43 protein-coding genes are annotated in these 57671 nt (G+C 47.2%); 25 read left to right on the forward strand and 18 right to left on the reverse strand.

The window, feature by feature from the left end:
• The coding region (locus tag MH215_RS20815) for a substrate-binding domain-containing protein (protein WP_239293133.1) at positions 1 to 486 on the forward strand (486 nt) is incomplete at its 5' end.
• Positions 487 to 692: 206 nt separating this feature from the next.
• Entirely contained in the window at positions 693 to 4088 is a 3396-nt protein-coding gene (locus MH215_RS20820; RefSeq protein WP_239293134.1) for a GH36-type glycosyl hydrolase domain-containing protein, read from the forward strand.
• Positions 4089 to 4272: 184 nt separating this feature from the next.
• Here the strand turns inward: MH215_RS20820 and MH215_RS20825 are convergent, their stop codons facing one another.
• Complete coding sequence (locus MH215_RS20825; RefSeq protein WP_239293135.1) at positions 4273 to 5355, reverse strand: MerR family transcriptional regulator; 1083 nt, start codon at positions 5353 to 5355, stop codon at positions 4273 to 4275.
• A 336-nt stretch (positions 5356 to 5691) separates the two neighbouring features.
• On the opposite strand from MH215_RS20825, the gene MH215_RS20830 reads away from it, so the two are divergent.
• Positions 5692 to 6189 (forward strand): GNAT family N-acetyltransferase, encoded by a 498-nt coding sequence (locus MH215_RS20830; RefSeq protein WP_056702073.1) that lies wholly within the window; start codon positions 5692 to 5694, stop codon positions 6187 to 6189.
• 19 nt (positions 6190 to 6208) lie between these two features.
• Positions 6209 to 6997 carry an SDR family oxidoreductase gene (locus tag MH215_RS20835; protein WP_239293136.1) on the forward strand — a complete coding sequence of 263 codons (789 nt, stop codon included), beginning with the start codon at positions 6209 to 6211 and terminating at the stop codon, positions 6995 to 6997.
• Between the two features lie 212 nt (positions 6998 to 7209).
• Here MH215_RS20835 and MH215_RS20840 read toward each other — a convergent pair whose 3' ends face one another.
• Together MH215_RS20840 and MH215_RS20845 are read right to left on the reverse strand one after the other, a co-directional pair.
• A complete protein-coding gene (locus MH215_RS20840; protein ID WP_056702081.1) occupies positions 7210 to 7758 on the reverse strand; it encodes a GNAT family N-acetyltransferase in 549 nt (182 codons plus the stop codon).
• 32 nt (positions 7759 to 7790) lie between these two features.
• Positions 7791 to 8048: a DUF2164 domain-containing protein gene (locus tag MH215_RS20845; RefSeq protein WP_239293137.1), complete on the reverse strand. Its 258-nt coding sequence runs from the start codon at positions 8046 to 8048 to the stop codon at positions 7791 to 7793.
• Positions 8049 to 8311: 263 nt separating this feature from the next.
• Here MH215_RS20845 and MH215_RS20850 point away from each other — a divergent pair, with 263 nt between their 5' ends.
• Positions 8312 to 10051, forward strand: a complete 1740-nt coding sequence (locus MH215_RS20850) for a glutamine--tRNA ligase/YqeY domain fusion protein (RefSeq protein WP_239293138.1) — start codon at positions 8312 to 8314, stop codon at positions 10049 to 10051.
• Between the two features lie 973 nt (positions 10052 to 11024).
• Here MH215_RS20850 and MH215_RS20855 read toward each other — a convergent pair.
• Positions 11025 to 12251 (reverse strand): MFS transporter, encoded by a 1227-nt coding sequence (locus MH215_RS20855; protein WP_481857467.1) that lies wholly within the window; start codon positions 12249 to 12251, stop codon positions 11025 to 11027.
• 121 nt (positions 12252 to 12372) lie between these two features.
• Here MH215_RS20855 and mobA point away from each other — a divergent pair, with 121 nt between their 5' ends.
• On the forward strand, positions 12373 to 12984 hold the full coding sequence (mobA, locus tag MH215_RS20860) for a molybdenum cofactor guanylyltransferase (RefSeq protein WP_239293140.1): 612 nt from the start codon (positions 12373 to 12375) through the stop codon (positions 12982 to 12984).
• 64 nt (positions 12985 to 13048) lie between these two features.
• Here mobA and MH215_RS20865 read toward each other — a convergent pair whose 3' ends face one another.
• A complete protein-coding gene (locus tag MH215_RS20865) occupies positions 13049 to 14032 on the reverse strand; it encodes an AraC family transcriptional regulator (RefSeq protein WP_239293141.1) in 984 nt (327 codons plus the stop codon).
• Between the two features lie 270 nt (positions 14033 to 14302).
• Between MH215_RS20865 and MH215_RS20870 the strand changes: the two genes are divergently transcribed.
• The 6 genes from MH215_RS20870 (at position 14303) to MH215_RS20895 (ending at position 22863) form a co-directional block, all read left to right on the forward strand.
• The gene (locus MH215_RS20870; protein ID WP_239293142.1) at positions 14303 to 16312 is read left to right on the forward strand and encodes a beta-galactosidase; all 2010 of its coding nucleotides are present in this window, start codon (positions 14303 to 14305) and stop codon (positions 16310 to 16312) included.
• 292 nt (positions 16313 to 16604) lie between these two features.
• Positions 16605 to 18395, forward strand: coding sequence for a sensor histidine kinase (locus tag MH215_RS20875; RefSeq protein ID WP_239293143.1), 1791 nt, complete (start codon positions 16605 to 16607; stop codon positions 18393 to 18395).
• Positions 18392 to 19489: a response regulator transcription factor gene (locus MH215_RS20880; RefSeq protein WP_239293144.1), complete on the forward strand. Its 1098-nt coding sequence runs from the start codon at positions 18392 to 18394 to the stop codon at positions 19487 to 19489. The genes MH215_RS20875 and MH215_RS20880 overlap by 4 nt, the downstream gene beginning before the upstream one ends.
• Positions 19490 to 19646: 157 nt before the next feature.
• Complete coding sequence (locus MH215_RS20885) at positions 19647 to 20927, forward strand: ABC transporter substrate-binding protein (protein WP_239293145.1); 1281 nt, start codon at positions 19647 to 19649, stop codon at positions 20925 to 20927.
• 227 nt (positions 20928 to 21154) lie between these two features.
• On the forward strand, positions 21155 to 22039 hold the full coding sequence (locus MH215_RS20890; protein ID WP_056702097.1) for a carbohydrate ABC transporter permease: 885 nt from the start codon (positions 21155 to 21157) through the stop codon (positions 22037 to 22039).
• Entirely contained in the window at positions 22036 to 22863 is an 828-nt protein-coding gene (locus MH215_RS20895) for a carbohydrate ABC transporter permease (protein WP_239293146.1), read from the forward strand. The genes MH215_RS20890 and MH215_RS20895 overlap by 4 nt, the downstream gene beginning before the upstream one ends.
• 141 nt (positions 22864 to 23004) lie before the next feature.
• Here MH215_RS20895 and MH215_RS20900 read toward each other — a convergent pair whose 3' ends face one another.
• Positions 23005 to 24477 carry an aminotransferase-like domain-containing protein gene (locus MH215_RS20900; protein ID WP_239293273.1) on the reverse strand — a complete coding sequence of 491 codons (1473 nt, stop codon included), beginning with the start codon at positions 24475 to 24477 and terminating at the stop codon, positions 23005 to 23007.
• 177 nt (positions 24478 to 24654) lie between these two features.
• Between MH215_RS20900 and MH215_RS20905 the strand changes: the two genes are divergently transcribed.
• On the forward strand, positions 24655 to 25266 hold the full coding sequence (locus MH215_RS20905) for a LysE/ArgO family amino acid transporter (RefSeq protein WP_239293147.1): 612 nt from the start codon (positions 24655 to 24657) through the stop codon (positions 25264 to 25266).
• 147 nt (positions 25267 to 25413) lie between these two features.
• Here the strand turns inward: MH215_RS20905 and MH215_RS29125 are convergent, their stop codons facing one another.
• From MH215_RS29125 to MH215_RS20925, 4 genes are all read right to left on the reverse strand, one after another.
• Positions 25414 to 26250 carry a methyl-accepting chemotaxis protein gene (locus tag MH215_RS29125; RefSeq protein WP_275446264.1) on the reverse strand — a complete coding sequence of 279 codons (837 nt, stop codon included), beginning with the start codon at positions 26248 to 26250 and terminating at the stop codon, positions 25414 to 25416.
• A 381-nt stretch (positions 26251 to 26631) separates the two neighbouring features.
• The gene (gene moaA / locus MH215_RS20915; RefSeq protein WP_239293148.1) at positions 26632 to 27633 is read right to left on the reverse strand and encodes a GTP 3',8-cyclase MoaA; all 1002 of its coding nucleotides are present in this window, start codon (positions 27631 to 27633) and stop codon (positions 26632 to 26634) included.
• A 168-nt stretch (positions 27634 to 27801) separates the two neighbouring features.
• Entirely contained in the window at positions 27802 to 29364 is a 1563-nt protein-coding gene (locus MH215_RS20920; protein WP_343224601.1) for an extracellular solute-binding protein, read from the reverse strand.
• A gap of 116 nt (positions 29365 to 29480) precedes the next feature.
• On the reverse strand, positions 29481 to 31790 hold the full coding sequence (locus MH215_RS20925) for an AraC family transcriptional regulator (RefSeq protein WP_239293149.1): 2310 nt from the start codon (positions 31788 to 31790) through the stop codon (positions 29481 to 29483).
• A gap of 356 nt (positions 31791 to 32146) precedes the next feature.
• Between MH215_RS20925 and MH215_RS29130 the strand changes: the two genes are divergently transcribed.
• Positions 32147 to 34858, forward strand: a complete 2712-nt coding sequence (locus MH215_RS29130) for an S-layer homology domain-containing protein (RefSeq protein ID WP_275446265.1) — start codon at positions 32147 to 32149, stop codon at positions 34856 to 34858.
• A 141-nt stretch (positions 34859 to 34999) separates the two neighbouring features.
• Here the strand turns inward: MH215_RS29130 and MH215_RS20940 are convergent, their stop codons facing one another.
• Positions 35000 to 37222: a methyl-accepting chemotaxis protein gene (locus tag MH215_RS20940; protein ID WP_239293150.1), complete on the reverse strand. Its 2223-nt coding sequence runs from the start codon at positions 37220 to 37222 to the stop codon at positions 35000 to 35002.
• Positions 37223 to 37661: 439 nt separating this feature from the next.
• Between MH215_RS20940 and MH215_RS20945 the strand changes: the two genes are divergently transcribed.
• The 11 genes from MH215_RS20945 (at position 37662) to MH215_RS20995 (ending at position 49588) form a co-directional block, all read left to right on the forward strand.
• Positions 37662 to 38483 carry an ABC transporter ATP-binding protein gene (locus tag MH215_RS20945; RefSeq protein ID WP_239293151.1) on the forward strand — a complete coding sequence of 274 codons (822 nt, stop codon included), beginning with the start codon at positions 37662 to 37664 and terminating at the stop codon, positions 38481 to 38483.
• Positions 38464 to 39276 carry an ABC transporter permease gene (locus tag MH215_RS20950; RefSeq protein WP_239293152.1) on the forward strand — a complete coding sequence of 271 codons (813 nt, stop codon included), beginning with the start codon at positions 38464 to 38466 and terminating at the stop codon, positions 39274 to 39276. The genes MH215_RS20945 and MH215_RS20950 overlap by 20 nt, the downstream gene beginning before the upstream one ends.
• Complete coding sequence (locus tag MH215_RS20955) at positions 39273 to 40208, forward strand: ABC transporter permease (protein WP_239293153.1); 936 nt, start codon at positions 39273 to 39275, stop codon at positions 40206 to 40208. The genes MH215_RS20950 and MH215_RS20955 overlap by 4 nt, the downstream gene beginning before the upstream one ends.
• 79 nt (positions 40209 to 40287) lie before the next feature.
• A complete protein-coding gene (locus MH215_RS20960) occupies positions 40288 to 41352 on the forward strand; it encodes an ABC transporter substrate-binding protein (RefSeq protein WP_239293154.1) in 1065 nt (354 codons plus the stop codon).
• A gap of 17 nt (positions 41353 to 41369) precedes the next feature.
• Positions 41370 to 42818 carry an aspartate aminotransferase family protein gene (locus tag MH215_RS20965; protein WP_275446266.1) on the forward strand — a complete coding sequence of 483 codons (1449 nt, stop codon included), beginning with the start codon at positions 41370 to 41372 and terminating at the stop codon, positions 42816 to 42818.
• Complete coding sequence (locus MH215_RS20970; protein ID WP_239293155.1) at positions 42790 to 44067, forward strand: M20 family metallo-hydrolase; 1278 nt, start codon at positions 42790 to 42792, stop codon at positions 44065 to 44067. The genes MH215_RS20965 and MH215_RS20970 overlap by 29 nt, the downstream gene beginning before the upstream one ends.
• Positions 44068 to 44084: 17 nt before the next feature.
• Positions 44085 to 44966, forward strand: coding sequence for a nitrilase-related carbon-nitrogen hydrolase (locus MH215_RS20975; protein WP_239293156.1), 882 nt, complete (start codon positions 44085 to 44087; stop codon positions 44964 to 44966).
• Between the two features lie 98 nt (positions 44967 to 45064).
• Positions 45065 to 46432, forward strand: coding sequence for an NAD(P)-dependent oxidoreductase (locus tag MH215_RS20980; RefSeq protein WP_481857468.1), 1368 nt, complete (start codon positions 45065 to 45067; stop codon positions 46430 to 46432).
• Positions 46433 to 46626: 194 nt separating this feature from the next.
• Positions 46627 to 47922 (forward strand): NAD-dependent dihydropyrimidine dehydrogenase subunit PreA, encoded by a 1296-nt coding sequence (gene preA / locus MH215_RS20985; protein ID WP_239293157.1) that lies wholly within the window; start codon positions 46627 to 46629, stop codon positions 47920 to 47922.
• Entirely contained in the window at positions 47919 to 49355 is a 1437-nt protein-coding gene (hydA, locus tag MH215_RS20990) for a dihydropyrimidinase (protein ID WP_239293158.1), read from the forward strand. Before preA ends, hydA begins: the two co-directional genes overlap by 4 nt.
• 5 nt (positions 49356 to 49360) lie before the next feature.
• Positions 49361 to 49588, forward strand: a complete 228-nt coding sequence (locus tag MH215_RS20995) for a hypothetical protein (protein ID WP_239293159.1) — start codon at positions 49361 to 49363, stop codon at positions 49586 to 49588.
• 5 nt (positions 49589 to 49593) lie between these two features.
• On the opposite strand, the gene MH215_RS21000 is transcribed toward MH215_RS20995, so the two are convergent.
• The 7 genes from MH215_RS21000 to MH215_RS21030 form a co-directional block, all read right to left on the reverse strand.
• Positions 49594 to 51288, reverse strand: coding sequence for a PucR family transcriptional regulator (locus tag MH215_RS21000; RefSeq protein ID WP_239293160.1), 1695 nt, complete (start codon positions 51286 to 51288; stop codon positions 49594 to 49596).
• Between the two features lie 293 nt (positions 51289 to 51581).
• On the reverse strand, positions 51582 to 54842 hold the full coding sequence (locus MH215_RS21005; protein WP_239293161.1) for an efflux RND transporter permease subunit: 3261 nt from the start codon (positions 54840 to 54842) through the stop codon (positions 51582 to 51584).
• Positions 54843 to 54878: 36 nt separating this feature from the next.
• The gene (locus tag MH215_RS21010; RefSeq protein WP_239293162.1) at positions 54879 to 55826 is read right to left on the reverse strand and encodes a TetR/AcrR family transcriptional regulator; all 948 of its coding nucleotides are present in this window, start codon (positions 55824 to 55826) and stop codon (positions 54879 to 54881) included.
• A gap of 134 nt (positions 55827 to 55960) precedes the next feature.
• Positions 55961 to 56101, reverse strand: coding sequence for a hypothetical protein (locus MH215_RS21015; RefSeq protein WP_239293163.1), 141 nt, complete (start codon positions 56099 to 56101; stop codon positions 55961 to 55963).
• Between the two features lie 178 nt (positions 56102 to 56279).
• The gene (locus tag MH215_RS21020) at positions 56280 to 56594 is read right to left on the reverse strand and encodes a DMT family transporter (protein WP_056702138.1); all 315 of its coding nucleotides are present in this window, start codon (positions 56592 to 56594) and stop codon (positions 56280 to 56282) included.
• Positions 56594 to 56938: a DMT family transporter gene (locus tag MH215_RS21025; RefSeq protein ID WP_239293164.1), complete on the reverse strand. Its 345-nt coding sequence runs from the start codon at positions 56936 to 56938 to the stop codon at positions 56594 to 56596. Before MH215_RS21025 ends, MH215_RS21020 begins: the two co-directional genes overlap by 1 nt.
• A complete protein-coding gene (locus tag MH215_RS21030; protein WP_239293165.1) occupies positions 56935 to 57558 on the reverse strand; it encodes a TetR/AcrR family transcriptional regulator in 624 nt (207 codons plus the stop codon). The genes MH215_RS21025 and MH215_RS21030 overlap by 4 nt, the downstream gene beginning before the upstream one ends.
• Positions 57559 to 57671: the final 113 nt, after the last annotated feature.

Consider the following 57671-nt stretch of genomic DNA (forward strand, 5'->3'; position numbering starts at 1 on the left):
AGTGGACCGTCCAACTCGTATGACAATGCCTTAAGATATCAAGGATATCTTAGAGCCATGCAGGAGGCTGGCCTTGAGGAACGTTCCAAGTGGAAGTTGAGTGGTAGCTTTGTACGTGAAGGTGGTTATAGTGCGACCAAAATGATGATGCTGCAAGGTGAGCTTCCATCCGCCGTTTTTTATGGTAATGATGAGATGGCGATTGGTGGCTTGAAGGCATTCGAGGAAAGCGGTATATCTGTTCCGAATGACATTTCCGTCGTGGGTTTCGATGATATTCAGTTGTCGGAATACGTTCATCCCCCACTTACGACCATCCGTCAGCCTAAGCATGAAGCAGGATCACTTGCCGGACATCTGTTATTCCAGATGCTGAATGGTGAAGTTGTGAATCCATCATATACGCTAACGATTGATATGGTGGTACGACGTTCCGTGAGTTCTGTTCAATCAGGTACTGACACACAGCCTACACAGCCTGTCTAAGGATAGGCGATAGATGCTCGTAGTGGCATGGCTTTGGAATATATAAGCAAGATATAGCTAACATGTTTCACGAGTATGTAGAAAATAAAGGGGTTCGTTGTCGGGATCAGGCTTAACATGCTCGATCCTTAGGGAATCCCTATTCTTTTTCAGACAATTCGAAACGTTTCGAATTGGAGTTTATATTACATCAAGGAGTGGATAAGATGACAACGATGATGAATGAATCGATCCGGCTGACTGCTGGGGAACTGACATTTACCTTTTTGAATAGTGGAGATCTGTATCAGGCGACTTCCGACACAACGATGCTGAACCAGTTACTTAGCAACCCGATTGATGGATCACTGAATAACCTGTACCTACGGGTGTTTGAGGGTAGCAACATTCATGCCGTTCCATTGCTGGGAGCGCGCTCGAATAGCAAAGTCGTGAAGAGTAAGTCCTTGCCAAGCAACCAGTTAATCTGGGAGGGCACAGTACCACTGGATGGTAAGCAACAAGAGATTGGTTATCAGGTCGTATTTACGGCTACTGCACAGGGGATCTGGTTCTGGGATGTGAAGCTTCAGGGACAACACCATCACGTGGATGTCGTTTACGGACAAGACGTAGGTCTTGCTGATCCAGGCGCTGTACGGAGCAATGAAGCGTATCTGTCACAATATATCGACCACACCGTATTTGAAGATGCAACTAAAGGTTATGTGGTATGTTCCCGTCAGAATCAGCCTCAAGGCGGTGCATTCCCTTATATGCAGCAAGGTTCACTGACCAAAGCGGTAGGCTACTCCACCGACGGATTCCAGTTCTTCGGTCTGTCTTACAAAGAAACCGATAAGCCCGAGAGCTTAAGTTATCCAACGCTCGCTAATGAGACGTATCAGTACGAATTTGCCTATACGGCCTTACAGTCGGAAGCCTTGAAACTGGATGGAGAAGCGCAAGTTATCTTCTACGGCCTCGCGAAGCCAGATCATCCTACAGGCATCTCTGCCCTGGAATTTGGGGATGAAGTAGCGGCAGCTTGGGATAAGGTTCAGACAGAATCTATCCAACATGGCGAGACATTGGAGCAAGTAAAACGGTCTGCACGCCTTGGCGAGCCGCTGGTGACGGTTGATCTGACGGAAGAGGAGATTAATCATTTGTTCCCTGATCGGCATCAGGAAGAACGCAGTGGCGACTCCCTACTATCTTTCTTCACAGGTAGTTACGAGCATATTGTGTTAAAAGCAAAAGAGTTGCTTGTAGAACGTCCGCATGGTCATATCCTGATGAGCGGTGGCAATGTGCAGCTCGGAGCACAGGTTATTACGACAACCTCATATATGTACGGTATCTTCAACTCGCAGCTTGTCATTGGGAATACGAATTTTAATAAAATGATCAGCAATGCCCGCAATGCGCTGAACGTGCCGAAAACAGCCGGACAACGGATCTATGTGGAGCTGGATGGGGTCTATCGTTTACTGACCATGCCATCGCTCTTCGAAATTGGCTTCAATTATGTACGCTGGATGTACAAAACCGAATCGGATACATTCATCATTACAAACTACACGGGTACAAATACAACCGAAGTGCGTATGAACGTTCGCTCCACGAGTGGTAAGGCGTACCGCTATTTGGTAACGAACCAAGTGACAATGAATGTGAATGAGTATGAATATCCGCTACATATGAATCAGGATGGCAATACGTTGATCTTCACAGCAGACTCACAGGCAATTAGCGCAGGGACATATCCTGACTTGCAATATCGAATGACGGTGGAAGGTGCTACCTTTAACGTGGGTGACGAATCCTTGCTGGCAAGTGGTGTACGCAGTGGGAGTGCATCTCTGGTTACGCTCGGTCTGGAGGAAAGTGCTGAGTGGACGCTAACCATCAAAGGGATACTTGAAGGTCAAGCAGAGGGTTCTGCATTATCGCTTGATTCGAGCCTGACGTTTGAAGAAGAAGCTCAGGCGTACCGTGAATTCTTCGCGGGTGTTATGAATGGGTTCCGCCTATCACGCGGTGAAGGTCAGAATGCAGAGGATCTATTTAAAGTTAATGCACTGGCATGGTGGTATACGCACAATATGCTGGTTCATTACTCTGTGCCTCACGGATTGGAGCAATATGGCGGAGCAGCATGGGGTACGCGGGATGTATGCCAAGGACCGGTTGAGTATTTCATGGCAACGCAAAAATATGAACAGGTAGCCGATATCATCAAAATGGTCTATACCCACCAATATGAAGATGATGGTAACTGGCCACAGTGGTTCATGTTTGATAAATATTTTGCCATTCAACAGGAAGAGAGTCATGGCGATATCATCGTATGGCCGCTCAAGGTACTTGCAGACTATCTGACAGCGACTCGCGATTATGCGATTCTGGATGAGAAGGTGCCGTATACCGTTAAGCATAGCTTCGGATTCACAGAAGAGACAGCAACGGTACTGGATCATGCGAAAAAAGAAATTGAATATATCCGTGCCAACTTCCTGCACGATACATTCTTATCTTCCTACGGAGATGGCGACTGGGATGATACGCTCCAGCCGGCGAATGCACAGCTCAAGCAATACATGGTGAGCAGCTGGACGGTTGCGCTAACTTATCAGTCCGTGAACGTGCTCTCCCAAGCACTGCAATCTAAAGATGCGGAATTTGCACAGGAGCTTGAAGTGCTGGCACAAGGCATTCGTGAGGACTTTAACCGTTACATGCTGGGCACGGATGTAATTCCAGGATTTGTGTACATGGAGGAAGCAGATCAAGCGAAGTTGATGCTGCATCCAACAGATACAGAAACAGGTATTCAGTATCGTCTGCTGCCTATGACGCGCAGTATGATTGGTGAATTGCTGAATGCAGAGCAGGCTGAATCACACTATGCACTTATCCGTGAGCAGTTCCTATGCCCAGATGGTGTACGTCTGATGAATCGTCCGGCTCAATATGCAGGCGGTGTAAGTACACACTTCAAACGGGCGGAGCAGGCGTCCAACTTCGGACGCGAGATTGGTTTGCAGTATGTGCATGCGCATATTCGTTACGTGGAAGCTATGGCGAAGCTGGGCAAGACGGATCAGGTATGGAATGGTCTGGCGATGATTAACCCGATCGGCATTAATGAGGTTGTGCCGAATGCGGAGATTCGCCAAGCGAATGCCTACTTCAGTAGTTCTGATGGTAAATTCAACACACGCTATGAAGCGCAGGAACATTTTGACCAGTTGCGTAAAGGAACTGTACAGGTGAAGGGTGGATGGAGAATCTACTCCAGCGGCCCTGGAATCTACATGAACCAACTGATCTCGAACGCACTTGGCATCCGTCAGGAAGGTGGAGATCTGGTGATTGACCCTGTATTGCCAGCAGAGCTGGACGGTATGCAGTTCGAATTCGAGTATGCGGGTGAGCCGGTGACATTTATCTACCACTTGAGTACAGGTGCAGTTAACCGAGTGACGGTGAATGGCCAGGAGATCCATGCGGAAAGCACGATTAACCGTTATCGTCAGGGCGGCGTCTGCATCTCGCAGGAGACGTTCAGACAAGCACGTGGTGCTGCAGAGCGTACAGTTATTGATATTTATATGTAATGTGTAATCAGGAGAGAGACAAATAATATACAATCTTGTTGGTACTCTCTTCTGTCCCCTATACACTAAAAAAAAGAAGCTCTACCTTGATCAGTGGAAGTCAGTCTATCCATTTACAAGGGGGCTTCTTTTCTTTATATATGAGGATGGAAATCCAACGGAATTTAATGAGGTGTTCCAATGCCTATCGTAGTGGAACGGCCAGTACAGTATGCAACAGCTCATTGTACCGGATATGCTTCGTCACATACCCATGACTCTCCAGCCAACCGCACAGTTCATTGAGTAAGGGGAAGTGGCGCTCTCGAACAGCGCGTAGCCACTCTTCCTGTCCGGTGGCCTTAATCTGATCCGTAAATGCATCCCGGTGGTCAGCGTCTGTGAACATAAGGTCAGTGAGGCAGATACGCCCCCGTGAGGTTAACACACGCTGCATTTCCTCCAGTGCCAGTAACTGCTGATCTGGGCTCAGATGGTGAAAGGCGAAGCTGGATACCACAAAATCAAAGGAGTCTCCCTCAAAAGGTAGTGCCAGAAAATTGCCGAGCTTCACATGCATATCAGGATATTTGTTGCGACAGGTACGCAGCATCTCCCGTGATTGGTCAATCGCTGTCATATCCGCACCTCGCTGTAACAGCCTTCCAGCCAAGTTGCCTGTCCCGGTTCCAATGTCCAATCCCTTTTCCCCAAGGATAGGCGAGATCCAATCAGCGGTCTGTTCAAGGGCTTCATCATAGTTGTGGTATAGTTCGAGTTGTTCAGATTTGACGTGTTCAGAATTCGCTCTATTCGTAGCCTGCACTCTCTCATCATGCATGGCGGCCTGTGTATCGTAGTTCCAGCGGTCATGCCAATTCTGCCTTGCTTCGCGCAAGCGGCGTGAGCTGTCTGCAAGCACATGAAGGTGACTGACTTCCAGTGGCCCGTCCTGACGATTCAGATCAATCATGCGTTGGGTGGTATCCAGCATGCGTTTGAGTTCAATCCACTGGGCGTACATAACGGCTTGTTGCAGCTCCAGGTATTCTTCCAGCCGTTGCTGGTTACCTTGGTCAATCTCCCCGATGGCGTGGGCGATATCCTCAAGCGACATGCCGATCTCACGAAGGGCGGCGATGGTCTGTAAGCGCCATATATCATTCTCCGTGTAACTTCGGTATCCGTTGCCCGTTTGTTTCGCAGGCGATATCAATCCTTTTTCCTCATAAAAACGAATCGCCCTCGCGGATATGCCAAGCCTGTCTGCTGCCTCCTTGATGTTCATCCTGCTGCACCTCCTTGTTCTTTCAGTATAAACCATGACGTTACGTTAAGGTTAAGCATTACTTTTAGATTACGGTATGTCATCTAACTCTGGAGGGAGCAGAGTACGGCGACTTTTCGTTCCAGTTCCGTAGTTTTGTGCATTCGCAAAATTTTAGTCCAGTCTGAGGCTATGCTACAATATAGAACAACGTAGTCTTCAACACTCCTCTATCTATTCGTGGGACATCCCCGTATGGGATGAGTTGCAAGACTAGACCGTGAAACGAACAAACTTATCTCTATGGGAACGCTGCAATCCGCAGCGATATATTATTGCATGAAAGGTTGCGCGATTATGTTAACAAGCCATACCTATACGATTCGACCATCCGAGATCCAAGACACGCGTCAACTCATGGATTTGGATGCACTGGTGTGGGACAAAAATACTTCACCTGCACCGTTTCATTGGCGGTCTAGACAACAATATCTACAGCATTGTCCTCCGGGTAGCCAGTTACTCGCGGTACAGGGTGAACGCGTGTGTGGTTATGTCGGTTTTCACCCAGCGACAGCAATGCCTGTTAATCAACATGTGTATGAGATTAATATTGCAGTTCATCCCCATGATCGCCGCTGTGGGATTGCGACAGCGTTGATGGATGCGATGAAGCAGCATGCGCGTGAGCAGGGAATTAGGAAGCTACGGTTACGCGTTTTATCGAGTAATCCGGGGGCTATCGCTTTTTACACACAATGTGGCTTCCTAACCGAAGGTAGGTTAGTGTCTGAATTTTATATTGATGGGAAATATGTAGATGACATTCTGATGAGTTATTTTATCGAAGCATAAGCGTGAAGGAGGAATATCGATGGATATGGGACTTCAAGGGAAGAAAGCTCTTGTACTTGCGTCGAGTCAAGGATTAGGCAAAGCGGTGGCAGCTCAATTGGCAGCAGAAGGCGCAGATGTGATGCTTGCAAGCCGGAACGAGGAGAAGCTGATGGCAGTTAAGGAAGAGCTGCTTGCGGCTGGTGGTGGCGGACGAGTTGAATTTTGTGTAACCGATGTGACGCGTAAGGAAGATATCGATGCGCTGAGCCGCAAGACAGGGGAGTTATTTGGTCAGATCGATATTCTGGTGAATAACTCAGGCGGGCCGCCCTCAGGTACGTTTGAATCGCTGACAGATGAAGACTGGGAGCATGCATTTGAATTAAATGTACTCAGTTATGTGAGAGTGATCCGTGGCGTTCTTCCCTATATGAAGGAGAGCGGCGGCCATATCGTAAACATTGCCTCTACCTCAGTGAAGCAACCGATTCCAGGGCTAATCCTATCGAACACCTTCCGTACAGGTGTGTTTGGTATGGCGAAGACGTTATCACAGGAATTAGCGCCGTATGGCATTCTGATTAATACTGTATCCCCAGGACGAATTGGCACAGATCGGATACGTGATCTGGATGCTGCGCGGGCAGAGCAGAATGGAATTAGTATTGAAGAAGTCGGTGAGCAATTCCGTAAGGAAATACCTCTTGGACGCTATGGACAACCGGAGGAGTTTGCTAAGGCAGTTGTGTTCCTTCTATCTGGTGCCAATACGTATATTACAGGAGCTTCCCTTGTAGTAGACGGTGGTATGGTACGAGCACTCTAGTATAGGTCTGAGTCAGGCGTTAGATATAATGGGAATGCATACTCAGAGGTATAATAGTGAAACCCCCTCTATACCCGATATATCGGAATAGAGGGGGTTCATTGAGTTTTAGATTATATTTTGCTGTCTCGGTGTAGATTCATGTTGGTTCGATCCATATCATAACTCCCTATAGAAGTAGAGGTCTATGAGACGGAGTCGTATGTACTAATTTAGCGCAAAAGTTCCCATTCATGCTGTAACATGCCATACACAGCGTGGTTCACGTAGCCTTTAGGCAGCTTCTCTGCTTGTCGAATGACGCCCTCAAGCACGAATCCAAGCCGCTCTGGAATAGCTCGACTGCGTTTGTTATTGGTTGCCGAACGAATCTCCACTCGGTTCAGATCCAATGTCACAAGTGCATAATCCACGAGCACACGGCACGCACTGGTCATCAATCCCTGCCCCTCGTAACCTTTTCCAAGCCAGTATCCAATGCTTACGGAGCGATTTGTCCAATTAATTTCATGGAAGCCAATGATGCCTGCAAGCTCGCCTTTTAACCATACACCTGCGGTAAATCCACCATTTTCAGCACCTTGCTTCAAGGCATTGGTAATAAAGTTTGAAGTATGCTCGATTTCGGTCACATGATCCACCCACGGTAGCCAGTGTCTTAATTGATCCCGTGAACGATCGGTAAGTTCAAATAATGGCTTCGTGTGCTCCATCGAGAGAGGGCGTAGTTCGGTATATTCATCCAATGAATAGGTAAACATGAGTGCAACCTTCTTTCTGTCAATTTAGGGTTTTATCGGGACTTAGGGGGCAGTTTGCGTTCTAATGCAAACAGATCCTCTTCCAGCGAGGCCATGCGTTGATTTGCCGTGGTACGTGCGTCAGCGAGGGCCTGATTATATATGTAGGGAGCGAGCTGGGTCATGAACAGATCCAGTACACCCCAAGCTGCCACATCGCCCAGTTCTTCGCCGCGTTCCTCTTCGAAATACGATTTGATGGTGCGTATGGCGTCATCCTGCTGTTCTTTGGTCAGTTTTAGCGTGTTCAATTGGGAAACCCTCCCTTAAATTCTGGTTTTACTACCATGCTACATGATTCGTGCGCACCCGTCAAAATGGTTATAGGCCTATCTTGAATGCGTTTGATCCTGACTTTGGTGCCGTTCTTTATTGAACTCATCCTCCGTTAAAGGTATATTTAAATGAAACGCGTACGAAACTTTCCAGAAAGCAACATTAATCTGGTTGATGTCTTCGTATATCCAAAGGATGATAGCGGAATTGCTGCAATTCCTGAAGCTCCAATCCATTTATGAAAGGTTTGATAGCTGTGGACAATCGTACCACCCCACCTAACTTTATCAAAAATATCATCACCGAAGATCTCCGGTCTGGAAAAGTCCAGGAAGTTATTACCCGTTTTCCTCCGGAACCGAACGGTTATCTGCATATCGGACATGCCAAAGCAATTTGGATTAACTTTGCGCTGGGCGGCGAGTTTGGCGGCAAGACGAATCTTCGCTTTGATGACACGAACCCGGTTAAGGAAGACGTAGAATATGTACAATCCATCCAGGAAGACGTGAAATGGCTCGGATATGAGTGGAACGAGAAGCGTTTTGCCTCGGATTATTTCGATGAGATGTACAATCGTGCGGTCTTGTTGATCCAAAAAGGAAAAGCTTATGTTGACGACCAAAGCGCCGACGAAATTCGTCAAATGCGCGGAACGCTGACGGAGCCAGGCAAGAACAGTCCGTACCGTGATCGTTCTGTGGAAGAGAATCTCGACCTGTTCACACGTATGCGTGCAGGAGAGTTCAAGAACGGAGAGAAAGTGCTGCGTGCTAAGATTGATATGGCTTCGCCAAACATCAACTTGCGTGATCCAGTGATCTACCGTATTTCACATGCACACCATCACAACACAGGTGACAAATGGTGCATCTACCCGATGTATGCTTTTGCACACCCGCTCGAAGATGCGATTGAAGGTGTAACTCACTCCCTATGTTCCTTGGAGTTCGAAGATCAACGTCCATTCTATGATTGGGTCATTACAGAGTGTGAGATGGAAAGTAAACCACATCAATACGAGTTCGGTCGTTTGAACCTGTCCCAGATGGTGACAAGTAAGCGGAAGCTGAAGTTGCTTGTAGACGAAGGTCATGTAGATGGATGGGATGATCCGCGTATGCCAACGATCTCTGGTCTGCGCCGTCGGGGTTATACACCAGAAGCCATTCGTGATTTCGTATTTGAGACAGGCATCTCGAAGAGCCAAGGGGTTATCGATATCCAAACGCTAGAGCACTTTGTACGTGAAGATCTGAAATTAAAAGCTCCGCGTACGATGGCGGTTCTGCACCCACTCAAGGTCGTTATTACGAACTACCCTGAAGGTCAAGTGGAGTGGCTTGAGGCTGAGAATAATGTGGAGAATCCAGAGATGGGTAACCGTCAAATTCCGTTCTCCCGTGAAATTTATATTGAGCAAGATGACTTTATGGAGAATCCGCCGAACAAATATTTCCGTTTGTTCCCTGGCAACGAGGTTCGTCTGAAACATGCTTACTTCATCAAATGTAACGATGTGATTAAGGATGCAGAAGGTAATGTGATCGAAATTCACTGTACCTATGATGTGGAGACGAAGAGTGGCAGCGGATTTACAGGTCGTAAAGTAAAAGGCACAATCCACTGGGTGGAAGCGAGCCAAGCAGTACCTGCGGAGTTCCGTCTGTACGAGCCACTGATTTCAGCAGAAGCACCAGAAGTAGACAGCGAACCAGAGGTAGTTGTAGCTGGGGCTGAAGCTGAGGTTGTGGAAGAGCAACCGGAAAAAACATTCCTGGATCAATTGAATCCGAATTCCCTTGAGATTGTACACGGATACGTGGAACAGGAGATGAAAGAGGCGAAGCCTCAAGATAAATTCCAGTTCTTCCGCCACGGCTACTTCAGCGTAGATCCGAAGCATTCCGAGCCAGGTCGCCCGGTATTTAACCGCGTGGTATCACTCAAAAGCTCATTCCAACTGCCAAAAGCATAAGGTTGATGGATGAATTGAGGATCTGTTCATCAGCGTGCTGGTGAGTAGCCAAGTTATAAGTTAAAGAAGGGGCATCCTTTGTCATGGTCATCATGACGAAGGATGTCCTTTTTAGTATTTTAAGGGGGGAGGGCTCTGGTTCAGACGTAGTCTGAGCATAGGCATAGGCGAGACTTTTAGCGTCAGCATAAGTATGGGGATGAGCATGTGAAGCGGCAGTGATAGGTGTATGAGCATGACTGTCAGTACAAGCTAAGTATGAGTATTGGCATGAGCGTTAGAACAAGCAGAAGCACGACCATGAACGTCAGCTTAAACATAAAATTCACACATGAGGTAGGAGCCTAACGAATCGAGGACGCGCTATATAGGTGTATTGGGGCGTTCCAGCAACGTAACGAATCGTAGACACTTTATTTCGTCGTATGACCTATCTTTCTAGTAATCTGAAGATCTTTTTCGCGCAATAACGTGTCTGAGGTTCCTTAGCTTTGGAATCTTCTGAAATTGTGGCAAATAAGGCGTCTAAGGTTCGTTAGAATTAAAAGCAAGGCTGGGTTGGGAGGAAGGCTACACTTAGATGAAATGGCTACTGAATGAGACAATGGGATCCAACAATGAGAGGGAAGAGGAGTTAGAAGACTAGAGTAATATCAATGGAGTGGCACGCAGGAATGTTGAGATAGGGAGGTTAAATCGTTTATCACTACTCCCCGCCCCTTAATCTTTTGTTTGAATGTTTGAAGTTTTTATTTACACCATAACGGAGAGGACAGAATAAAGCTGGAGAAGCGAAGCGCTCGCCTGCAAGCTATCTGGAAGAAAGCTACATCGGAAGCATAAGCTATCCCCGGATTTTACCCTTTGAAAAAGGGGAATCCAAAAAATCCGGGGGTAACAGCGATCGGAAGATTGTTCTGTCCTCGGAGTGCCCCCGTGTAAATCAAGGTTTCAACCTTTGCCAACAAAAAGATTAACCATCACCCATTTCCGTCAACACAACAGGCTGATATCCATTCCGTCGGTTAATCAGCCACATGATGGCGAAGCCTGCAGCACCAATCAGGGAGAAGAATACCCCGATGTTGTACATAAGTTCAGCACCGAAGCTCTGGAACAGCCAGCCGCCGAACAAACCTGCAATGACGCCGGATAGACCGCCCCAAGCCATCGTATAGACGGCTTGGCCGGAGGAACGATAGGGTCTAGGAATAAACAGCATCGTAAGCTGTGTGCCTACATAGAAGTATCCACCGAAGGTAATAGAGTGCATCAGTTGAATGAGCACCACCTCAATCGGAAGAGTAGACTCAGCCATCAGTTGCCAACGGATGGCAAACAGTAGACTGACTAGGACAAGCATTGCGAGCAAGAAGCTCATCTTTCTTTTTAGATACCGATCCAGCAGTAAGAACACTCCAACTTCCAGAATGGAAGACGTGAAGATCGCCCAGCCGACCATTTGTTTGTTGCCGCCCATCTCCGTAATATAGAGCGACATGAAAGTGCTGTTCATTGCATTAGGCACGGATACAAGAACGCCAAGTCCAATGAATGCCATGAAATAGGGATTGAACATGACCTTACCAAACCGGCGGAATGTGACTACAGGCGTATCTGAAGCAACCGGCTGTCTGGGCAGAAATACTGAGAATGCAAAGGCGACGATAATCATACACGCGAAGACGATGGATACACTGCCTATGCCAAGTCGATCAATTAGTGGACCAGCCGCTACCGCGGTTAGTGCCCAGCCTAAGGAACCCCATAGGCGGAAGGAACCGAACTTTTGCGAGGTACCATCAATGTATCCAAGGATCAAACTATTAGTTTGAGCGAATAACGGACTTTGAAAAAAATAAAAAACAATCATGGCTGTGTAAATCCAGGCATAGGTAGGGGCATGGAAGACAGCTTGAGAGAACACAAATGTGCCTCCCATCATAATCATTAGAATAATACGAATATTGCGCGATTTATCGCTCCAGAACCCCCAGAAGGGATTCGCAAACAAGGAGACAAATGGTCCGATCGCCATGAGGCTACCGATCTCTAATTTGGTCATACCAATCTCTTGCAAGTATAATTGCAGAAATCCGGCGAAGATGGAGATTGCCCCATAGATGAAGAAATTATATAGTTTCAGCGAGACCAAAGAGGGATTGCCTCTTCCTGGTGCAGATTTATCCAATAGAGCCATTCCTTTCAGAATCATATTGTTCAATGTATCATTTGTTGTATGGGGATTCAATGTATAGACTAAAAGCTACTTTTCCTTATCAAGCTTTGAATCGAAAATACTAGCACTGGAGGAGATCGTCTTGAGCACAACAGAGTGGACGGGCATCATTTTGGCAGGTGGTCAATCTAGGCGTATGGGATCGAACAAGGCACTATTGCCAGTGAAGGGTTCGACGTTGCTCAGCCAAATCGCTAGTTCAATGATACCGGAAGTCGCCCGCATTATTGTTGCGGGTGGCTCTCATGTCACCACATATGCAGAACTGGGTTATGAATGTGTTAAGGATCAATATCCGGGTAAGGGACCACTCGCTGGATTACACGCAGCGCTACAAGCTTCGGACACGAATTGGAACCTTGTATGCGCTTGTGATATGCCATTGATTAAACCTTCCTTTTTCGCAGCCATGAAGCAATTGGCCGAATCCAGCAATCAACATGCTGTCATAGTGCCGCGAATAGCGGGACGTGTGCATCCACTTGCCGGTATATATCACAGACGTGTGCTTACAGAGCTAACGCAATGCTTAGACCAAGACCGGTTACGAGTCACAGGCTGGTTAAAGGAGATGAATCCTCTCTATATCGACGTGCAAGAACTAGAAAGTGTAGGTGTTCTTGATGTGGTAGACCAGTTAAGCAATGTGAACACACCTCAAGAATACCAGTCTATTCGGAATCATGAGCGTTAATTGTACCACTTAACTCTGACATGACTTGTGATTATCTATTCTTATTTGTTTATTTAATGATCTTCTAATCGATTCCGTTCACGCCTGAAATCGCGCTGGAAGAATCGAGCGGAGCACTGCGGTTTTTTTTCAAGGTAGAGTTGCGATACTGAAGTGGGCTTTCGCCTGTCCAGCGTTTGAACTGCCTGCTGAAATGCGACAGATGGGTATAGCCAAGCTTCCATGCAATTTCCCCTAGGGATAGATCCGGTTGTTCAATGAGAACTTTGGCTTCCTGTAATTTAAGGCTTGATAGGTATGCGCGCGGTGCTCGTCCGTATACTTTACGGAAGATCTGCAGACCATATCCTGGGCTGATTCCGAACGAAGCGATAATCTGCTCCACCTTTATCGTAGATACGTTGCCATCCTTATTTCTTAGCTGAGCGTGAAAAGCCTGCTTAATCGCTTCCGCAATCGCTCCTGCATAGTGCATAGCTGTCGGTGCGGGTGTATTGGGCGCAGATCCAGACATCGTAGAGACGGGTTCGCGATCGGCTGTCTGGGACAAGAGTGCAAATAACTCAAACATCCGTGCCTGCATCATAAACTTATCTGTCGAAGTATAAGCCTCCGTTTGTTTAATCATGCCCATCCAGCTCTCTAGTATAGCGCGCATTTTCAGATTATCCGGTGTGCCCGCCTCGTAGATTCGACTGTGTCTGGACATCAGCTTTAATATAAATACAGGATCGTCCACATTGAAGTGGGCGCTAAAATAAGTCATACCCGTGGTAGAGACACATTGGTTCGTATGTTTGTATCCCGGGGGTATTAAGAGAATGTCGCCTTCTTCTACCAAATGTCTATATCCGTGAATGATACTCTCTTGTGTACCTTCCAATATGAGGAGTAGCTCGAAGCCTGGGTGTGACTCTTCCGGCATCGTCCAGCCCATCTGCACTTGCTGGCTATGTGCGCCGTACAGCTTGATGTTGCAATCAATAATCGGCAGCCAGTGTGCCATTAGGTGTTGCGGCATTTCTCGAAGCTGTAATTTAGTTTCCATAACGTCACCTCGGAAAAGGGTAAAAACAACTCGCTTTGTACAATCGGCACCCTTAGTATACTTCATTATAATCAGTTTAACCCTGATATTCATAATCATTGGATTCTGGTAAGAAACTAGGGATAGCCTGCATATATAGTACACGGTTATTGCTAGTTATGTAAACGTTATCATTTATGAAGTCATGGAGTGCCTGTTGCATATGTGGTGCATTGCTCTAAATGCTTTAACGGAAGTAACATACTTTTCCCATCAGAAGGAGAAATTACAATGGACAAGTTATTATACGGTGTAGCTTACTACGATGAATATATGCCTTATGAGCGATTAGAACAAGATATTCAGATGATGAAGGATGCAGGAATTAACGTGGTGCGGATTGCCGAATCCACTTGGAGCACGCATGAACCACAGAACGGAGTGTTTGATTTCTCTTCGGTGGATCGTGTTCTGGATGCGATGCATCAGGCGGGGATTCAGGTGATTGTAGGTACGCCAACGTATGCGGTTCCGACATGGATGGTTAAGGAGCATCCGAACGTGCTCGCAACAACGGTGCAAGGGCCAGGAAAATATGGCGCACGTCAGATCATGGATATCACGAATCCAACCTATCTGTTCTATGCAGAGCGGATCATCCGCAAGTTGATCTCTAGAGTGAGCACCCACCCAGCCGTTATAGGATATCAGACGGATAATGAGACCAAGCACTACAATACGGCAGGGGATAACGTACAGCTACAGTTCGTCAAATATATGCGAAGCCAATTCAGCTCCTTGGATGAGCTTAACAAAGAGTTTGGACTCGATTATTGGAGTAACCGGATTAATAGCTGGGAGGACTTCCCTTCGGTTGTAGGTACGATTAATGGTAGTCTTGGTGCTGAATTTGCGAAGTTCCAGCGTCAGCTCGTAACGGACTTCTTGGCCTGGCAGGTTAGCATTGTGAATGAATACAAGCAGGAGGGGCAGTTCGTTACCCAAAACTTCGATTTTGAATGGCGCGGTTACTCCTATGGTATTCAAGGGGATGTAGATCATTTTGCTGCATCGAAGGCTTTTGATATCACAAGCGTTGATATCTATCATCCGTCTCAGGATGATCTAACCGGGATTGAAATCTCGTTCGGCGGTGACGTTGCACGTTCGACGAAACAATCCAATTATCTGGTGTTGGAGACGGAGGCTCAGGCATTCTGGCACTGGGTTCCCTACCCAGGACAACTCCGGCTTCAGGCGTTCAGCCACCTCGCTTCTGGCGCAAATATGGTTGCATACTGGCATTGGCATTCCCTACACAATTCGTTCGAGACGTATTGGAAAGGATTGCTTAGTCATGATTTTGAACCCAATCCGGTATATGACGAGGCCAAAACGATAGGTAGAGATTTTGCCAGACTTAGTCCGCAACTCATCAATCTGAAGAAGACCAACCGTGTTGCAGTTCTGTTCAGCAATGAGGCGTATACCGCCATTAAGTGGTTCGGCTTTAACTTTACCAGTGACAAGAACTATAACGATGTTGTGCGCTGGATGTACGATGAATTGTACAAAATGAATATTGGCTGTGACCTCATCGATCCATCCGTGGAGAGTTATGAAGGGTATGATGTCATCATTGTGCCTGCGCTGTACGCTGCATCAGATGCCCTACTGGAGAAGCTGAATCAATTCGTTCAGGGTGGAGGACATGTTGTCTACTCCTTCAAGAGTGGGTTCACGAATGAACATGTGAAGGTTCGCTCGACCCGTCAACCGGGAATTATCAGCGAGGCGTGCGGGATTAACTACAGTCTCTTCGTTGAGCCGAAACATGTTGCGTTGCGAGATGATCCTTTTGCCGTAGGAGAAGAGCAGAATCAGATCCACACGTGGATGGAACTCATTACACCGACCACAGCAGAGGTGCTGGCATGGTACGATCACCCGCACTGGGGACAATACGCTGCAATTACTCAGAACAGCTATGGTCAAGGAAAGGCAACCTATGTGGGATGCTTTACTAGCTCGGCTGTCATCCATAAGGTGCTGGAGCGTGTGATGAAAGAAGCTGGCGTATGGGGAGCAGATCAGGAGTTAGCTTTCCCAATCATCGTGAAGACAGGTGTGAATGAACTAGGCAACACCATTCGTTATTATTTTAATTACTCTGATCAGCCTGTTTCCTTCGTACACGCCCATGAAGGCGGAACCGAGCTTCTGACTGGAACTGCGATAGAGAAGGGTCAGACGATTGAACTGGAGCGATGGGGAATTCAGATTATCGAGCAACAAGGGTAGATCATATAGATTGAACTACACATTTACAAAAGAACGGAGAGGACAGAAATAACATAGAGAAGCGAAACGTTCGCCTTTATCCCCGGATTTTACCCTTTGTCAAAGGGAATCAAAAAAATCTGGGGATAACAGCGATCGGAATGTTGTTCTGTCATCGCAGTGGTCAGTGTAAAAAATTAGTTCAATCTATACAGATAATGCACGCCGCATAATAATTGAAAAACAAAAGACCATGACGCCCTCGGCAATATGCTGGGGCGTTTGTCTTATTTTTTGCTTGGGAGTGGGCGCCGTGTTCATCGAACTTTATCGAAAACTTACAGATCCGTTCAAACGCAGCATTCGCAACAAATTGATTCTCACAATGGCCCTGCTTGCCGTGCTGCCTGTCATTATTATGACGGCGATGGCTGCAGAGAATACTCGTTCTTCCATGGAAGAGGAGATTATGCAAACGAACCGCACCAATATGAACTGGGCTTCGATCTATCTGGGTGAGCAATTCGCTCGGATGAATAATATCGTCTACTCCATTCAGATCAGTGATGAGGTTCACCAATACCTTGCATTAAATAAGGATGCGTCGGCGGCAAGTCGGTTTGATGAGCAAAAGTCGATGTTCAATATGTTAAACAGTGTCTATTACTCTGCTGGAAATTATGTATTTGGTGTGGAACTGTATTTGAAGGAATTAGGTACGTTGTTCACCTTCAACTCGATGGAGAGCCGCATCAAAACCGTTACAGAAATTCCGAAGGGGTATCGTGAGCTATTTGATCAACATAAGGACTTTACCATCAACAATGATGAGAGTGACCCGGATAAGTTTCATATGACTCGCAGCATGAACCGATTTGAGGATCAGGAGCAGATCGGGGCAATTAGTCTTGAAGTGAAATGGGCTGAATTCAATCAAACGCTGGAGCTGCTGGACACTCGGGGAGATTACTCGGTGTACATCGCAGATCGGTCAGGGACGGTGCTCTATCAGCCTGACCGCATGCAACCGCCGTCAACGGAGGCACTGCAACAAGTGGTGAAGTCTACCGACGAATCAGGTTTGATTCGCACAGCCAACTCATACGTATTTTATAACTCCATTGAGCCATCAGGGCTGCGCCTTATAAAAGTTGTACCTACCCATGTCATTAATGAGAGTGCGTTGGAAACGATGAAATACGGGCTTGTGGTGGGCGGACTAGCTGCTGTATTTTCCATTGGGATCGCTGTTCTCGTGGCATGGCGCACCTCGAAACCAATTGTTAGACTGGCCAATTCCATGAAAGGCATTCGGCTTATTAAGGATAAGGAGGTGGTTCGCAGTGGACGGGTGGATGAGATTGGATTGCTGGAGAAAAATCTACATGGCATGGCGAGTCGCATCCGAGAGCATATTCGGGATAATTATTTAATGAATTTAGAGAAACAGACAGCGGAGCTCAAAGCGTTGCAATCACAGATTCATCCTCATTTTCTTCAAAACACATTACAGATGATCGGCGGCATGATTTATTCGCAGAAACCGGAGGACAGCTACAGAGTCATCCGTGCATTAAGCGAGATGTTCCGCTATATCGTCAGAGCTCCGGATGGTCTTGTGCCGCTCCAGTCTGAGTTAGATCAATTGGAGCATTATATGTTGATCCAGAAACAGCGATTTGCGAGCAAGTTGGAATACAACATGGAGATGGATGGTGCTATCGGTGACTGTTACGTTCCTAAGCTATCTCTACAACCTATCGTTGAGAATGCCTTTATCCATGGTTTGGAGAAGAAGCAGGGGGAGTGGAGATTACGCGTCGAGGTGATCCGCGAGCATGATGAGGTACTTATTCGAATCAGTGATAATGGCGTTGGGATCGATCAGGAGAAATTAAGTGAGATGCAACTGAGACTGTCCAGGATGTCTCAACAGGGAGATCGTGTCTGGAGCACAGGTACAAGCATTGGTCTTGTGAATGCTGCGTCACGGATCGTCATGCATTTCGGTCCTGCATATGGCATGAGCATTGAAAGTGAGCAAGGACAGGGCACGAGCGTGGTGATTCGGATTCCCTGTTCTACAGGAGGAGAACGCTTATGAATAAAGAGCAAATGCAGTACAAAGTGTTGCTCGTAGACGACGAGCCGTGGAATCGTGATATTTTACGCAACCTGGGGGCTTGGGCAGAGCTAGGCATGATTGTAGCTGGTGAGGCAGAGGACGGTCAGGAGGCGCTCCAGTTGATCGGACAACTTCAGCCTCATATCATCATTACGGACATGCGAATGCCCGGTACAGACGGTGTAGAACTGCTACAGACGTTAAGTGCACAGTATCCAATGATCAAAGTGATTGTGGTCAGTGGGTATGACGATTTTAATTATGCGAAGCATGCCATCCGTCACCGTGCGGCAGATTACTTATTGAAGCCTGTGAATCCAGAAGAATTAAATGCGGTATTAGCTAAGTGCCAACGAGAACTGGAAAAGACAGCATACGGGCCTGAATCCTGGGAGCCTTATTCATCTGCCTTTGCTAGTGAGTTTGCGGTATTTCAGCATCAGCTCAGGCTGCGCTTCAACGACCTGAATACGGTGGGACTTCTAGAATTGTTCCAACAGCTGAAGAGCACATTGATGGGTACGGAGATTTACAGACCTCAGCAACTAGGAAGGATTGTATACGAATTGCAGACCTTGCTTACAGAGCTATGTAGAACCAACGCGTTGTGTGAGCAGCAGCCTTCCTCCGCTGTGTTGCCTCCCGTTCATATTCTATCCTCCATCTCGACTGCTGTGGAATGGGTGGCTGCTTCCTATGAACAAGCGTTGGAGCAACTGATTGCACAGCGCAAATTCAAGAATCGGTTGAATCTGGATGAAGTGAAGCAATATATCGAGCAGCATTGCATGGAGTTAATAACATTAGAGCAGCTTGCACAGATCTTTTTTGTCAGCAAGGAATATATGAGTAAGGTGTACAAGCGCGAATATGGCGTGAATGTGAGTGATTATATCGTACAACTGCGCATGGCGAGAGCCAAGGAGTGGGTGCTAGATGACCAGGTTCCATTCAAACATATTGCAGAAATGACTGGATATGAGGACGTATCGTACTTTTACCGTGTATTCAAAAAACACTTTGGACTGTCGCCTGGTGAGATGCGTAAAGGTCATACGAATTCATTCGACTAATGACATGTCGTACACTCGCTTTCCAGAATCGTTACTTGGATTAAGGTTTAAAATAATCCAATACAGGAGTCTAATTTTGTCCAATGAAGCGCTTACATTTAGTGATATATAATAATCCCATGAAAGACAAAGCAGTCACACCGGGAGGTCATAAGAGATGAAGATATGGAAAAGCGTAGCGAGTGCGGTTCTGGTAAGCGTTCTGCTGGCAGGTTGCGGTTCCAATGCGGGTACAGAAAGTTCGGAGGGAGGCACTGCAGCAGGAAGCACGGTTTCGCTCAAAATATTCGTCGCACAACCACGGCTGAAAGAACACTACGATAAATATATAGAACAGTTCAAAGCCAAGGAGAAAGCCGAGAAAAATATTGAAGTGAACGTGCAGCTGGAGATGCCACCAGCAGATAATGCAGCCCAGATTCTCAAAACACGTCTTGCCTCCAATGATGCACCAGACGTATTCGCCCTTCATGCTGTTAACGAGATTCCACCGTTCAGTAAGGCAGGGTATTTGGAGGATCTATCCGGGCAACCATTCGTGGATAAGCTGCTCGATTCGGTTAAACCATCGGTTACTGATTCAAGTGGGAAAGTCGTAGCTGTTCCTTTGGAAACGTTATCCTGGGGATACCTCTATAACAAGGATATTTTCGCAGAGCAAGGGTTGGAGGTACCAACGACTCTATCGGAAATGAAAGCAGTAGTAGAGAAATTGAAGTCGGCAGGCATTACCCCATTTGAGCTTTCTTACAAAGAAGCTTGGGTTCCTCAGCTCTTCCTGCCGCTTACAGTAGGCGCGCTGTCACAGACGGACCACAAAGATTTCTTAGACAAAATGAATCAGGATCAAGGCTCATTCTCGGACATGAAGGCGATGTTCAATATCTTCGATCTGGTTACAGCTAATGGTACGGAAAGAGCGCTGGAAGTAGGGCCAGACGATGCAGCGGCAGCCTTCGCAACCGGCAAAGCAGCAATGTGGGTACAAGGACCGTGGTATGCAGAGACAATTCTGAAGTCTAACCCGGATATGAACTTTGGTGTGGCACCTATGCCGATCGACGACAACCCGGACAATACAAAAATTAACCTGAGTACCTCTACTTCACTAGCCGTATCCTCTTCAAGTAAAAACAAAGAAGTGGCACTCGACTTTGTAAACTATGTTCTCGATGACAAGGATTCTAGCGGTTTCTATGAAGCTTTGAAATTCAACCCTGTGGCTAAAATTCATGATTTCAAGAGCTTCCCATGGGTTGACGATGCGCTGAAATATGTCAATGAAGGCAAGGCTTATCAGGATCCAGCCGTTCCTCAAGCGGTCAAGGATGAGTCTGGAAAAGCACTACAAGGTTACTACTCCGGTCAGTTGAATCAGCAGCAGGTTATTGATGCACTCGACAAGGCATGGAAGTCCTACAACAAAGTCAACAAGTAAGGAGCTGCGAGTACCTGAGTGACTGCTATTGTAGACAAAATCTTCGCTGTACTAGGATTTTGTCTACAAACCTAGTGGTTCTTTATTCCTCGAAGTCCCTAAGCAGATGAAACGGCTGGCAGAACGTACATCGTTCCCCCGTTCACACTAAGTCTGTTTATAGAGGTTGTTCAAAAGCTGAAAACCACCTTTTTGAACACGCACTTACAGTAAAAGGGGGAGATTCTATGGCTACGAATGTGTTCAAGAAGTATCTGTCATTGCTTGCGTTCACTGCGCCTGCCTTTGTCATCTATGCGATATTCCTGCTGATCCCGACATTTAGCGGTATGTTTTATAGCTTGACGGACTGGAACGGACTTAATCGGGATTATAGCTTTATCGGTCTAAGTAACTTTATCGAACTATTTAAGGAAGACCCTGACTTTCTGAATTCCTTGTGGTTCACGATGAAGTATGTGGTGTTTATGCTTATTTTGCAAAATGGGATTGCTTTACTGCTCGCCGTATTCATTGAGACACGGACACGCAGCAAAGGATTGTTCCGAACCTTGTTTTTCATGCCAAACATGATCAGTACAATCATCAGTGCATTTATGTGGACATTCATATTCTCTCAAGTGTTGCCGCAGCTTGCTGAGAAACTCGCGTTCTCTCTGCTGGATCAGCAATGGCTGGGTGATCCGAAGGTCTCCTTTTACTCCATCATTATCGTGTCGCTCTGGAATGGTGTAGGGTACATGATGATCATCTATCTTGCTGCATTACAAGGTGTACCGAAGAGCCTGAAGGAAGCCGCCACGATCGATGGAGCGAATGCATTCCAGGTATTGCGCAATGTCGTTATGCCGATGATTACCCATGCGATAACGATCTGTTTCTTCCTGACACTGAACGGAGCCTTCAAAGTGTTTGAAGTGGTGTATGGTCTGACAGGTGGCGGTCCGGGTAGAGCCACGCAGGTGATTACGATGAATATCTATGAAGAGGCGTTCTCCAATAACTTCAGGTATGGCTATGCGAGTGCCAAATCGGTTGTTCTATTCATCATCGTTCTGATCTTCACATTGATTCAGATTACGGTGATGAAGAAGAAAGAGGTGGAAGCATGAGGATGCAACGGCTGAACAGTTATCTCATCCGACTACTGCTGATCATAGGTTCTCTCTTCGCGATGCTACCGATCTATATGGCTGTGGTGAACTCTTTCAAGACACAAGGCGAGATGTTCCAGTCCTTTATCGCACTGCCTACCACACTGCACTGGGAGAATTATGCGGACGCATTTACCAAAATCAATCTGCTGCAGAGCTCGATGAACTCGGCAATTGTCTCATTTCTTGGCATTGGTGGCATTGTACTGACAGCCTCAATGGCTGGATATAAGCTGTCACGAACATCAGGTCGACTGAGCAATATCATCTTCTTCCTGTTTGTAGCATCTATGTTGGTTCCATTCCACTCCATTATGATTCCGCTGACACGGATGGCGAGAGGGCTTTCGGTTCAGGGAAGTACGTATGGTCTGGCTCTGATCTACATTGGGCTTGGCGTTAACATGGCCATCTTCCTCTATCACGGGTTTGTGAAGTCTATTCCGCGGGAGTTGGAGGAATCGGCGCAGATGGATGGATGTAATGAGTTCCAGACTTTCTTTCAGATTATTTTCCCGTTATTGTTACCGATCACAGTGACGATTGCGATTCTGGACTTCCTCTGGATCTGGAACGATTTCTTATTACCTTTGTTGATGTTAACCGATGTGAATAACTATACGCTTATTTTGTCTACGAATATGCTGTTTGGCGAATACAACAAGGAATGGCCTCTAATCCTATCCTCCTTGGTGTTAACCGCAATTCCTGTCATTCTGATCTATGCTTTCTTCCAAAAGTTCATCATGGAGGGCATTGCTGAGGGTGCGGTAAAAGGGTAAGCGAGAGAAGACTAAAAAGAGGAACTGGTGTAAGAGACGAGAAACAGAGCGTGCAGATTATAGAGTAAAGGGTATAAAGTATAATAACAAGCCGTCAAGATGAGGAGAGTATTCTCACTCCATTCTTGGCGGCTTTTGAATTTACTTTTCAAGAGAAGAGAGCAACTCACGTACCGTGTCTGCAAGAATGACTATCCCTTGTTCCATCTGCTCTGGCGTGCAATACGCATAAGACAGGCGAATGTGCTCTTGATCGAGACGGTTGTATAAGTATCCAGGGTGGATCAGTACACCACGATCTAAGCATATCTGGAAGAGTCGTCTGATGGAGAGGGGAGCACAAGTCAACTGCAGCCAGATATAGAACCCGCCACGAGGAATATTCCACTGAGCAAGTTCACCCAAATATCGTTGCAGCAGTTCCAACATATAGTCACGTCGGCTACGTAGCTCAGGTCTTAGACGATCCATGTGCCGCTCGTGATATCCGTCAGCAAACCATACCGCAGCAGCTTCTTGTGCCAGAGAGCTTGTCCCATAATCCGTCTGCATCTTAATATCTGCGAGCCGGCGAATGACAGGTTCTGGGCCGACCAACCAGCCAATTCGCAGACCAGGACTGACGGCTTTTGAGAGTGTGCCCATATGCAGTACGCGTCCCTCTCGATCTAACGCTTTTAGCGGCTTAGGTGCAGGTTCATCCAGCCACAGATCCGTGTACGCGGCATCTTCCAGAATGGAGCATCCTATCGTGTATGCCGTAGCCAGGAGCTCTTCACGGCGCTGTGCACTCATCAAGTTACCCGTTGGGTTGTGGAAGCTAGGAATCGTATAAAGGAGCGGAAAATTACCTTGCTTGTACGCTCGATTGCACGCCTGAATCACGTCAGCAAGCTTGATGCCCTCTTCATCTAAAGGAATGCCGCCCATCTTCAGTCCAGCAGACTGAAAAGCATGGATGGAATATAGATAGGATGGTTTTTCCAGTAAGACTGTTGCTCCCCTGGGAAGCAGGCCTACAGATACGAGATTCAGCGCCTGAATGGAACCGGATACGATTAAAATGGATGCAGGTGATGCTTGAATATCATGAACCTTTTGTAAATACGAAGACAGCGCACCACGTAGCTCCAAACTACCCTGTGGCTCAATGTAATTTAGGCTATGGGAACGACGGGATAAGGTGAGCAAAATCTCATTGAATTCGTCATGTGGCATAAGCTCTGGAGCCAGCTCACCTGTACCGAGGCGGATGATGCCTGGCTCAAATTCCGATCGGTTAATCTGCTGAACTTCTGGGAGGTTAGGATAATAAGAGCCCTCCTCAGAGGCTTCTTCCCAATTGGGCATTTTCCGAGTAGGTAGAGCGTTCCAGTCCAAGCTGCATACATACGTACCACCGCCATGCCTACCCTCAATCATACCTGCGGCCGTGAGATTATCCAGAGCACTGACAAGTGTGCTGCGATTAATCCCCATAGATTCAGCTAAGGTTCGCTGGGAAGGCAAGCGGGTTCCCGGAGCCCACTCGCCACTCATAATTTTCTGGCAGATGAACAGTTCGATTTGTTGATACAGTGGCAAGGGTTGTGAGGGATCGGGCTTCCAGTCCATGCTTGACCACGAATCAGAACGTTTCACTTCGTTGTAACCTCCATTATGTGCATGAATTCATCGTTCGCATCGTTATGGACACTATAACATTTGGTTGGTATGCATGCCATCCAAGTGGTTGGTTACGTCTAATTCATCCTCCTTTACTATAGATAAACAGACTAAGGGGGAGAACGTATGGGTGTTTTTGTACACGCAATTATATTGGCATTTGGATTGATTTTGCCGCTGGGCGTTCAGAATGTATTTATTTTTAATCAGGGGATGCTGCAACGGAAATTTTTGAACGCTTTACCCGCAATCGTAACTGCAGCTATTAGTGATACCTTGTTGATTGGAGCAGCCGTAGGGGGCGTGTCGCTTATTTTGCTGCAATGGCCCTTGCTGACGAGTGTATTGTATGCGGGAGGTAGTTTATTTTTATTATATATGGCGTGGAGCATGTGGAAGTCAGCGAGCACTGCACATGAATCAGGAAGTGTGTTGTCAGCGGGTCAGCAAATTGCATTTGCAGCTTCAGTATCTCTCCTGAACCCACATGCTTTATTAGATACGGTAGCTGTCATCGGGACGAGTTCACTTCAGTATGACGGCATGGAGCGATTTTATTTTGCCTTAACGACAGCAGTGGTATCCTGGGTATGGTTTTTGGGACTAGCGGGGGCAGGCAGAGGCATGGGGCGCTTAGATCGTACTGGACGCATGAGTGTGATGTTTAATCGAATCTCGGCTGTGATCCTGGTTGGTGTGGCGGGTATGATGCTGTGGAAGCTACTTCAATCGCTATAAATAGGACATCGTTCATTGTTCAAAAGTTGAGGTTCAATATGTCATTCAGTAATAAAAAGGAGCCGTCCCATAAGTCATGAATATGACGGGACAGCCCTTTAGCGTTCTAACATCCACTCAAGGAGGTTGCCACTGCTAGAACGGGGTTTAATCTGCTTTTAATAGCATGGATTCAATAAATACTTTCAGCTCGTGACTTGTATGATTCAGTCGCTCAATAACATCACTGAATTCCGTGACAACTTCCGCTTGGTTGTTGCTGGACTGTGCGATGGATGTAATCTCATCCTCCATGTTTTTCATGGATTGCTGAACCTCACGCAGAGAGCGCTCGATGTTGACGGTTGCTTCCTTCGTTCCGGCAGACAGTTTACGTACCTCCGACGCCACAACGCCGAATCCTGCCCCCATCTCACCTGCTCGTGCCGCTTCAATCGCAGCATTGAGACCAAGCAGGTTCGTTTGTTCGGAAATTTCTCGAATGAACGATGCCACTTTGGTTACCTCGCCCGAATTCTGTACGGCCTGCCTAGTGTTGTCCAGGATTTGAGAAGAGGAAGCTGATAATTGCTGGGACTGGGCAGCTACCGTCTGTACCATATCCTGAAGTCTACCACTGATGTCCGTAATCAGCTGGGTGAAGTGCTCCAGCTTCTCTTCGTTTTTGAGTGAGAAACCGATGGCAAAGGAGCCTACAATGGTCCCGTTCTCGTCTCGAAGTGGTGTAGCTGAAGAGTTAATTGTTGTGCCATAGAATTCTTCGGGAATCCGATTAGCGGATGTTTCCCCATGAATCAATGCACGGCGGAGAGTAGGATCTTCTAATGAGATCGGATCGCCCGCTCGAATGCCCAGGTCACAATCTTCACTCGGGACGTAATACACAAATTTCTCGGTATCCGTTACGGCGATCATCAGATCGTCTTTGAGAAACATAACTTTAAAATAAGGGCAGGCTGCTACAAGGGCATCAACAATATTCAATTTGGTCAACTCCTACATGATGTCTGATATGTTAGGTTCGTGGTGCTACGTTATCACCTTAGTTCGTGAAGCTATGTACATAGGCTAAACGTATAATTAACTTTATCATAAAGCTTTGAAACAGTGACGGTGAATTATAGACAAAAAAGTTATCTACAAGAAAGAGATTCAATAAAAAAACCCAGAGGTTTCTCTCTGGGCAGTGTAACAGTGTAAATCACATATTCAATATAGTATAGCGTGCAAACGACAAGAGCGAGTACATACACAGTACACTCTCGATGTGCTCAGTATACTCAATGTGATCCATACTTGATAGACGCATTATACTTACTGTAGATGTTCGGATCAGGTTGAACTACATATAGGATCTGCAGCCCCTTACCCACCAATCTGAGACATCCGTCTCGCTGTTGGTGTATGGCTCTGCATTTTGCGTTCCAGTGCCATAGCCATCTCATGGTTCTTGGGTTTGGTGCCGAGTGCTTTGAGGAAAAGAGCAGCCATCGCCGCAGGATCATCGACAAAGCGTCGCACGTTATACTCATCTGACCAATATAAGCAGGCTTTGATATGCCCATCTGCGGTCAGACGCAGACGATTACAGTTATCACAGAAATGGTCACTGACCGGATGAATTAATCCGAACGTACCCTGTGAGCCTGAAATCTTCATGTTCCGTGAGGGGCCATTGCCCGCAGGGCCTTCGGTTTGGTCGACAGCCCATCCGGCCTCTGCACATACATCAGTGACCGCTTCGAGTGGCAAATAAGATTTGCGCCAAGAGTCGGAAGCATGCCCAATCGGCATGTATTCGATGAACCGAACATGAAGTGGTTGGTCAAGAGTCAGTGCGATGAAGTCTTTGATCTCATCGTCATTAATGCCTTTCATCAGTACCACATTCAGCTTAATCGGTTCGAGCCCAACGTTGGTAGCTGCCTCAATGCCTTTCAGCACCTTTTTCACATCACCGCCACGGGTAATCATGGAGAAGCGGTCAGCTCGCAAGGAATCCAGACTGATATTAATTCGGTTCAATCCAGCATCCTTCAGCGCCTGAGCCTGCTTGTCCAGCAGCAATGCATTTGTAGTTAAAGCAATATCATCAATTCCGTCAATGGCGGAGATCATCGCGACGAGCTTGTGCAGGTCTTTGCGTACTAATGGTTCACCGCCGGTTAAGCGCACTTTGCGCATTCCCATAGGAGCCAGCACTCGAAGTACCTGAGCAATTTCTTCATAGCTCATAATTTCATCATGGGGGGCGAATTCCATGCCCTCGGCTGGCATGCAGTATACACAACGCAAATTACAGCGGTCCGTAACAGAAATACGGATATAGTCATGTATTCTGCCAAATGAGTCCTGGAGCATTTCCATGCAGACCACCCTTTCACCTCTCAGATTGGAGTTACAACATGCTAACCAAAATAAATGCGACAAATTCAAAAAGAACAGTTGCATCAAATTTTAGCTATTTCTCCAATCCGCGTCAATGATGACGTCGGATGATAGCATTCGTTTTACGGCGGTAAAAGGGGGGCGAATCTATCGCGCAGAACTTGTTTCCGGATGCTCTTTATACCATTCATTGGCTTCGCGAAGTACCTGTTCTCCACCAGCTTCCATGAATTCCTTCACAAAGGTATCGAAACTTTCCACGGACTGATCACCAGTGATGATGGAAATGTATGCTTTGTCTCTCATACTGACCAAGTCAGATGAATATTGAATTAGGGCAGGGGTAGCTACCTCCAAGTGATTATAGATACCGCCCTCTGACAGCCCTACAGAATCAGCCCACTGTTCACGTTCGCCTATGGAGCCACCGGGAACCGTCATGCCGATACTGGAGCCGATTGTATTGATATAGTTCTCCATTCGGTTATAAGGAGGGAGGAGGTGGAACGTATTTGTAGATTTACCATCCCAGTCCCAGTGCTTGCCTTGAACACCATACTCCATTCTGATCTGCTCATGCGGATCAGGATTGGCACTGACGTAGTCTAGGATTTCCAGAATTTTTTCTAGTTTGCCTGGCTCGTTGACCGCTTCAGCTCCAATTGCAATAAAATTCATGAGCAGGTTGTTGCCTTTCGAGCCGCTAAGTCCACCAGGGCCAACGACAGGAGCGCCAAATACCACCTTGGCGTCTGCGTTCTTTTGTTGAAGTTCATAGACATTGAACGAGGCGCCCATCGGGGTTTCTTCGCCTTTTTCATTCAAGATGTTGTAATCGCCCGCTTGAGTCCAATGATAATAGTTACCCATGGACGTCATGCCAATTTTGCCATTGATAAAAGCATGAGATAGATGCTTATAACCGCCTTTATTTTCGCCGGTGATAAATTCTGGGTCGATAATGCCGTCCCTGTACCATTTTTGCAAATAAGTTAGGGCTTGCTTCATCTCAGGCTCCAGAGCACCGATGACAAGTTGATCATTTTTCAGATTAAAATATAGCTGCTCGGTAAAGACGGTCTGCCCAAAAGCACCGAACACCACATTCATCCCTTCCTTGGACAAACCATACGTATCCTGTTTACCATTTCCGTCAGGATCACCTTTGGCAAAGGCATATAAGACGGTTTCTAATTCTTCCAATGTTGTGGGTGTGTCTAGTCCAAGTTTCTTTAGCCAGTCTGCTCGATAGACGATAGGGGTACGATAAATATTAGTCTCATTGATGACGGGAATGCCATATAAGCTGTCATTTATTTTTCCGTACTCGAAGTAACGTGGATCATAGTCGCGGATGCGCTGTACAAGATTGGGCGCATGTTGCTCAAGCACATCTTGAGGAATCTCCGCTAACACTCCTTGCGTCTGATATTTAAGCAGATCATGTGGCTGCCTAATCCGGAACAGATCCGGTATATTCCCTTGAGCAAGCTCCAAGTCGAGCAAATCTTCGTAACGCTTGTTCTCTAGGTTCCACACACCCAGATCGACATGAAATAGCTCTTCAAGATATACGATCATCTCTGCGTTCTCAGGAACCGCCGTATTCTGATGCATCGTCCAAGAAATGTTATATTGTGGAGTTGTATCCTTCTCAGCGCTTGCGAGATGGTTCTGTTGCTGCACTTGTGCGCTTTCTCTTCCTGACACAGTACAGCCGCTCAAGAGTACGATAAGCATAAGTGTTGTTATAGATAGACAGAGAGCTCTTGAAAGGTTGAAGTTCATAGTAGCTCCTTCACATTTTTTTGGATTCCTGCTGTGGATCAGTTCGTCAGGCTACGCATGAAGTTTTTCGGGGTGCAGCCGTGAATTTCCTTGAACTTCTTAATGAAATAAGCAGGGGTTCGGTAACCGACCGTGCTCGCAACTTGCTCAATGGTAAATTCCCGCCTTGCGATGAGTTCACGTGCGCGTTCCATCCTCTGATTCGTGACATATTCCGAATATACGATGCCAGTCTCTTCTTTGAAGATTTTGCTGAGATATTTGGGGCTGATGAATACTTGTTCCGAGACGTGATCTAACGTGAGATCGCCTGAGATATTGTCGCGAATATAAGCTTTGACCGCCGAGATGGTATCTGGACTCCTGACCTCGCTTCGTTTCTCCACCTGCGTAATAAATTCTGTGATCAGATGAATCATCCACTCCGAATAGGTGTTGATATTGTAGAGTGATGCAAATTGCTTGTACAAACTATTGGCGTTTGCATCAGCGGGCTGCCAGCGTACCTGATTAATGCAATTAGAATAAATTGATACCGCTTTCAATAAAAAAATCCTGCTATATTCGGCTGAATACCTTCCTTCCTTTATGGTCGAGACCAACTCATGAATGGCGTTAGCCGTACCATCCACATCACGGAGCTGTAATTTCTTTTCAAAGTTCACAAGGTAAGAATCTGGAATTTCCAAGCTGCTGGTTTCCCTGTCCAGAAGTTCAAGATCTTGAATAGCAGACTGCTCGGGGAAGAAATAGCTATATTGAATCAGTGCATTTGCCTGATGATAGCTCGTATAGATCTGAGTATAGTGATCCACCCAGCCACCCAATGATAGTGCAAATTCTAGGCCGAATCGGTCTCTTGCCTCGGAATGAATGAATTCAACAATATGATCCGAGAGAGGCTCCTCAGCTTGGTTGGTACAGATGATGACCACCATTTTGTGATCCTGCAATTCCTCAGCGAGTAGCCTTGTTCCTTCAATCTCGGCTGTTTCTAGCTGCTGGATCATCGTGTATAACGTATGCTGCGACTGTCGTGGCTGCATTTCCTTCCACTTTTCACTGACAGGATCAATGACGATACAGCGGAAGCGAGAGTAGGCCACCGAAACTTGAATAGACTGCAGTTGCTCGGTAAGCTCTTCCGGCGTAAATCGATCATGGATCATGTTGAGCATAATGCTATGCTTAATCATTTTGTGATTGGCCTGTAACGTTTCTTCCAAACTATCCACTTTGCTAGACAGGCTGTTAATAGCGGTATCGATCAAGCGATACTCATTCTGCCGCAAGCTGGTTGGACTATCCACCCGTCCCTTAATATTATTCAGGATTCGCTTGACCGGACTGTAGTTGGCTACTGTGAATAGGGAAGACATCGCTATCCCAACGGCGACAGCGAGCAAGCCGAGCAGGAGCGAAACTTCCTTCAAGCTATCCAATTTGTAATAGAAGTTTTTGTTAGGTGTAGTCGTGTATATCCTCCAGCCATTCCCTTTGAATTGATCCTGGGAAATGACATATGAATCATGGTCAAATATATGCGTAAAGCTCTCATCCGCAGAAGAAGTGGACAGCAGTGACTGTAACAAATTCTCCTTCGTAGTGGTGCCTAACAAGGTTTTGTCGGCGGCCGAAATAACGGTTCCTTGCTGATCTACGATAAATGTACTCGCATAGTCGGCAGGAATCATATTTTCGATGATCTGACTGATCGTAGATTCTTTGATATCAATCGCAATCATGACCTTACTGCTCTGTCCAGACGATTGAAACGGATAACCGCGGACATAGGTAATTATAGGCGTTTTATTGTTCTCTATGGATTGTTCAATATAAGCATCCTGAGGAACCATGCGCGTCTGCGTCCATAAGGAGCTTTCTTCTGTTTCCTTCATGGCCGTAGCCCAATCGGCAATCTGATCCACCCGTTCAGGCGCATCCTTATAGAGCATCAGCCCATGTGCAGACGAGATTATGAATTGATTCTTCGTATCGTATATATGAATGGCTTCGATGAGATCGGAATAATTCTGAACTTGATTTTTGAGCAACTGTTCGATATCTAGAATCTTGCCGTGGTTTCCTTTTAAGCGATCTACATCAATACTAACAGGACTACCTAACGCTAAAGACAGATAGACCTGATTCACCTTCTGAATGACAGAGATTTCCATATAATTGACCGTGTTTTTGAGCAGCAATTGTTTGTTGTTACGTATCTCTTTACTGTATTGATGGGAGAAAAAGAGGTATAGGATCGAGCCAAAAAGAAGCGCAATGACCAGGACGACAGCGATATAGGAAAAAACCATCCTTGATCTCACAGATTGAAACAGCTCACGCATCCATATTCCTCCTTCACAATTGGTTTCTACATAACTCTATCATTATATAATAGCCGCAGGACGAGAAATCATGTTGATCGAAATTTAACAAACTCACCTCAGAAAATTTACCTACAATTTAAAAAGATTTTACAAACAACTACAGTATAGATGACGATTGTAGGATTCACTCTATTTTATTGAAAAAAAACTTCCAAAACGTACGAATTTGATATAAAACGGAATTTGTTCTATAGATGCTAGGACGCCCCAGATGCTAAGGTAACGGCATATCAGACATCTAGATGGAAGACTTGTCATCATATGCTGGTGCGGTAGTAAAATAATTACGATAATGGGAGCGTGTATTACAGGCCATGAGAAAACCACTTAAAAAATCACTCGCATTACTTCTAATGTTGTCTATGGTAAGTCCGACGTTTGCGGATCGGGGTTATGCAGCTGACCAGAAACTTCAGTTCTCTGACATTAAAGGACATTGGGCGGAAGCGAACATTCAAGCTTGGGGTAATGAGGGATTAATTCGAGGTTACTTGGATCATTCTTTCAAACCGAATGCGTATATTACTAGAGCAGAATTTATGAATCTGGTGAATGGTGCTTTTGGATACACAGGACAAGCTACAATTAACTATAACGATGTTTCTGACCAAGCATGGTATTACGAAGCGGTTTCTATAGCGAATGCTGCTGGATATATAGATGGTTATACCGATGGTACGATGAAGCCGCAAGATCCAATTACACGTCAAGAAGCGGCCAAAATTATTACTGGAATTCTGAATCTTGAACTGAATGAACAGGCAGCTGATACGTTTAGTGATGCATCCTCTATTGCAGATTGGAGCAAAGGGGCTGTAGGTGGAGCGGCAGCAGCCAAAATTATTGCTGGATATGCTGATGGAAGCTTCAAACCACTTCGTTCCATCACACGTGCAGAAGCCGTAAGTGCATTGGTGAATGCGCAGGAGATTGATTCGAACACAGCGATTAAACCAGCTAAGCCTAAGGGGACAGCCAACGTATTGAATGTAGCTCCTCCTGCGGATGAAGCTCGTTTATCTGCAGTCGAGCATGGAGGCAATGCAGATGACGGTACACTCAAAAATGTTGTAGCAACGAATCCATTTATCGATATTTTGGATGGTTTCGAACAAGTATGGTCCATCAACCAACCGGAGTGGAGAGATGGAACAGCAGAGACGAAGCCTGGTGCTGGCGATAAAGTAGCGAAGTATGGTGATGGACCGACTCCATATTATGACGGCTTCAAAAATGATCCAACCGTACCCGTTGCAGTTCAGAAAACTTTTGCAAATGTAGAGATTCGCAACGAAGCAACGTGGGTTGCCAATATCAAATACGTTGAAGATGTAACGCAAAATCGTACAGATGAAGAGGCTCTAGCAGCCTATTACGATGATCAGCGCGATAAAATCTACAGTATGTTGGAAGGCTTTGGTCCACTGGCTAACACATATGTGGACATTATTAAGCCGGTGACGAGTATTGAACGAAGCACGGATGAGATGAATGTTGATCTGAAAGAAGAAACGGTGGAAGATGAAAGCCAAGGCCTTGGAAGTGATTGGTCCAAAACAGAGCTTGCTGACATGGCAGCTCTAGTGGATCTGGTTCGTTTCAAAACACCTGCTTCATCCAATCCAGCAAAATACTTCTTCTCTTCCCCAAGACCGTGGAGAATGAATTCGAACGGAGAAGTGAAAGAGGTCGTTGATAGCAAGGGACTGCCTGTATGGGAAACACTGGGTGAAGGAGAGTCCAAAGAAGAGCCGTTGCCATCCGGAGGAACAAAAGCATCAGGAGAGAAGCATGTTCAGCAGTATGAGAGCAATGTGAAGCTTATTCCTGCATTAAGTTATGTGAGAAGAATCGCTGAGGATGGACAAGGAAAAGACGGAGGATACCCAAGTGGACATACAAGTGCTTCATACTTGTCCGTACTTCCATTTGCTTACGCTACGCCTGAACGATTCTCCGAATTGTTGACGAGAGCGGCGCAGATGGGTGAGAACCGTGTCATCACGGGCATGCACTCCCCACTTGATGTAATTGGTGCTCGAATCCAAGCTACGGCGATGACGGCATATGCGTTTAATAAAAAAGAGAATCAAGAAGTGCTGGATAAGGCATATGAAAATGCAGGAGAAGTATTTGGTGCATTAGCTAAAGAAAAAAATATGAGTCTGTATGAATATGCGCACACGGTAACAGAGGATTACAACTTTAAGAGTGCATATGACGAGAAGAAATGGGAAGATCATGACGCGAACAAAGCCTTCTATAGAGAGAAGATGACGTATGGTCTGCCACAGACAGGAACAAAAGGTCTAGCGCCTGTTGTACCGCTGGGAGCCGAAGCGCTACTGGAGACTCGCCAACCGTATCTAACGGATGAGCAACGTCGCGAAGTGTTGTATACGACATCCATTGATTCTGGTTACCCTGTACTAGACGAGTCCAAAGGCTGGGGTAGATTGGATCTGGTAACAGCATCGGATGGTTATGGTGCATTCTTAAGCAATGTCACTGTAGATATGGATGCTTCCAAAGGACGTTTCAATGCAGAGGACTGGTGGAGAAATAATATCTCTGGCATTGGTATGTTAACGAAGAAGGGTACAGGAACACTTACATTGACAGGGAAAAACAGCTATACAGGTGGAACTCTGGTACAGGCCGGAACACTGAAAGCTGAATCCACAATGGCATTTGGTACAGGTGATCTGTATTTGGAAAATGGAGCGGTTGTTGTAGATGTGGATGGTTCACTCAATTTGAATCGTAACTTTACCGTGGATAATGGAACGCTCGACATTGTTGTGAAGAATAATCTTAATGCGGTTAATGTCGGCAAGAAGCTGTATCTGGATGGAGGAACTCTCAATCTTGATCTGTCTAACTACAAAATTGAAGGCTCCAAAGACATTACTTTGATTACTGCAAATGGAATTAACGGTGAATTCGATCGTGTAACTGCTGACGGTTATGAGGTTACTGTCTCGTACGAAGATAATCGTGTCATTGCACATGTTGTTGCTAAATAAAATCTAATTTGATCTGAGCAGCTCATTATTTGTTACAAAGAGCATCTGCCATTTCCTTCATTGTTGTTATTAGGATTCACAACAATGAAGGAAGCGCAGATGCTCTTTTCTGTATCCTCGTAAGTTAGCTCGTTTCAATTATTAAAGACTCGTATTCGTCTGGGGGTGGGTTAACTGGAACTGTCCCACCACCTGTTGCAAAAATAAAGTAATGACTTCGACATCACGTGAAGAATGCTGTACCTGTAACATATCGTACAGAAGCTCCCGCATCTCCGTCTCAACCTCGGCAGAAGTAGAGCGATTTTGATGGCTGATCGCTGCGATGTTCTCCATGAGCATAACGACCTCATCAACCACTTGTGTTCGCTCAGCATCTTCCGCGGTGGCGCTTTGCAATAACTGTGAGGCTGCCTGCACGAGAGTCGTTCCTTCCGTAAGAACCTGATCTCCTTCTCGGATGGATTGGGATGCTGTGTTAGCTGCTGTAGAGATTTTACTCAGAATGTGATGAATATCTTCTGTTGAGGAACGGGACAACTCAGCGAGCTTGCGTATCTCCCCAGCGACAACAGCGAAGCCGCGTCCATGCTCTCCAACATGAGCGGCTTCAATCGAAGCGTTCAATGCCAGCAGATTGGTCTGAGCTGAAATCTCATTAATGACAGCCAGTGCGCGGTAGATGTCCTGCATCGTATCCATAAAAGACAAGATAGTACGATTGGTATCGGACACGGCTCCAGAGATCTGAACCATTTTGTCACCGATACGTTCTACTTCTTGCTGGGCAACTTGAATCTGTGCTGTTGCACTGGCTTCAAGCTGATGCAGTGTATGACGCATATGATCTGCGGCGATCTTAGCCTGATCCAGATCCTCAAGCTGTGTACGTATGCCTTGAATCATGAAGCTTAGCTTACGATTGACACGTTCTGTCGTGCCTTGTGTCGTTTCTGTTGATGTCCGCATCTGAACTTGATTGTCCATCACATCCACAGTAGCCAGCTGAACTTTGAGCATGATCGCTTCAAGTGAGTCGATCATGTTATTGATCCATTTTGCCAGTTCACCGGTTTCATCCTGAGCAAAAGTGGAAGTATCCAGGCGCTGGGTCAGATCACCTTTGCCCTCGGCATTGATTCGAATAAACCGACTAATACGTCGCATGTCCTCATGCACACGACGATACTGCTTACGCTGCAAATGGCCTGCTGCGAAGAAACCGCATATGAGATTGAAAGCGGCGATAGCTCCTGCGCTCCATCCACTGCCGGAGAGAACGTAAACGAGAACAGCCCCGAGGATTGCCGACAACATAATCCATAGACTGAGCAGCTTGAACTGGCGCCAGCCAATGTTCCGAACCTGATACACCTCCTCCAAGTCTCCCTCGCACATCATGCCCCAGCGGTCTGGACAGTGAGGAAGCTGGAACGTAATCCCCTTACCAATGACAGGGATATGACGATAATCGGAGTAGCCGGGAAAGGCAACGAACAAGTTAGAGCCATGTTGAATCGTATTCTCCACCCCGGGATGTAATTTTCCAGTGGAAGGATCGGTGAATAATAGTTCAAGCTCGGTATGTTCCTTAACGGAGACAGTACCCCATTCAGTTGTGACGCCGTCTTTGAGATTTTCTCCGTGAGTGAAGGTTCGATCCTCAAACCGACTACGGGATAGAGCTGTTCCGGGCTGCAGATGCGGCCGTATTGTTGATTCCGCCATGAAAATGTAATTATCACCTGAATCCGGATAGATATGTCCTGACTCTCTTTGAACTAAATCGCCTAATACATCGTTCGGAATACGGCTGCATAGCGCTCCAACATAGCGTCCCTCGTGTACGATGGGAGCAACAAACATCAGTGTGACATCATCATGAAAAGAAGACGAACGCGCGCCAATCTCCAGGGTGAGTGGATCAGAGTAAGGGCCATAGAGGCACTTTCTGCCCTTAATATCTGCTCTGGCATATCGTATACCTGGTTCAAACCATTCATCGGTGTGGCTGTAGACCTTTCCAATATGCTTCGGATATGTAGAGAATACAACCTCGTTTTGCTCATTCATCATAAAAAGCTCTGTACAATCTTTCGCTCTTGCATAACTTCCCTTGAACCATACGCTTAGTTTGCTTAGAGGCTGCGAACCTTGTAACATATCTTGGGGTTGAAGTGACTGAACTTGCTGCAATAATCGATCCAGGTGATCCCATTGTTCATCCGCCCAGTCCATGAGAAGCTGACGTCGTGTTTCGGCAATTCCTTCAAATATCTGTTCTACGTCTTCCTTGATATGTACGTTTAACCGATATGACCGCCACAGCGGCCAACCCTTTTTCCACCCGAGCCAGTCAAACACGCCAAACACCCCCGATTGTTAAATGTGAATGCTTCTCTCTTTTTCTCTCTCTATAAGTCTTTATACAAGAAAACCACCAAGAATACGAGGGCATATGCTGAATTTTCCGAATATTCATTCAAAAAATACAAATAATATACGGTTTATAAAAAAAGAGATGTGAGCTATCTATGGCATAATGATCCTCTAACAATAGATAATCATGACTGAGTTATCTATTTGTCAGGTAACCTCTCCTCCATATTTGCCTCACTTTACACTCTGTAACATGAACAAGCCTATTCTAAAAACAGTCTGTATAATGTAATCCTCGCTCAATGTTATATAGTATTACCTAACCAGTTAAATCTGTAATGTTCGTGAACACAACTCGGTTCAATAACCTCCCATTCACCCTGAGTGCGATAAGAAGATCACTTCCGCGAAAAGGAGAATGCCTATGTCCTCCATAAACGTTCCTGTTCCAGATGTCTGCCACATTGAAGTGGATCATGTGTCCGTTGTTTTTGGAACTGGAACACAACAGGTAACGGCACTGTCAGATGTTTCGTTTCACATCGGTTCCAATGAATTTGTCTCTTTGCTAGGGCCATCCGGCTGCGGCAAATCTACCTTATTGCGACTGGTTGCCGATCTGCTCCAGCCCACTTCCGGTTCTGTCCGCATTGCCGGGGATGAGCCAGAAAAAGCAAGGTTACAGCGACAGTTCGGCATCGTATTTCAGACCCCCGCTCTGTTCGACTGGCGCACGGTGCGTCACAATGTAGAATTACCGCTGGAGCTGCTTGGCACGAATAAGAAGGAATGCAGGCGCATGAGTGCTGAACTGCTTGAGCTAGTTGGTCTCACCCGATTTGCTGACCATTATCCTTGGCAGCTTAGTGGGGGGATGCAGCAGCGGGTGTCGATCGCCAGAGCACTTGCGCTTGATCCACCACTGTTACTCATGGATGAACCGTTCTCCGCCTTGGATGAATTCACCAAAGAAAAATTGCAATTAGAACTGCTCGATATTAAGCGTTCCACAGGCAAGACCTTCCTCTTCGTTACACACAGTATCCCTGAAGCTGTATTCCTATCAGACCGGATTATCGTTCTCTCTGCACATCCGGGTCAGGTACATTCCATACATCATGTTGAATTGCCCTCAGAACGTAATCGTGAACTGAGGGAAACGGAAGCCTTCTATCAAATGATAACGACGATTCGCAATTGTTTCTATGAGGAGCGTGATCCGTCTGATGCCTCTGCGCTCTTATAAACCTGGCTATCGTTCTTGGATCGCGATCTGGATTATTCTCTTACTCCTGTTATGGGAAGGCATCGCCTGGATACTCCATGCATCCATGTCCCCTCAACAGGCATCATCTCGCTTACCTTACCTACATGATGTAGTTATGGCGCTATTCCGACATGCAGGCACGCTGGCTGAACAAGGGAGTGTGACGTTTGGTAATGCGGCAATTGGCTTTGCAGGTGGTACACTTCTGGGTCTAGCGCTAGCACTCCTGATGAGTATAGCCGTCTGGCTGGAGCGTACATTATCGCCCTATGTGATTTCCTCACAGATGGTTCCAGTCATTGGTCTTGCCCCGATTGTATACGGCATTATCCATAACGCTGAGTGGGCGCGGATCGTGATGGCCGCATACGTTACCTTTTTCCCGATTATCATTCACACGCTGAAAGGTTTGAAAAGCACTGCCCCGGAGCATCTGGAGCTCATGCGTTCCTGTGGAGCCTCGTTGTCAGCCCGGTATATCAAGTGTTTGTTGCCTTCTGCGCTGCCTGGTTTATTCTCTGGGATGAAAATCGCCGCTCCGCTCGCTGTAACTTCTTCTATTGTAGTGGAGCTAATGGGTGCTCCCGATGGACTAGGCGTACTTATGGTGAGTTCCTTGTACTATGGTAACGCCCAAGTTGGCATGTTCTGGGCAACGATCATGCTAAGTATGGGCATCGGATTGATCTCGTATTTGGTCATCAGCCTTGCTGAACGTTGGTTAACACCATGGCAGCCTGAATTCAGAACCAAGAGAGGAGGGGCTGCATGAATGATCATGTATGGAAACATCGGAATAAGGAGGATCGAGTGACGGCGGTTGTATCTGGAGGAACATCCATGTCCAGCTCCGCCATGATCACACCAACTTCAGCTTCCCACTTACAGGAACAACAGGGACAAGCCGAAGAGAGGCGGTGGACTCGTCGCTTGCGTGCACGATCCATTGTTGTACGTCTGCTTCCAGCGGTTGCAGGACTTTTATTTCTTCTTCTCTGGCAACTTAGGCTATTCCACTACATGTTCTCCCTGGAAATCTATCAATTGCCTGTTCCTTCTTCCATTGCGATCTCGATCAAAGAAAATGCAGAAATGCTCTTCCGTTATGCGATGTATAGCGGCACTGAAATGTTAGGTGGTTTCTTGTTAGGTTCTTCGCTAGGCGCACTCGCTGCTATAGTCGCCTGTTTCTTTCCTACGAGTGGAAAGGCGGCAGTTGCCGTGATGTCTGCGCTGAACGCAATACCCATCGTTGCACTGGCACCGATTATGAACAACTGGTTTGGCGACGGAATCTGGTCACGCATTGCGGTGGTAGCAGTCATTACCATGGCCGCTATGGCTGTCAGTCTATTCAAAGGGCTAACGTCCATCCAGCCACAGTATCATGAATTGCTCGGGGGTCTTGCAGCGAGCAAAGTGCAAGTTTTTATCAAGCTACGCTTACCTCATGCCCTGCCTGCACTGTTCGCTGGATTGAAGATTAATATGTCGACCAGCATTATTGGAGCCATCGTAGGGGAGTTTTTCATTGCTTCTCAAGGTCTGGGATACCTGCTCTCTGATCAGATTCGATTGGCGAATATGCCGCTTGCCTGGTCTTGCATTGTTATCGCCGCTGTCCTTGGGATTGTGCTCTATGAAGCCGTGGTACTGGCAGAGAAACGACTGATCCCTTGGAGCCGTGTTCGCACAGATCCCTGATTGGACATCGAGTAGAGTCCTGATATTACATGCAATTGGCATAACCCAAAATTCATATCAATAGGGGGTTGTTCTTCACATGTATCGACCGTCAAAACCTGGTTTTCTAGTGTTGATGCTGCTGGTTGTTGCTATGTTAGGTGCGTGTTCGACGGATTCTAAGCCGGCTGCGACTCCTGCTGTTGCGGGTGCAGGGGAAGCAGAAGGTGAGGGTCAGTCTTTAACAAAAGTGAAGATCCAACTCAAATGGGTACCGCAAGCTCAGTTTGCAGGTATATATGCTGCCAAGGAGCAGGGTTTCTTCGCTGATGAGGGCATTGATGCCGAGATTATTCCCGGGGGGCCGGATATCGTCATTGAACAACAGGTCGTCAATGGTGCTGCAGATGTTGGGGTAACCGGGGTAGACAGCTTGCTGGTCAGTCGGGATAACGGACTCCCGCTAGTATCCCTCGCGCAAATATCGCAAAAGAGCAGTTATCGATTAATTGCCAAGAAGTCTGCGGGGATCACCGATCCTACTCAGATGAAGGGCAAGAAGGTGAGTACATGGTTTGGCAGTCAGCAATTCCAGGTGCTCGCCTTTATGGAGAAGAATGGCCTTGATCCGAAGAAGGATATCGAGCTGGTCAAACAGGGATTTACGATGGACCAATTCTTCAATGACCAGGTGGATGTGGCTACAGCAACGATCTATAACGAATTTCATGTGGTACTGGAGAGCGGTGTGAAGGAATCGGATCTGGATGTATTCAACATTGAGGATGCGGGTGTTGGCATGTTGGAGGATACCCTTATTGCGAAGAAGGACTGGGTAGACAGCAATCGGGATCTGGCGGTCAAAGTCACACGTGCCATTCTGAAAGGCTGGAACTATGCAATTGACAACCAAGAGGAGACGGTAGATACCGTAATGAAAAATGTAACCGAGGGCAGCACCACTCGTGAGCACCAAGTAACCATGCTGGAAGAGATTGCGAAGCTAATTCGCCCCGAAGGTTTTACCGAACAGCAGGTTGGCAGCTTCGTCGATGAGTCCTTCACACGGACAGCAGATATCGCCTTAAATTATGGTTTGATCAAAAAAGCCGCAAATCTGGATGAAGCATTAGAGAAAAGTATCTATGAAGATGCAGTGAAATAGATGGAGGAGGATGACGCATGAACTCTGTGGATCAGCAGCCTCAGCCACTTGGGGGTACGAAGGAAGAATGGCTGGAGAAGGACCGTCAATATGTGTGGCATCATATCTCCCCGCATAACGATCATCCGATGATTGCCGTCAGCGGTGAAGGAAGCTGGATTATGGATCAGGATGGCTCACGTTATCTGGATGCGATGTCCGGATTGTGGTGTGTGAACGTTGGGCATGGGCGGGAGGAAATCGCCAGAAGTGCCTATGAGCAGATGAAAGCACTCGCCTATGTCCCGATGACCCAGAGTCATGAGCCGGCAATCCTGCTCGCAGAGAAGCTGAACGACTGGCTGGAAGGGGAGTATCGGATCTTTTTCTCCAACTCAGGCTCGGATGCCAATGAGGTAGCTTTCAAAATAGCCCGTCAGTATCATCACCAGAATGGTGAGCCTACGCGGCACAAGTTCATTTCTCGTCACCGTGCATATCACGGCAACTCCATGGGGGCACTTGGCGCTACAGGGCAAGCGGCTCGCAAGATCAAATACGAACCCCTCGGCGTTGGCTTCACTCATGTACCTCCTCCATATTGTTATCGTTGTCCGTTTGGTAAGAGCAAGGACGGTTGCGGGCTGGAGTGCGCGGCAATCTATGAAGAGGTCATTCGCTGGGAAGGGCCAGAGACTGTAGCCGCCGTCATTATGGAGCCGGTTATTACAGGGGGCGGCATGATCGTGCCTCCTCCGGATTATATGCGCACGGTACAGGAGATCTGTGAGCGCTATGGTGTGCTGTTGATCGTCGATGAGGTCATCTGTGGTTTTGGTCGCTCAGGGCAAAAGTTCGGGCATCACAATTACGGTGTTAAGCCTGATATTGTGACGATGGCCAAAGGGTTGACCAGCGCGTACTCTCCATTATCGGCTACCGCCGTAAGAGCAGAGCTGTACGATTCGTTCAAAGAACCTGGCTCAGATACACACTTTCGTCATGTGAACACCTTTGGGGGGAATCCGGTGTCTTGCCGGGTAGCTCTGGCGAATCTGGAGATTATTGAACGTGAGAATCTAGTTAGTCAAGCTGAGTGGCTGGGAAGTCTACTCCGTGAAAAGCTCGAGCCGCTCTTGTCGCTTTCGGTGGTGGGCGATATTCGTTCCTTCGGATTCGCCTGTGGTATCGAATTAATTGAGGCGGATGGCTCTCCCGCCGGAGCGGATCAGGTGACAAAGGTACTCGCTAGCTGTAAAAAGGATGGCATTCTCATCGGTAAAAATGGGGATACCGTACCAGGGTTTGCAAACATTCTGACGATCTCACCGCCATTCGTCACAACGGAAGCAGAGCTGGATCTCATTGCTGGCAGTTTGCTGACTGCACTAAGTAATCTGGATGCAAGTTCATTAGACATGAACTGTGAAGCAATAACTGTACAAGGAGGAATTCGAAGTGCAGACGACTGCGGGAATCACCATTAATCAGGTTCGATTGGATGAGCGTATTGAACAATTATCTCGTATTGGACGCATCGTAGATACCGGTGTCTGTCGGTTAGCCCTGACACCGGAAGATATGGAAGGCATCATTCAGGTTCGTCTCTGGATGGAAGAGGCAGGGCTTGCCACTCGGCTTGATGCGTTTGGTAATTTGATTGCTCGCTTGGAAGGTACAGACCCAGCGCTACCGCTACTTATGCTGGGTTCACACATCGATTCTCAGCCGTATGGTGGCCGCTATGATGGAGCGATCGGAGTGCTCGGCGCGCTCGAAGTGGTTCAATGTCTGATAGAACAAGGGATTCAGCCTCTGATGTCCATTGAGGTCGTAGCCTTTTGTGATGAAGAGGGTTCGCGGTTCAATAAAGGCCTGTTTGGCTCCCGTGGGATAACCGGACAGTTGGAAGAAGGCGAACTGGAGCGACAGGATAAGCATGGGATGACGCGGCGAGAAGCGATTGAATCCTTCGGTTGCTCCCCAGCACATTTTGCCGAATCGGTATATCCGCCTGGAGCGATTGGTGCATATCTGGAGCTGCACATTGAACAGGGACCTGTACTGGAATCGATAGATGCGCCAGTGGGTGTAGTGACCGGGATTTCAGGGCCATTGTGGCTCACGGTGACCATGAAGGGAATGGCAGGTCATGCTGGTTCGGTTCCGATGGGAATGCGGCATGATGCACTTGTTGGCAGCGCCAAAGTCATTGCTTCGTTTGATGAGATGGTACGCGAAGAACCTGGTGTACCTACAGTAGGAACAGTAGGAAGCCTGAGGGTATTCCCCGATTCGCGCAACATTATTCCGGAGGAAGTTAGCTTTACCGTAGATTTGCGGGATATGGAGATGGCGCGCAGAGATCGGCTGGAAGCCCGGTTCATGCAACTGCTGGAGGATGTAAGCAAGCAACATGGGCTGAGCTATTCGCTCACGGTCGATACCAACAGTGAACCACGATATTGCGCGGAAAGCATCAAATCTGCGATTCACTCATCGGCAGAAGTGATGGGACTGACGTTACCCGAGCTCATGAGTGGGCCTTTCCATGATGCGCTGGCCTTATCACATGTATGTGATTACGGCATGATCTTTGTCCGCAGTAAGGATGGCATTAGTCACCATCCGAGTGAATACTCTTCGCCAGAAGACATCACACTGGGCACTGAGGTCTTATACCGTACCGTTCGGCAGATGTGTAATGGTCACACAGTTATCGACACATTTTCATAAGGAGGCGTTCCAATATTATGGGCAAAATCAAGATTGGTTTGATCCAAGCTTCACACGCTATTGAGGGCACCGCTTCCGTTGAGATACATAAGGAAGCGGCGATACAGAAGCATATCGCCATGGTGCGGGAAGCTGCCGCCAAGGGAGCGCAGATTATTGGCTTACAGGAAGTTTTCTACGGTCCGTACTTCTGCACGGAACAGAGTCCTAAGTGGTATGCCTCTGCCGAGCAGGTACCAGAGGGGCCAACTACACAACGTTTCCAAGCACTGGCGAAGGAGCTTGGGGTAGTCATTATTTTGCCGGTGTATGAGGTGGAGGGCATTGCTTCGTATTACAACACGGCAGCCGTGATCGATGCGGATGGATCGTATCTGGGGAAATATCGCAAACATCACATCCCACATGTGGAAGCAGGTGAGGGTACGAATGGATTCTGGGAGAAGTATTATTTCAAACCTGGAAATCTTGGATACCCGGTGTTTGATACGGCGTACGCCAGAGTGGGCGTGTACATCTGTTATGACCGTCATTTCCCGGAGGGAGCACGTCTGCTCGGTTTAGCGGGGGCTGAGATTGTATTCAATCCTTCGGCAACGGTGGCAGGCACGTCGGAATATCTGTGGAAGCTGGAGCAACCCGCACATGCGGTAGCCAATGGGTATTATGTTGCTGCGATCAATCGTGTAGGGGTGGAGGCCCCTTGGAATATGGGAGAGTTCTACGGTCAGTCCTATCTCGTTGATCCGCGTGGCAAGATGGTTGCCATCGGTAGCAGGGATAAGGATGAAGTAATTATTGGTGAGATGGATACCGAGGTAATCCGGGAAGTGCGCAATGTATGGCAATTTTACCGGGATCGGCGGCCTGAAACGTATGAACATCTCGTTCACTTGTAGAGGTTGTTCAAAAAGTCCGCTTTTGATTACGAAGGATGCCCTGAGGCACAGATAGGGTACACGGTCCAATGAATAATTTTTGGAGGTGCATACGCATGATGAACAGCCCTGGAACCCCCATGTCTGATTATGGATGGGAGAGTCGTTTCACGGAGATGAAACCTGCGATGTCAGGTGCAGAGGCGATGGAGGAATCCAACCGCTGTCTATATTGTTACGATGCACCTTGCATCAAGGCATGTCCAACAGATATTAATATTCCTTCGTTTATACGGAAAATCTCCACAGGTCACCTCAAGGGCTCGGCTCGAACTATTATGGATGCGAATCCGGTGGGAGCCAGTTGCGCGAGGGTCTGTCCAACAGAAGAGTTATGTGAAGGTGCTTGTGTTCTAAACGATTCGTCAAAGCCTATTCGCATCGGTGACCTGCAACGTTATGCAACCGATTGGGCACGCACGAAGAATGAACCTTTGTTCCATCCGGCACCTTCGAATGGACGTACCGTTGCAATCGTCGGTGCCGGCCCTGCAGGGTTGTCCGCAGCCAGAGAGCTGGGGCGTGCAGGGTATGAGGTGACGATCTATGAAGCGAAGGCGAAGGGTGGCGGATTAAATACGTATGGCATTGTATCGTTCCGTTTACCTGAATCCGTCGCATTGTGGGAAGTACAGCAAGTGGAAGCACTGGGCGTACAGATCCGCTATGGCGTTCGTATTGGGGTAGACCTCTCGGCGGATGAGATTATGGAGCAATACGACTCGGTAATTCTCGCTTGTGGCATGGGCGCAGTGCCGATGCTTGGCATTGAAGGCGAGACATTAGAAGGAGTCTATGATGCCATTGAGCTGGTCGAATCGACGAAGCAGGGTGTTCCGCCAGCGCTCCATGGATTGAATGTCACTGTGATTGGTGCAGGTAATACAGCCGTGGATGCGGCAACGTGCTCTGTACGTTTGGGTGCTGAGCGAGTACAGATGCTCTATCGACGCGGCGAGGGTCAGATGACGGCGTATGCGTTTGAATATACATTTGCGAAACAGGAGGGAGTCGAGTTCCGCTGGTTTACGATGCCGAGGCGCATTGTCGGAGATGAGAACGGCCGCGTACGCGCAGTTGAATGTGTGAAGATGCGGCTAGAGACCCCGCCCGGTGGGGGGCGTGCATGGCCTGTACCGGTGGAAGGGTCAGAGTTCACGATTGAGTGTGATACCGTTGTTCGTGCAATTGGGCAGAATCGGTTGTTACCGCTCATTGAAGCCTTTGGATTGAAGCACCAAGGCGGTGTAGTGGAGGTGGAGCCGCACACGTATCGCACATCCCGCTCTCAGGTCTATGCCGCTGGAGATGTTATCTTTGGTCAGGGACAGGGGGAAGCTATGGTGGTATCAGCAGCGCAGCAAGGGAAGATGGCGGCGGCAGCGGTCATGAAGGCATGGCATGGTCAGGTGGAAGAGACAGCATAAGTTTGGAATCATGCCACGCTCGGTTTAATGGCTTCAGACCAACCGGCGGTAGGATCTGATGACTCATCATTTGGAGTAAATGGAGAGAACGAGCAAGCACAAGCTCTGATATCAGGCAGCATCATTGTATTGGAAAACCAATAGCTATCAATATTAAGCAAGTGATATCAATCCACATCTAGGAGGGATCGGTTATGGCTGACTTATCTATTAATCTGGCAGGTATTCGATCACCGAATCCATTCTGGCTGGCATCTGCACCACCAACGAACACGGGATATCAGGTTCAACGAGCCTTTGAGGCAGGTTGGGGTGGCGCAGTGTGGAAGACACTGGGCGAGCCCATTATCAATACATCGTCTCGCTTTGCAGCGATTCATTTCGGTGGGCAGCGTGTTGCTGGTTTTAACAATATTGAGTTGATATCGGATCGACCACTCGAAGTGAATCTGCGAGAAATTGCGGAGACCAAGAAGCGTTTCCCGGATCGAGCGGTGATTGCCTCTCTAATGGTTGAGCCGACGCGGGAGAAGTGGCATGAGATTGTGAAGAAAGTAGAGGCAGTTGGTGTGGATGGGCTGGAGCTGAACTTTGGCTGTCCCCATGGCATGGCTGAACGTGGTATGGGGGCCGCCTCGGGACAACAGCCTGATCTGGTAGAGCTCCAGACCCTGTGGGTGAAGGAAGTAGCAACGACCCCGGTCATCGTGAAGCTTACGCCCAATATTACGGATATTACGGTAACAGCCAAAGCCGCCGTGCGTGGTGGTGCAGATGCGATCTCTATGATTAACACTATCAACTCTCTTGCGGGTGTAGACCTGGATTCGTGGAATACCGTTCCGCATGTAGGTGGTCAAGGAGCGCATGGGGGGTACTGTGGTCCGGCTGTGAAGCCGATTGCTCTGAATATGGTTGCAGAGTGTGCACGTAATCCTGAGGTAGGTGTGCCAATATCCGGTATTGGAGGCATATCCAATTGGCGGGATACAGCTGAGTTTCTATTAATGGGAGCCACCGGCGTTCAGATATGTACGGCTGCAATGCATCATGGTTTTCGAATTGTGGAGGAAATGATCGATGGGCTGAATGATTATTTGGATGAGAAGGGTTTGCAAAGTGTAACAGAGTTAATCGGTCAGACGGTTCCTAAATATTCGGATTGGGGCAACCTTGATCTGAATTACAAAGTGGTCGCTCGTATTGACCGCGATGTCTGTATTAATTGCAACAAATGCCATATCGCCTGTGAAGACACTTCACATCAATGTATCGATATGCTGACAGACCCTTCGGGCTCATATCTTGAGGTGGTTGAGGAGGATTGTGTGGGCTGTAACCTTTGTTCCATCGTGTGTCCGGTGGATGGCGCAATCCAGATGGTGGAGATCGAGCATGAACAAGCACCATTAACCTGGAACGAACGCCAATCGGCAATAGCGACGCTACAGTGGACGCGAGATCAATCAACGAAAGAGGCGATATCATGACTATCCGCAAATTGATTCGTAATGGTGTGTTGGTTACAGCGTCAGATACATTCGAGGCAGATATTCTAATTGAGCATGGCAAAATCACGCAGATCGGCATAGGGCTACTGCCGGACGAACGGACAGAAGTTGTGGATGCATCAGGTTGTTACGTTATTCCTGGCGGCATCGATCCACATACCCATCTGGATATGCCGTTTGGCGGAACGGTTACTGCTGATGATTTTGCGACAGGTACGGCTGCTGCTGCATTTGGCGGCACGACTACGATTATTGATTTTTGTTTAACGCAAAAAGGGCGACCTCTGCTGGAATCCCTCCAGCAATGGCATGACAAAGCAGACGGTAAGGCAGCTATTGATTATGGCTTCCATCTGATGATCGGCGAGATGAATGATCAGGTGCTGGAAGAATTGCCTCAGATCATTGAAGAAGAAGGAGTGTCCTCCTTTAAAGTATTTATGGCATACAAAAACCAATTCCAAGCCGACGATGCCATCCTGTATCAGACGCTGCAAAAGGCGAAGGAGTACGGTGCTCTCGTCATGGTGCATGCCGAGAATGGAGATGTGATTGACCTGCTGGTGCGTGAAGCGCTCGCGGCTGGTCGCACGGAGCCGATACACCACGCACTTACCCGCCCGTCGATCTTGGAGGGAGAGGCAACAGGTCGGGCAGCCCGACTGGCAGCGCTCGCTGATTCTCAGCTCTATGTTGTGCATGTTACATGTGCCGAAGCGGTTGAGCAGATTGCTCGTATGCGGGAGTTAGGGTATCGAATCTGGGGCGAGACGTGTCCGCAGTATTTAACGTTGGATCAATCGATCATGGATCAGCCGAATTTTGAGGGGGCTAAGTATGTCTGGTCACCGCCTTTGCGGGAAGTTTCTCATCAGGATGCATTATGGAATGCACTGAAGAATGGTCAGCTCCAGACGATTGGCTCAGATCACTGCTCGTTTAACTTTAAAGGACAGAAGGATCTGGGGAAGGATGATTTTAGCAAAATTCCAAATGGCGGGCCTGTGATTGAGGATCGACTCAGCATCCTGTATTCAGAAGGCGTCGCCAAAGGACGCATATCTCTGAATCAGTGGGTGGATCTATGTTCTACTCGGGCGAGCAAGCTATTCGGGTTATTTCCGCAGAAAGGTACGCTGGCTGTAGGAACGGATGCAGATATCGTTATTTTTGACCCAGCGATGGAGAGAGAACTTTCTGCTGCTACGCATCATATGAACGTGGATTACAGTGCTTTTGAAGGAATGCAGGTTCAGGGATGTCCTGTTACGGTGCTGTGTCGGGGAGAATATGTGATTCGTGATCAGCAGTTGGCTGGCAAGCCGGGTGCAGGTCAATATGTGAAGCGTGCCAAATACGATGCTGGCGTACCCGTTCCAGTGAAGAAAGTAGTGACAACAACGAGGGGGTGAGAGGCATGTCCGAGACAGAGGCATTTGAAGTAGAAAAAATAGCGATTGAACGTATGGTCGCTCTGGGTTACCGCATCTATACGGTGCAAGAGCATCTGGAGGGAGCGGATGTCGTCTGGGAGCATCCGGATCAGCCGGGAGAGTGGAAGCAGCAACACGTAGGCACTGCCTCCGGCCGAAAGTGGTTTGGATACTTTCTCGTGCAGCAACTGCGAGAGCAGCAGGGTGCATAGTGAAGCTATGCGATCGGGCCGTGGACATATTCATAACCATAGATGGCAAGCTCGATCGCAACTCTTTTCTCAGGAAGGACATAGTCTTCTCCTAGAAGGGACTCGATTTTGTGTAATCGGTGATATAGGGTCTGCCTTACGATGAACAGACGGGTAGCGGTCTCTTGTTTGGAACAACATAGCACGAAATATTGCTTGAGCGTATGCAGGAGTTGCCCACCCTTTTCTGCATCATATCGAATGATTGGCCCCAAATATTCCTCAATAAAATCCTCCAAACTTCCACTCTGCTTCATACCCGCAATAATACGGTAACAGTGAAGGTTGCTGTAGAAGGGCTGCTGTATCGCTCCGATATCCTTTTGAATCGACAGTGTTTCTTTGGCTGAATCTAAGCTGTCTTTGATACGAGAGAGGTTAGCACAGCTCTGACCAATGCCTAACAGACCTGAGAATAGACAATGTGTTTGATCTGCTTCATGATGCTGGAGTTGTTGAATGCAGCTCCATAGATGGCTTTTGCGCTGAACTCCAGGCTGAGGGTCAATGATGATGAGAATGATCTGATGGTTAAGCACGGTACTGTAGAGGGTGAAACCTTCTCTTGAGAAGATCGAGCGGGAGACGATGTTGCGCTGAATGAGGAGCTTCTGAAGCTTGAGGCTATCTGAATAACCCGGGATACGGTCGAACAAAATGACGGTGCCTGTGCCTGTTGCAAGAAGGGGACTAGCGGTGGATAGATATTCGTATATTTCTTTGGCAGAATGATGGCCGTTGAGCCAATCGATGACCCACATATCTTCCTTGTATCGGCGCTTCTCCTCCATGTACTTGGTGCGCATCCAGTCCTGGGCAATGGCAGCAGCACAGCGTTCCATGGCTTGAAGGATGAATTCATTGGAAGGTTGATGCGGGTGCTCCAGATCCAGATCATGATTAGATGATTTTGCTGTGGTGAGTACGAGGTCGGCAAAGGTATACTCTAGCGCTTGCACAGACAGTGAGAGCATACCCGGAGAGGAGCAGAATTCGGTTGGCGTCGTATGTTCGGTATGACTTTCCATTCTTGTTGACTCAGACTTCCGATGCATGAACCAGGACTGGCGGCGCGCTTCCAGCTGTTCTGGTGCATTATAGGGTACGGCACTTGCCTCACCCTCAGGTGGATAGAGAGCTACATCATAACCCGTCGTACGTGACAACAATCGAAGTAGTGGCTGCACACCATCGCCATTGAGCAGAAGTTGGTTGAATGAGGTGGTCAGGGTATCAAGTTCAGCGATCAACCGCTGGTGACTGCGGAGCAAAGTAAAATGCAGATCTTGCGTAATATCGATATAACGAACTTGTTCATGGAACCAGATTAGTGGGAAATCCTCGGCAGAAGCGATCTCTTTCATCGCCCCAAGCTGGGATTTGGTATGTGCTCCAAGTTCAATACATAACCCCGCAGCCCCATGCGCAATTAACTGACGTAAAAATGAAAGTCCTTGCTGCGCATTATCCTGCCATCCAATGCCTGTGGTTAACACCAGTTCACCGCCGTTGAGCAGGTTCCCCACTTCAGGCACCTCCATGATATGTACCCATCTTACGTACCTCGTCAGCGCACGTTCACTGGCGAGTACCTCTGCTTTGCGAAATACCGGACGTTTCAACATATCCCTCATCTGAATATGGAGCGTTGTTTCCCCCATACCCTCACCGTCCTTCCCATGGTATGTCCTAGCAATACCCATATCGTAAACCTTAGTATAAAACCATTCGGCACAGATGAGATGATCTCTTACACTCATTTGTGTGATTTCTCAAAATGGGTGGTTTGTTTTGTCGTATAATTCAAATTTGCCATCGTTCTAACTACAAAAAATACTCTAACTACAAAAAAACACCCCTTGGTCTGATGTTGGAATATAAAATCATTCCAATACATCCCAAGGGGTGTGAATTGTTAATCTAGCTTAGATCATGAGTCTATCTTTGCGACCACTTAATCTTCGATTCTTTTCTTTTTGAACTTCATCAGGAATTCATACACAATCGGTACGATCACCAGTGTGAGCAGCGTAGAGCTGATCAGACCACCGATAACGGTAATTCCGAGACCTTTGGAGATAATCCCCGCGCTCTCTTCCAGCCCTGTAACGAGTGGAAGCAATGCACCAATGGTAGCAAGAGCGGTCATCAGAATTGGACGAAGACGTGTTGCTCCGGCTTCCAGCAAGGCTTCACGAGTAGACAATCCTTCGTTTTCCTTGTGAATTACGCGGTCGATGAGGACGATAGCATTCGTGACCACGATTCCGATGAGCATCAGTCCACCCATCATGGCAGATACGTCGATTGTACCGCCTGTTACGAACAGACCTACCATAATACCGATAACGGTGAACGGCAGGGAGAATAAGATGGCAAATGGCGCAAGTCCGCCGCCAAATGTAACAACGAGCACAAAGTATACAATAGCGATGGCTGCCAACATGGCCAGACCCAGCTGTGTAAATGTGTCATTAATTTGTTCAGTCGTACCGCCAAACTTCACTTCCACACCATCTGGCAGATCGATTTTGTCGATATTAGCCTGCAGGTCCTGTGAAGCTTGCGCTACATTAGAAGCGAGAATGTTAGCTGATACCTGAACAACGACCTTACCATCAATACGCATGATGGAGTTCGGTGAAGTGCCTTCTTCCACTTTAGCGACATCTTTAATGGGTACTTCAATGCCGAGCGGTGAAGTGACTGTTTCGTTTTCAATCTCTGAAAGGCTATTAAACGTCTTTTTGTCCGTTTCGACATATACTTTATACGTTTTATTCTCGATGTCTACTTCGGTAAGCACAGGGCGTTCCCGCACTGGGCTCAGTGCCATAGCCAGTTGACCTGCAGTCAAACCAAGCGAACTTAGTTTCTCCTGATCTGCAACAAGCGTATATTGCCCGTAGGTATCAGAGAGTGTTGTATCTGCTTTTTCGAATGAATCCGTATCTGCTTGTACAAGCTTCAGAATCTCATCGGAGACAGGTTTGATCTGTTCTACACTATCGCCATAGATGGAAAGGCTCAGACTGCTGCCTCCCAGACCCCCAGACATATCAAGCTCGTTCCAGGTTCCTACGGTAACTTCGTTCTTCAAACCTTCTACAAGATCTTTCTTCACTTGGGTAAATTCTTTGGTATCTTCGTTGTATTCAATATAGAAAAGTGCAGAGTTGGAGCTTCCTCCACCCATGCTGCTCAGTGGGTTACTGCCACCGATGGAGTATTGCATTTTCTCCAGACCAGGTTGCTGCAACAGCCACTTCTCAGCGACAAGAGCCTCTTTTTCCACATCTTCACGCAGAGCTCCCGTTTCTGGACTATACGTAACCATTACATATTTATCTTGCTGCTCTGGCAGGAAGCTTGCTCCGATGAACGGATACAGGAATAAACTACCGACCAATACAAGTACAGCGACACTTACCGTAATAAGTTTATGAGACAACGTCCAGTTCAAGAGTCGTTTGTACGTATCCGCAAGCTTGCCTGGTTTTTCTTCATGATTTTGCTTGTTCTTGATTCCTTTGCGGAACAAGCTGTGTGCTAGCATTGGTACGATCGTTACCGCAACAACAAGGGATGCCAGTAGGGCAAAGACCATCGTCAAGGCAAACGGCAAGAACAACTCACCGACCATACCGCTCACAAGTGCGAGTGGAAGGAACACGGCGATAGTAACAATGGTAGAGGAAAGGATTGGTACGAACATCTCACGGGTTGCTTCCCGGATCAATTCACGACCTTTTAATTTCTCTCCTTTGAGCGTTAAACGGCGATAGATATTCTCGATAACAACAATGGAGTCATCCACGACCCGCCCAATAGCAACCGTCATGGCACCGAGGGTCATCATGTTCAACGTGATGTCCATTACATTCAGCGCTGTCAGTGCAATGAGCAAGGAGAGCGGAATGGAAATAACCGAAATGATCGTAGAGCGAATATCACGCAAGAACAACAGAATAATCAGAATGGCGAACAAAGCACCAAACATCGCTTTGTACAACATGGTATTTACGGAATCTTGGATAGGTTTACCTTGGTCAAGTAAGACCGTCAGCTCCGCGTTTTTGAATTGGGATTGCAGTTCTTCTGCTTTTTTCTTAACAGCATTGACTACATCAACTGTATTGGCATCATTGGACTTAACGATAGAGATCCCGATGGATTCCTTACCGTCTGTCCGAGAGATTGATTCTGCTTGACCAATAACTTCGATCTTCGCAATATCACTTAATTTAACCGTTGGAATGCCAGGTGCTGCATTAGCTGCGCCCGCAGGATTACCAGTGCCAGCGTTACCGCCACCAGCTTGCCCAGCAGCCTGGTCAGATCCTTGTGCAGCCCCTGGTGCTGTACCTTGGCCCGCTTCACCAGCTTGAGCCGATGAGCCATCTGTTGGTGCTCCCGTGCCTTGTGGGGCAGTAGCTGCACCATTACCTGCAGATGCGCCTGCACCACTTGGGATAACCGGAATAGCGAGGTTGTTCAGGTCATCAATATCAATGATATTACCATCAACAACGACAGCCTTTTGTGCTTTATCCAGTTCAAACAATCCAAGAGGTACACGGACAGAGGAACCTTGAACGATGCCTTTGACTGTGTCTTCCGTCAGACCCAGTTCGTTCATTTTGTCCTGATCAAATTTAAGTTGAACCTCTCTAACGTATTGACCGGAAACTTGTACCTGAGCGACACCGTCGATGTCTTCAAGTGCAGCCTGAATATCGTTCTGTGCGAGTCTCGTCAGTTGTTCCAGATCCCCGCCATCCTTATCGGACAAGCTCAGTGATACAACTGGGAATGAGTTAATGCTGAATTTGGAAATGGTCGGTTTCTGTACGCCATCTGGCAGTTGCACTTCGTTCAGTGCTTCACGAACTGCTGCTGTGGCATTGTCTAGATCGGTTCCATAATCGAATTCAAGTGTAATGGAAGAGGCATTCTCCATGGAGGTAGAGGTGAGTGTTTTAATCCCATCGACGTTCCTCAATGTCTGTTCTAGTGGTTTGGTGACATCCTCAACAATTCCTTCTGGTGCCGCACCAGGATCAATAGCAGTAACGGCCAGAAATGGAACGTTGATGTTTGGGATCGTCTCCTGCTTCATCGTTAGTCCACTGTATAGACCGGTGGCGGAAACGATGATGGTTAGAATCCAGATCGCAAACTTGTTGTTCAGTGAAAAGTTAATAATCCCTTTCATACGGTGGTTTCTTCTCCTCTCTGTTCTCCCTGTTTTTTATTGGTTTGACGAGTCAGCTTGGATAAACCGGCTATACATGGCATCCATAATGTGCTGAAGCTCGGAGTGCAATGGCTGAATGGCAGGAATGTGATTTAGATTGTGCATCATACCCAGAATAATGGCGCGCCTTGGCGTGAATTCCATCATCTCACGTTTTAGAATGGCGATGGTTTCCAGCGCATCGGTACGTAGTTGTCCTGGTTGCAAATCCGACGTAATGATATCCTGCATCTGTTTAATAATGTGAACCGGGTGACGCATGACCGTAGAATCTGCATTGAATTCACGCGTCCATGCTGGCCAGTGATCTAACATAACTAAGGGCGCAGGCTTGTGCTCCAGCAGTCCATGTGCCGCGTAATCCATCGTTCGAAGCAAGTTGGCAGCCATTTTGGCAACGGTGAGTGAGGGCATTTCCGTGAACCAAATTTTGACGTAGGAGAGAAACAGACCTTGCGTAAGCAGCATCAAATCAATGATATATGGTTCAATCTCGGGGCCATACAGAGCCTCAAGCTTATCCTTGAACCAATGTAAAATGCGAACCTCTAGCTCTTTGTGCTGCGGGTTGCATTGTTCGTGATGCTTCTGTTCATCGTCCATCATCATGCTGCGCAGTTGTACACGCAAAAATTCTCTCAGCTCGGATACATGGATGAGCAGTGTTTCGATCTGCTTGTGCAGACGTTCTCTTGATGTGAGGCCAGCTTCTTGCTCAATCTGGGTCATTTCATCAATGAGTGTAAACATGCAATATTCCAAGGTGCTGGACTCTAATTCCTCTTTGGATTTAAACATAAGGTAGAGGCTACCCTTAGACATTCCGCATAGTTCAGCAATCTCTTGCATGGACGTTGCAGCACTGCCTTTGGCAGAAAACAGCTTGAGGGCTGTGGTAATAATGAGCTTTTTCTTCTCATTCATTTCATGGATAGGGTTCATTAACGATACATTCACCTCGTTGCGGAACTTGTGAGTTCTCGGATTGACTTCAAGGTCAAAACAAGTATAAACGATCTGGAAGGTTAAATTCAAATGGGAGGAATTTGGAAGAAATGAAGAGGGGGAATACGTACCTAATGAGGTAATATTCCACCCTGAAAATCATAAATGGCGAGCAGGATCACCGCCACGAGGGAGAACAGGAAGAACGCGGCTAATAAGATCAGGAAGGTATACCCTGTGAATGCGCCAATACGTCTCCATATTTTCTTCATCCAATCAGCCTCCTCTTTTCTCGAAATAATGATATCTTCTACTTCCATCATCATATCTCAAAAAGACGACTTCCTGATGAAGTCGCCTGTTATTTTACGTAAAATATTAAATTTATTACAATCGGTTATCGCTCATTATCGTTTAACATTGCAATATCACTTGTTCTTGCCGGATACGTTACGTAATTAATTTCAAACCAACAGCTGCGACCAGAATCATCGCAATAAATAAGAGCCGCTTCGCTTCCTTGCGTTCACCGAACAGGAACATGCCTGTCAGCGTGCTGCCTACTGTACCGATTCCTGTCCACACAGCGTAGGCTGTACCCATAGGAATGGAGGTCATTGCGTAGGACAGAAGAGAGAAGCTGAAGACAAATGAAACCAACATCAGCACGATATAAGGCCAGCCTTTTTTGGAGGAAGCACCATTGATACCGATGACGCCAAAAATTTCACAGATGCCTGCACCGACGATTGCTAACCATGCCATTATGCTGCACCTTCTTTCGTTGACTGCTGCTGATCTGTGACCAGTTTAAGTCCAATGACACCGCAGAGCAATAAGCCGATCAGCAGCATTTTAGCGAGTCGGAATTCCTCACCGAACAGCACCATCTCCGTTAGCACAGTACCCGCTGTACCAATACCTGTGAAGACAGCATATACGGTACCGACAGGCAGTCTCTTGGAAGCGGCAATGATGAGTCCAAAACTAATGACGATGGCGATCCCCGTCAGTGCCCATTCTAATGCATTAGAAGCGTGCTTCAGCCCACTCACCCATACAATTTCTATAATTCCTCCGATAAAAACATATAACCAGTTACGATTCATGATGGTGAATCTCCTTCCAGCGCGATAGCTCGTGCTTCTTCGTTCAAATGATGTATGCCATGCCAAAAAACAGGCCAGGATGCTTCAAGGCGTCGTTTGTATCGACGTGAGCTTCCATAAATAATCTCCACCGTAATACCGTCCAGGAACGTCATAAACGCAATAGCTACTTGTTCTGCTGGAACAGACGGTAGTTCTCCATGACGTATTGCACGCTCGAATAGCCTGATCAATGCGCGTTCCATGCCATCTAGAAACGGATACACAAGATCCATCACTTCGCTATAGAGATTCAGTGGTGGATAATAACAATTGCGCAGCATAAAACGTGCGGATGCATGGGCATGGTACTCTTCCTCAAACCAGAATAGTAGACCCTTCAGCCGTTGCTCTAGTGGTATATCCGCATGGTCACGGAAATATTCGAGTGTGTGCCGCCGTACCTCCTGAAATGCGAACGCGAGAGTGTGCAAAAATAAATCATCCTTGTTGCTGAAATGTGCATATATCGACGGTTTCTTAATCCCGACTTCATCTGCGATGGCTCTCAGTGATGCTCCTTCATATCCATCTCTAGCAAAATGAAAGAGCGCGGCATCCCGAATCGAATGTGCAGTCATAATATCACCTTCCTAACGGGCGTTAGGTAATTATATTTTCACATTTTACATCCCGTGTCAAGATATCAAAATCCGCCTGCACGATAACGCACAGGCGGATCAACTATAGCTGT

The organism is Paenibacillus sp. ACRSA (assembly GCF_022346845.1).
GTDB lineage: Bacteria > Bacillota > Bacilli > Paenibacillales > Paenibacillaceae > Paenibacillus.

Excerpts from the sequence above, each read along its gene's own strand:
- MH215_RS20820 (WP_239293134.1), top strand. The coding sequence starts at position 693 with ATGACAACGATGATGAATGAATCGATCCGGCTGACTGCTGGGGAACTG.
- MH215_RS20825 (WP_239293135.1), bottom strand. The coding sequence starts at position 5,355 with ATGAACATCAAGGAGGCAGCAGACAGGCTTGGCATATCCGCGAGGGCG.
- MH215_RS20830 (WP_056702073.1), top strand. The coding sequence starts at position 5,692 with ATGTTAACAAGCCATACCTATACGATTCGACCATCCGAGATCCAAGAC.
- MH215_RS20835 (WP_239293136.1), top strand. The coding sequence starts at position 6,209 with ATGGATATGGGACTTCAAGGGAAGAAAGCTCTTGTACTTGCGTCGAGT.
- MH215_RS20840 (WP_056702081.1), bottom strand. The coding sequence starts at position 7,758 with ATGTTTACCTATTCATTGGATGAATATACCGAACTACGCCCTCTCTCG.
- MH215_RS20850 (WP_239293138.1), top strand. The coding sequence starts at position 8,312 with ATGAAAGGTTTGATAGCTGTGGACAATCGTACCACCCCACCTAACTTT.
- MH215_RS20855 (WP_481857467.1), bottom strand. The coding sequence starts at position 12,251 with ATGGCTCTATTGGATAAATCTGCACCAGGAAGAGGCAATCCCTCTTTG.
- MH215_RS20865 (WP_239293141.1), bottom strand. The coding sequence starts at position 14,032 with ATGGAAACTAAATTACAGCTTCGAGAAATGCCGCAACACCTAATGGCA.
- MH215_RS20870 (WP_239293142.1), top strand. The coding sequence starts at position 14,303 with ATGGACAAGTTATTATACGGTGTAGCTTACTACGATGAATATATGCCT.
- MH215_RS20880 (WP_239293144.1), top strand. The coding sequence starts at position 18,392 with ATGAATAAAGAGCAAATGCAGTACAAAGTGTTGCTCGTAGACGACGAG.
- MH215_RS20885 (WP_239293145.1), top strand. The coding sequence starts at position 19,647 with ATGAAGATATGGAAAAGCGTAGCGAGTGCGGTTCTGGTAAGCGTTCTG.
- MH215_RS20890 (WP_056702097.1), top strand. The coding sequence starts at position 21,155 with ATGGCTACGAATGTGTTCAAGAAGTATCTGTCATTGCTTGCGTTCACT.
- MH215_RS20895 (WP_239293146.1), top strand. The coding sequence starts at position 22,036 with ATGAGGATGCAACGGCTGAACAGTTATCTCATCCGACTACTGCTGATC.
- MH215_RS20900 (WP_239293273.1), bottom strand. The coding sequence starts at position 24,477 with ATGGACTGGAAGCCCGATCCCTCACAACCCTTGCCACTGTATCAACAA.
- MH215_RS20905 (WP_239293147.1), top strand. The coding sequence starts at position 24,655 with ATGGGTGTTTTTGTACACGCAATTATATTGGCATTTGGATTGATTTTG.
- moaA (WP_239293148.1), bottom strand. The coding sequence starts at position 27,633 with ATGGAAATGCTCCAGGACTCATTTGGCAGAATACATGACTATATCCGT.
- MH215_RS20925 (WP_239293149.1), bottom strand. The coding sequence starts at position 31,790 with ATGCGTGAGCTGTTTCAATCTGTGAGATCAAGGATGGTTTTTTCCTAT.
- MH215_RS29130 (WP_275446265.1), top strand. The coding sequence starts at position 32,147 with ATGAGAAAACCACTTAAAAAATCACTCGCATTACTTCTAATGTTGTCT.
- MH215_RS20945 (WP_239293151.1), top strand. The coding sequence starts at position 37,662 with ATGTCCTCCATAAACGTTCCTGTTCCAGATGTCTGCCACATTGAAGTG.
- MH215_RS20950 (WP_239293152.1), top strand. The coding sequence starts at position 38,464 with ATGCCTCTGCGCTCTTATAAACCTGGCTATCGTTCTTGGATCGCGATC.
- MH215_RS20955 (WP_239293153.1), top strand. The coding sequence starts at position 39,273 with ATGAATGATCATGTATGGAAACATCGGAATAAGGAGGATCGAGTGACG.
- MH215_RS20960 (WP_239293154.1), top strand. The coding sequence starts at position 40,288 with ATGTATCGACCGTCAAAACCTGGTTTTCTAGTGTTGATGCTGCTGGTT.
- MH215_RS20965 (WP_275446266.1), top strand. The coding sequence starts at position 41,370 with ATGAACTCTGTGGATCAGCAGCCTCAGCCACTTGGGGGTACGAAGGAA.
- MH215_RS20975 (WP_239293156.1), top strand. The coding sequence starts at position 44,085 with ATGGGCAAAATCAAGATTGGTTTGATCCAAGCTTCACACGCTATTGAG.
- MH215_RS20980 (WP_481857468.1), top strand. The coding sequence starts at position 45,065 with ATGAACAGCCCTGGAACCCCCATGTCTGATTATGGATGGGAGAGTCGT.
- preA (WP_239293157.1), top strand. The coding sequence starts at position 46,627 with ATGGCTGACTTATCTATTAATCTGGCAGGTATTCGATCACCGAATCCA.
- hydA (WP_239293158.1), top strand. The coding sequence starts at position 47,919 with ATGACTATCCGCAAATTGATTCGTAATGGTGTGTTGGTTACAGCGTCA.
- MH215_RS20995 (WP_239293159.1), top strand. The coding sequence starts at position 49,361 with ATGTCCGAGACAGAGGCATTTGAAGTAGAAAAAATAGCGATTGAACGT.
- MH215_RS21000 (WP_239293160.1), bottom strand. The coding sequence starts at position 51,288 with ATGGGGGAAACAACGCTCCATATTCAGATGAGGGATATGTTGAAACGT.
- MH215_RS21005 (WP_239293161.1), bottom strand. The coding sequence starts at position 54,842 with ATGAAAGGGATTATTAACTTTTCACTGAACAACAAGTTTGCGATCTGG.
- MH215_RS21010 (WP_239293162.1), bottom strand. The coding sequence starts at position 55,826 with ATGAACCCTATCCATGAAATGAATGAGAAGAAAAAGCTCATTATTACC.
- MH215_RS21015 (WP_239293163.1), bottom strand. The coding sequence starts at position 56,101 with ATGAAGAAAATATGGAGACGTATTGGCGCATTCACAGGGTATACCTTC.
- MH215_RS21020 (WP_056702138.1), bottom strand. The coding sequence starts at position 56,594 with ATGGCATGGTTAGCAATCGTCGGTGCAGGCATCTGTGAAATTTTTGGC.
- MH215_RS21025 (WP_239293164.1), bottom strand. The coding sequence starts at position 56,938 with ATGAATCGTAACTGGTTATATGTTTTTATCGGAGGAATTATAGAAATT.
- MH215_RS21030 (WP_239293165.1), bottom strand. The coding sequence starts at position 57,558 with ATGACTGCACATTCGATTCGGGATGCCGCGCTCTTTCATTTTGCTAGA.